The organism is Actinokineospora sp. NBRC 105648 (assembly GCF_030269645.1).
Lineage (GTDB): Bacteria > Actinomycetota > Actinomycetes > Mycobacteriales > Pseudonocardiaceae > Actinokineospora.
Genome location: NZ_BSTR01000025.1, coordinates 57,672 through 115,204 on the forward strand (window position 1 = coordinate 57,672; position 57,533 = coordinate 115,204).

General features: G+C 72.1%; 33 protein-coding genes (1 of these 33 only partly in view). 6 read left to right on the forward strand and 27 right to left on the reverse strand.

The features are described from left to right. The 9 genes from QSK30_RS21625 to QSK30_RS21665 form a co-directional block, all read right to left on the reverse strand. Positions 1-19,564: the 5' portion of a non-ribosomal peptide synthase/polyketide synthase gene (locus QSK30_RS21625; RefSeq protein WP_285505286.1), read on the reverse strand. Its footprint begins 467 nt before the window's first position; only the first 19,564 of its 20,031 coding nucleotides appear in the window; it begins with the start codon at positions 19,562-19,564; its stop codon lies beyond the left edge, outside the window. Positions 19,565-19,651: 87 nt separating this feature from the next. Next, positions 19,652-20,470, reverse strand: a complete 819-nt coding sequence (locus QSK30_RS21630; RefSeq protein WP_285505288.1) for a siderophore-interacting protein — start codon at positions 20,468-20,470, stop codon at positions 19,652-19,654. Between the two features lie 2 nt (positions 20,471-20,472). After that, positions 20,473-20,709 (reverse strand): MbtH family protein, encoded by a 237-nt coding sequence (locus QSK30_RS21635; protein WP_285505289.1) that lies wholly within the window; start codon positions 20,707-20,709, stop codon positions 20,473-20,475. A gap of 128 nt (positions 20,710-20,837) precedes the next feature. Next, positions 20,838-22,514 (reverse strand): ABC transporter ATP-binding protein, encoded by a 1,677-nt coding sequence (locus tag QSK30_RS21640; protein WP_285505291.1) that lies wholly within the window; start codon positions 22,512-22,514, stop codon positions 20,838-20,840. Positions 22,515-23,023: 509 nt separating this feature from the next. After that, positions 23,024-24,661 (reverse strand): ABC transporter ATP-binding protein, encoded by a 1,638-nt coding sequence (locus QSK30_RS21645; protein ID WP_285505293.1) that lies wholly within the window; start codon positions 24,659-24,661, stop codon positions 23,024-23,026. A 91-nt stretch (positions 24,662-24,752) separates the two neighbouring features. Continuing rightward, entirely contained in the window at positions 24,753-25,808 is a 1,056-nt protein-coding gene (locus tag QSK30_RS21650; protein WP_285505295.1) for a FecCD family ABC transporter permease, read from the reverse strand. Then, complete coding sequence (locus QSK30_RS21655; protein ID WP_502871861.1) at positions 25,805-26,848, reverse strand: FecCD family ABC transporter permease; 1,044 nt, start codon at positions 26,846-26,848, stop codon at positions 25,805-25,807. Before QSK30_RS21655 ends, QSK30_RS21650 begins: the two co-directional genes overlap by 4 nt. A 99-nt stretch (positions 26,849-26,947) precedes the next feature. Continuing rightward, positions 26,948-27,367 (reverse strand): hypothetical protein, encoded by a 420-nt coding sequence (locus QSK30_RS21660; RefSeq protein ID WP_285505300.1) that lies wholly within the window; start codon positions 27,365-27,367, stop codon positions 26,948-26,950. Then, the gene (locus QSK30_RS21665; protein WP_285505301.1) at positions 27,364-27,933 is read right to left on the reverse strand and encodes a PadR family transcriptional regulator; all 570 of its coding nucleotides are present in this window, start codon (positions 27,931-27,933) and stop codon (positions 27,364-27,366) included. The genes QSK30_RS21660 and QSK30_RS21665 overlap by 4 nt, the downstream gene beginning before the upstream one ends. Before the next feature lie 123 nt (positions 27,934-28,056). On the opposite strand from QSK30_RS21665, the gene QSK30_RS21670 reads away from it, so the two are divergent. Beyond that, entirely contained in the window at positions 28,057-29,637 is a 1,581-nt protein-coding gene (locus tag QSK30_RS21670) for a serine/threonine protein kinase (protein WP_285505303.1), read from the forward strand. A gap of 68 nt (positions 29,638-29,705) precedes the next feature. Here QSK30_RS21670 and QSK30_RS21675 read toward each other — a convergent pair whose 3' ends face one another. Together QSK30_RS21675 and QSK30_RS21680 are read right to left on the reverse strand one after the other, a co-directional pair. Beyond that, positions 29,706-30,482 carry a hypothetical protein gene (locus tag QSK30_RS21675; protein ID WP_285505305.1) on the reverse strand — a complete coding sequence of 259 codons (777 nt, stop codon included), beginning with the start codon at positions 30,480-30,482 and terminating at the stop codon, positions 29,706-29,708. Between the two features lie 5 nt (positions 30,483-30,487). Next, on the reverse strand, positions 30,488-31,099 hold the full coding sequence (locus QSK30_RS21680; protein ID WP_285505306.1) for a papain-like cysteine protease family protein: 612 nt from the start codon (positions 31,097-31,099) through the stop codon (positions 30,488-30,490). Between the two features lie 484 nt (positions 31,100-31,583). Here QSK30_RS21680 and QSK30_RS21685 point away from each other — a divergent pair, with 484 nt between their 5' ends. Next, positions 31,584-32,639, forward strand: a complete 1,056-nt coding sequence (locus QSK30_RS21685) for an Lrp/AsnC family transcriptional regulator (RefSeq protein WP_285505307.1) — start codon at positions 31,584-31,586, stop codon at positions 32,637-32,639. A 20-nt stretch (positions 32,640-32,659) separates the two neighbouring features. Here the strand turns inward: QSK30_RS21685 and QSK30_RS21690 are convergent, their stop codons facing one another. Continuing rightward, positions 32,660-33,223, reverse strand: a complete 564-nt coding sequence (locus tag QSK30_RS21690; RefSeq protein ID WP_285505308.1) for a mycothiol transferase — start codon at positions 33,221-33,223, stop codon at positions 32,660-32,662. A gap of 144 nt (positions 33,224-33,367) precedes the next feature. Next, entirely contained in the window at positions 33,368-33,934 is a 567-nt protein-coding gene (locus tag QSK30_RS21695) for a hypothetical protein (protein ID WP_285505309.1), read from the reverse strand. A 341-nt stretch (positions 33,935-34,275) separates the two neighbouring features. Here QSK30_RS21695 and QSK30_RS21700 point away from each other — a divergent pair, with 341 nt between their 5' ends. After that, a complete protein-coding gene (locus tag QSK30_RS21700) occupies positions 34,276-35,082 on the forward strand; it encodes a universal stress protein (protein WP_285505311.1) in 807 nt (268 codons plus the stop codon). Positions 35,083-35,107: 25 nt separating this feature from the next. Here QSK30_RS21700 and QSK30_RS21705 read toward each other — a convergent pair whose 3' ends face one another. Genes QSK30_RS21705 through QSK30_RS21725 form a run of 5 tightly spaced genes read right to left on the reverse strand, consistent with a single transcriptional unit; the run spans position 35,108 to position 39,038 of the window. Then, positions 35,108-36,292, reverse strand: coding sequence for a HesA/MoeB/ThiF family protein (locus tag QSK30_RS21705; RefSeq protein ID WP_285505313.1), 1,185 nt, complete (start codon positions 36,290-36,292; stop codon positions 35,108-35,110). Beyond that, entirely contained in the window at positions 36,289-36,483 is a 195-nt protein-coding gene (locus QSK30_RS21710; RefSeq protein WP_285505314.1) for a hypothetical protein, read from the reverse strand. Before QSK30_RS21710 ends, QSK30_RS21705 begins: the two co-directional genes overlap by 4 nt. 13 nt (positions 36,484-36,496) lie before the next feature. Beyond that, positions 36,497-36,931 carry a hypothetical protein gene (locus tag QSK30_RS21715; RefSeq protein WP_285505315.1) on the reverse strand — a complete coding sequence of 145 codons (435 nt, stop codon included), beginning with the start codon at positions 36,929-36,931 and terminating at the stop codon, positions 36,497-36,499. 5 nt (positions 36,932-36,936) lie between these two features. Beyond that, entirely contained in the window at positions 36,937-37,977 is a 1,041-nt protein-coding gene (locus tag QSK30_RS21720) for a hypothetical protein (RefSeq protein ID WP_285505316.1), read from the reverse strand. Beyond that, positions 37,974-39,038, reverse strand: a complete 1,065-nt coding sequence (locus tag QSK30_RS21725) for a hypothetical protein (RefSeq protein WP_285505318.1) — start codon at positions 39,036-39,038, stop codon at positions 37,974-37,976. The genes QSK30_RS21720 and QSK30_RS21725 overlap by 4 nt, the downstream gene beginning before the upstream one ends. Before the next feature lie 547 nt (positions 39,039-39,585). On the opposite strand from QSK30_RS21725, the gene QSK30_RS21730 reads away from it, so the two are divergent. Further along, on the forward strand, positions 39,586-41,184 hold the full coding sequence (locus QSK30_RS21730) for a fibronectin type III domain-containing protein (protein ID WP_285505319.1): 1,599 nt from the start codon (positions 39,586-39,588) through the stop codon (positions 41,182-41,184). 65 nt (positions 41,185-41,249) lie between these two features. Here QSK30_RS21730 and QSK30_RS21735 read toward each other — a convergent pair whose 3' ends face one another. Next, a complete protein-coding gene (locus tag QSK30_RS21735; protein ID WP_285505320.1) occupies positions 41,250-41,753 on the reverse strand; it encodes a hypothetical protein in 504 nt (167 codons plus the stop codon). Between the two features lie 295 nt (positions 41,754-42,048). Further along, positions 42,049-42,618, reverse strand: coding sequence for a TetR/AcrR family transcriptional regulator (locus QSK30_RS21740; RefSeq protein ID WP_285505322.1), 570 nt, complete (start codon positions 42,616-42,618; stop codon positions 42,049-42,051). Between the two features lie 61 nt (positions 42,619-42,679). Here QSK30_RS21740 and QSK30_RS21745 point away from each other — a divergent pair, with 61 nt between their 5' ends. Continuing rightward, on the forward strand, positions 42,680-43,171 hold the full coding sequence (locus QSK30_RS21745; RefSeq protein WP_285505324.1) for an FBP domain-containing protein: 492 nt from the start codon (positions 42,680-42,682) through the stop codon (positions 43,169-43,171). Between the two features lie 106 nt (positions 43,172-43,277). Continuing rightward, complete coding sequence (locus QSK30_RS21750) at positions 43,278-44,150, forward strand: oxygenase MpaB family protein (RefSeq protein WP_285505326.1); 873 nt, start codon at positions 43,278-43,280, stop codon at positions 44,148-44,150. A 1,337-nt stretch (positions 44,151-45,487) separates the two neighbouring features. Here QSK30_RS21750 and QSK30_RS21755 read toward each other — a convergent pair. From QSK30_RS21755 to QSK30_RS21785, 7 genes are read right to left on the reverse strand one after another with little or no spacing between them, the layout of a single operon-like run. Then, complete coding sequence (locus tag QSK30_RS21755; RefSeq protein ID WP_285505328.1) at positions 45,488-45,994, reverse strand: hypothetical protein; 507 nt, start codon at positions 45,992-45,994, stop codon at positions 45,488-45,490. Beyond that, positions 45,991-47,163, reverse strand: a complete 1,173-nt coding sequence (locus tag QSK30_RS21760) for a hypothetical protein (RefSeq protein WP_285505330.1) — start codon at positions 47,161-47,163, stop codon at positions 45,991-45,993. The genes QSK30_RS21755 and QSK30_RS21760 overlap by 4 nt, the downstream gene beginning before the upstream one ends. Positions 47,164-47,198: 35 nt before the next feature. Next, positions 47,199-49,259, reverse strand: coding sequence for a hypothetical protein (locus QSK30_RS21765; RefSeq protein WP_285505331.1), 2,061 nt, complete (start codon positions 49,257-49,259; stop codon positions 47,199-47,201). Further along, positions 49,256-51,031 (reverse strand): hypothetical protein, encoded by a 1,776-nt coding sequence (locus tag QSK30_RS21770; RefSeq protein ID WP_285505332.1) that lies wholly within the window; start codon positions 51,029-51,031, stop codon positions 49,256-49,258. Before QSK30_RS21770 ends, QSK30_RS21765 begins: the two co-directional genes overlap by 4 nt. A 16-nt stretch (positions 51,032-51,047) precedes the next feature. Beyond that, positions 51,048-51,344: a hypothetical protein gene (locus QSK30_RS21775; RefSeq protein ID WP_285505334.1), complete on the reverse strand. Its 297-nt coding sequence runs from the start codon at positions 51,342-51,344 to the stop codon at positions 51,048-51,050. Next, positions 51,337-53,415 (reverse strand): hypothetical protein, encoded by a 2,079-nt coding sequence (locus tag QSK30_RS21780; RefSeq protein WP_285505335.1) that lies wholly within the window; start codon positions 53,413-53,415, stop codon positions 51,337-51,339. The genes QSK30_RS21775 and QSK30_RS21780 overlap by 8 nt, the downstream gene beginning before the upstream one ends. Continuing rightward, positions 53,412-57,005, reverse strand: a complete 3,594-nt coding sequence (locus QSK30_RS21785; protein WP_285505336.1) for a penicillin-binding transpeptidase domain-containing protein — start codon at positions 57,003-57,005, stop codon at positions 53,412-53,414. The genes QSK30_RS21780 and QSK30_RS21785 overlap by 4 nt, the downstream gene beginning before the upstream one ends. Positions 57,006-57,533 lie beyond the last annotated feature (528 nt).

Consider the following 57,533-nt stretch of genomic DNA (forward strand, 5'->3'; position numbering starts at 1 on the left):
CGGTCAGCGCGTCTGCCACGTCGATGCTGTGCAGGTCGAGGCGGACCGGGTAGACGGTGGTGAACCAGCCGACCGTTCGGGACAGCTCCGTCCCCGGCACGGCTTGCTCTTCGCGGCCGTGACCCTCGACGTCGACCACCCGGGCGAGATTGCCCCGCGTGTGCGCGATGGCGAGCGCCAGTCCGGCCAAGAGGACGTCGTTGACGGTGCCGTGGAAGAGGTCCGGCAACGTGGTGAGCAGCGGCAGGGTTTCCTCGGTGGTGAGCTCCAGCTTGAACTCCCGTCCGGTGTGGACGGTGTCGGCACCGGTGATCGGGCGGCTCGCGAGGACCTGCCCGGTGCAGTCGGCGAGGCTCCGCCAGTGCTCGCCATCGGGGTTGGAGGCACGCAAACCAATGGCCCACTGGCGGAAGGAGGTGCCGATGGGGTCGAGCGGCTCGCCCCGGTATGCCTTGACCAGGTCCGGTTCCAGCACTCGCCAGGACACCCCGTCGACCACGAGGTGGTGGGCGACAAGCAGCACCTTGCCCTGGCCGCCGGCGCGGTCGAGCCACACCACCCGCAGCATGACGCCCTTCCGCGGGTCCAACTCATCGGCTACCGCCGACGCCAGTTCCTCGTCGGTCCGCCCGGTCGCGTCGATTCTCGACACGTCCGGCGCAGTGGCGTGCTCGGGGACTTCGAGCCCTTCGTCAGTGAGCCGCGCGCGCAGGATGTGGTGCGTGTCAAGCAATGCGGTGACGGCCTGCTCCAGTTTGGCGAGGTCCAGGTCCTTGGGTGCGTTCAACAACCGGGCCTGTGCGAACTTCGCGATCGGCCCGCCGCGGCGCAACGTGTCCCGCATGATCGGCGTGAACGGCACCAGCCCGATGCTCGCCCCCACCTCCTCGACCGCGGCCACCGCGTCGACCTCGACGACCAGCGCCAGGCCGGCGACCGTGCGCCGCTCGAACACATCTCGCGAGGAGAACCGCAATCCCGCCGCACGAGCGCGGGCCACCAGTTGGATGGACACGATGCTGTCACCGCCGAGGGTGAAGAAGTCGTCGTCGACCCCGACGTTGGGGAGCCCGAGCACCGCCGCGACCAGTTCGGCCAGGGTTCGCTCCACATCGGACTCCGCCGCGCGGTCGCCGACCAAGGCAGCGAAGTCCGGGTCCGGCAACGCCTTTCGATCGGTCTTGCCGCTCGGGGTGAGCGGGATCTGCTCCAGCGTCACGAACGCCGAGGGCACCATGTGCTCCGGCAGCACGCGTCGCAGCGCCTCTCGGACGTCGTCGTGCTCGGCGTGGTTGCGGTTGGCGTGGTTGCGGTTGGCGTGATCGTGGTCGGCGCTGCCGACCAGGTAGCCGATGAGCCGGTCATCCCGGACCACGACGACCGCCCGCTCCACACCGTCCACTGCGGACAGTGCGGCCTCGATCTCGCCCAACTCGATCCGGAAGCCGCGCAGCTTCACCTGCTCGTCCGCCCGGCCGAGGTAGTCCACCGAACCATCGGGGTGCCAACGCGCGACATCCCCCGTGCGATAAAGCCGCTGCCCCTTGTTGAACGGGTCGGCCACAAACCGCTCAGCGGTCAGACCCGGCCGATTGAGATATCCCCGAGCAAGCTGGACGCCCGCGAGGTAAAGCTCACCAGCACCACCGACCGGCACGGGCCGCAGGAATCCATCGAGCACATACAGCCGCGTATTCCACACCGGCCGCCCAATAGACACCCGACCAACATCGACCCGCGTCGCAGTCACATCGACAGAGGCTTCAGTGGGTCCGTACAGGTTATGCAACTCAGCACCCGAGACAGCGACAAACTCGTCCCTGAGGTCGTCGGGCAGCGCCTCCCCAGAACACAGCACACGCCGAAGTCCCTTGGCCTGCAACGCGACTGGCACGAACGCGCGCAGCATCGAAGGCACGAAATGCACCGTGGTGACACTGTGCCGCTCAATCACCTCAGCCAAATACGCAGGATCCCGATGCCCACCCGGCTTGGCCACCACAAGAGTCGCCCCAACCACCAACGGCCAGAAAAACTCCCACACCGACACATCAAAACTCGCCGGAGTCTTCTGCAGAACCCGCTCACCCCGAGCAAGCCCATACTCACCCTGCATCCACAACAACCGGTTAACAATCCCCGACTGCCCCACCACAACACCCTTGGGCCGCCCCGTCGACCCCGACGTATAAATCACATACGCCGCACCACCCCCCGACTCACCCCCTACACCAACCCATCCTCTCCCGCCATCCCCACCACTCCCACCATCCAGCCAGCTCCCGCCGTCCACACCACTTCCAAGATCATCCCCCACCCCCAGGGCAGCCCCCGCCCTCCCAGGGGGGCGGCCCACTTCCAGCTTACTAGCCGCGCCCGGCGCAGCGAAAGCCCCGCCTGTCAACCCTGTGGACAACTCGCCCTGTGGATAACCAAAAGCACGATCGCCGACCCCGGGTCCATCATGGTCAGACCAACCGGAAAGGGCCACCCCATGATCATCCACAAGCACCGTCGCGCAGTCCTGAGCAGACCCGGCGACCACCACCACCGGCCGCGCGTCGGCGATCATCATCGCGAGCCGCTCGGCCGGGTATTCCGGATCCAGCGGCAAATAGGCCGCACCGGCCCGCTGCACGGCCAGCAACGCCACGACCAACGCGGCCGACCGCTCCAGCGACACGCCGACGATCGTCCCCGCGACCACCCCGTGTTCCCGCAGCACCAACGCCAGAGCGTCCACCCGCGCGGCCAACTCCCGATAGGACAACGAGGCCCCACCGTCGACCACCAAAGCCACACCATCCGGGTCCGCGGCCGCCCGTGCGGCGAACAGCGCCGGAATGGTCGTCGCGGGCAGTTCCACAGCAGCGCCCTGCCAACCGCGCACCACAAGATCGCGCTCGGCCGCGGGCAACAGGTCGACCGCGTGCACCGGCCGCCCCAGATCGTCGGCGATCGTCTCCAACGCACGCGCGACCCGCCGCAGCAGGGCGTTCGCGGCATCAGCGCCGACCACATCCGGCCGGAAGCGCAACGTCAGCGTGGTCGAAGCCCCCGGCAACACGAGAAGGGTCAACGGGTAGTGCGTGGCGTCGCGACCGACGACCTCGGTCACGACCAGCCCCGCCGCGGACTCGGCGCGCGCCAACGCCTCCGAGTCCACCGGGTAGCTCTCGAACACGGTCAACGTGTCGAACAGCTCCCCGATCCCGACCACGCGCTGGATGTCGGCAAGCCCGACGTGCTGGTGGTCCAACAGCGCCGACTGTTCGCGGTGCAGTCGGGCCAGCAGCTCGCCCAACGGCTCGGCCGGGTCGAGCCGCACCCGCACGGGCACGGTGTTGATGAACAGACCGACCATCGACTCCGCGCCCGCCACCGACCCGTCGCGCCCGGACACGGTCGCGCCGAACACGACGTCGCGGCGGCCGGTCCACTGCGACAGCACCAAGCCCCACGCCGCCTGCACGGCCGCGTTCACCGTGACCCCGACCCGCCGCACCGCCGCGGTGAGTCGAGCGGTCACCTCAGCAGGGAGGTCGATATCCAGCTGCTCCGGTAGCACCCCCGCGCGTGCCGCGTCCGGCGCGACGATCGTCGGCTCGTCGAGTCCGGCGAGCGCGGTCCGCCACGCAGTCTCCGCGGCGGCGCCGTCTCGCGTCGCCAGGTCGGCGAGGTGCGAGCGGTAGGGGGGAACAGCGGGCAGCGAGTCACCTGCGTACAACGCGAACAGCTCACGGGCCAGCAGCGGTGTCGACCAGCCGTCCAGGATGGCGTGGTGGTTGGTCAGCACCAGCCGCGAGGTGTCCGGGCCGAGTCGGATGAGCAGGAACCGCAGCAGCGGACCGGCGGCCAGGTCGAACCTGGTGGCCCGCTCGGCGTCGACGAGGCGCGCGGTCTCGGTCTCGTCGGCCGTCACCTGCCGCCACGGCACCGTGGTCCGGCGGGCGATGACCTGCGCCACCGTGCCGGACGCCAGCGCCGGGAACGACGCTCGCAGCGTGTCGTGCCGGTCCACCAGGGCCTGCGCCGCGGCGCGCAGCCGTGCGCCGTCGACCTCGCCGGTCAGCGAGAGCACCTGCTGCGTGGTGTAGACGTCCACTGTGGACTCGTCGAACCGGGACAGGAACAGCAGACCGGCCTGCAACGGCGTGGTCGGCCACACATCGGCCACGTCCGGGTGCCGCGCGTCGACCTCGTCCACCTCGTCCTGGGTGAGTCCGGCCAGCGGCCAGTCCGACGGCGAGTGGCCGCCGACCGGTCGCTGGGCGAGCTCGCCCAGGGCGGCGGCCCAGCGGTCCGCCAGCCCCCGGACCGTGGCGTCGGCCACCGCGCCGACCCAGGCCCAGTGGGCCACGAGCACCGGACCGTCGGCACCCTCCTCGACGAGGACGTTCACCGCGATCGGGTGCCCCACCGGCAGGTCCAGGTCCGCGCCGCCCGCCAGCGTCGCGGCCTCGGGTGCACCCGCCCACTCACCGGACTCGCCCACGCCGATGCGGCCGAGGTAGTTGAACAGCACGTCCCGCCGGGGCGCCGCGATGTCCAGCAGCCCGAATCCGAGCCCGTCCCCCGGTACCGCGCGCACGGCGTCCTTGACCCGCTTGAGGGTCGCGCTGACGTCGGCACCGAGCTCGAGCCGGACGGGGTGGATCTCGGTGAACCAGCCCACCGTGTCGGTCGGGTCGAGCCCGGCGACCTCCGCACGCCCATGCCCCTCCACGTCGACCACGAGGGTCTCCCCGGCGGCCCAGGCCAGCCCGGCCAGCAGGACCTCCGTGGCGCCGGTGTGGAACAGCGCGGGCAACCCGGTGATCAACCGCTGGGCGTCCGGGATCCGCACCGTCAGCGATTGCCCCAACCCGACTGTGTCCGTGGTCGGGTCCAGGGCCCGCGTGCTCAGCGAAGCCCCGGGGAGCACGATCCGCTCCCACGCCTCCCGCTCCACCTCCAGGTCGGCAGCACGCGCACGAGTGGCCGTGGCCCAACCGCGGAACGACACAGCAGCGGGCTCCAGTCGCTCCCCGCGCGTGGCCGAGGCCAGCGCAGGGATCAGGACCCGCCACGAGACCCCGTCAATCACGAAGTGGTGAGCCACCACCAGCAACCGTCCGGGTTCGCCGGGCCCGCGGTCGAACCAAACAACCTGGAGCACGCGCCCCACCGCCGGGTCCAGCGCCGCGACGGCCGCTTCGGCCGCGACCGCCAACCGGTCTGTCCACTGCGGACCGTAGACACCGGCGGCATCCACCCTGGTCACCACGTCCGCCGCAGGTTCGGCACCGACGACCAGCGAGTCGCCGGTGAACCGCGCCCTCAGCACCGGGTGCGCCGCCACGACCGCGTCCACCGCGGCGACGAGCCGGTCAAGGGTCAACTCCGCCGGACTGGTCACCAACCGCGACTGGTGGAACCGGTTGATCGGTCCGCCTCGACTGACCAGTTCACGCATGACGGGCGTCAACGGGATCACGCCCACCGCCGAGTCGTCAGTCCGCCGCACGGCGACGCCGAACTCGGCCACCCGGGCCATCTCGGCGACCGTGCGCGCCTCAAAGACCTGTCGGGTGGTCAAGCGGATCTCCGCGGCCCGAGCGCGCGCGACCAGCTGCATTGACACGATGCTGTCGCCACCGAGGGTGAAGAAGTCGTCGTCCGCACCCACCTCGGGCAGGCCCAACACCGCGGCGACCAGACTGGCCAGTGCGGCTTCAGCGGCGTCCCGGGGCGCCCTGGTGATCACCACAGCGCGATCCGGTTCGGGCAGTGCCGCGCGGTCCACCTTGCCGTTCACCGTGGTGGGCAGGGAATCCAGCAGCACGAACGCCGACGGCACCATGTACTCCGGCAGCGCGCTCTTCGCCCACCCGGCCAACTCGTCGACAGACAGCGCCTGCTCCGGCACGACATAGGCCGCCAGGTACGGCGCGGGCGACTTGCGCACCGTGACCACGGCCCGCCGCACAGCCGGGTGGGCCGACAGCGCGGACTCGACCTCTTCCAGCTCCAGCCGCATGCCGCGGATCTTGACCTGGTTGTCCGCCCGTCCGACGAAGTCCAGCGACCCGTCGGCGTTCCACCGCGCCAGGTCGCCGGTGCGGTAGAGGCGGGCCCCGGCCGGACCGTACGGGTCAGCCACGAACCGCGCCGCCGTCAGCCCAGGGGCACCGACGTATCCGCGCCCGAGGAGGTAACCCCCCGCGTAGAGCTCGCCCGTGCGCCCCACCGGCACCGGCCGCATGTGCGGGTCGAGCACGTAGAGGCGGGTGTTGGGGTTCGGTTTGCCGATGGAGGTGGCGATCCGCTCCGCGGTGTCCCGGTAGACCACGTGGGACACGCCGATGGTCGCCTCGGCTGGGCCGTAACCGTGGTACATCGTCGTATCGAGCCGGTCGCGGAACCGGTCGAACAGATCGGGCGTGAGGACCTCGCCGCCACACCACACGTGCCGCAGCCCAGCCAGTGCGGCGGGTTCGGTTGCCACGGCCAACAGGGCGTCCAACATGGACGAGGGCAGGTAGACGAAGGTGACCCGCTCCCGGTCGATGACGTCGAGCAGGTAGTTCGGATCCCGCTCACCACCGGCCTTGGCCACCACGACCCGCCCACCCGCGACCAGCGGCAGGAAGATCTCGTTGACCGAGATGTCAAACGCCAACGGCGCCTTGAACAGGGTCGCGTCGTCCGCCCCGAACCCGAGCAGCCCCACCTGCCACGACAACCGCGCGCAGATGGCCTCGTGCCGGATCATCGCGCCCTTCGGCACCCCGGTCGACCCCGACGTGAAGATCACATACGCCAACCCAGCCCCATCGACGGCATCCACCCCGCCGACCAGACCTCCCGCGAACTCGTCCCCCCAGCCACCCGAGTCCCCAACCTCACGCGCCAGACCACCCAGGGCCCCGCCAACCTGCCTCGCCGGGCCAACCAAGTCCCCCGCGAACTCATCCGCCGAGCCAACCGACCCGGGGCCGACTTCACCCGTCCGAGCGACCGAGTTGTCCACAGGCAAGATCGAGATCTCCCCATCCCCCGCCCCACCCCGGTAAACTGGGTGCGGGGCCGCCCCCCTGGGAGGGCGGGGGTTTGTCTGGGGCGGGTTTGCCTGGGGCTGGGTTGGTGTTGACAGCGGGGCGTAGGACCAGTTTTCCAGGTCTACGGGCAAAGTGGGGATCGACAGCGGCACGGGGTTGGGGCCGGTGATGGCCACGGTGGCCCGGGCGTCGGCGGTCACGCGGTCTCGGCGGTCGGCGGGCCAGGTGGGGTCGACCGGCACGAACGCGCCGCCCGCGCGCAGGACGGCCACCAGGGCGACGACCATCTCGGCGGAGCGGGGCAGGGCGATGCCCACTGTCCTCTCTGGACCGATGCCGGTCGCGCGCAGGTGGTCGGCCAGCGCGGCGGTGTGGCGGTCGAGTTCGCCGTAGGTGAGGGAACGCGCGCCGTCGACGACGGCGATGGACTCGGGGGTGGCGGCCATCCGGGTGGTCAGCATCTCGGCCAGGGTCCGGGACACCTCGGGTTCGGCGGTGTCGTTGAACCCACGCAGGACCAGCTCGCGTTCGGTGTCGGTGAGCACGTCGATCGTGCCGACCACCCGGTCACCCGCGAAGGCGTCGAGGACGGTCGCCAGCCTGCGGGCCAGGTCGGCGGCCAGGTCGCGGGTTCCGGGCTGGTGCCGCAGGCGCAGATCCCCGCCCGGGTGGGCGACCAGGGCCACGGGGTAGTGCGTGGCGTCGTGGCCCTCCACCGCGGTGACCCGGAAACTGGCGTCGGCGGTGCGGGAGTCGATCGGGTAGCTCTCGAAGACGACGAGCGTGTCGAACAGCTCCCCGATGCCCGCCACGCGCTGGATGTCGGCCAGTCCGACGTCTTGGTGGTCGAGCAGCGCCGCCTGCTCGCTCTGCAGCCGGGTGAGGAAGGCGCCGGTCGGCTCGGCGGGGTTGAACCGCACGCGCACCGGGACGGTGTTGATGAACAAGCCCACCATGTCCGCGATCCCGGGGACCTTGGGCGAGCGCCCGGACACCGTGGCCCCGAAGACCACGTCGTCGCGACCGAGCACGCGCGCCAGCACCAACCCCCACGCCGCTTGCACGAGCGTGTTGACCGTGACCCGACGCGCACGTGCGATCTCGGCGAGGTCCGCGGTGACCGGCACGGTGACCTCGTCGGGGACCCCAGCGACGGCCGTGTCGGGAGCCAGCAAAGTCGGTTCGGTGAGGCCGTCGAGGGCTTCCGCCCACACCGCGGTGTCCGGAACCGGCAGTGCGGCGAGGTAGTCCCGGTAGGGGCGCACGGGCGGGAGCTCCACACCCGCGTAGAGCGCGATGAGGTCCCGCACCAGCAGCGGCCCCGACCACCCGTCGAGCACGATGTGGTGACTGGTGATCACCAACCGCTGGGCGCCGGGCGTGCGAACCAGCGCGAACCGCACCAGCGGCGGCGCCCCGACATCGAATCGCCGAGCGCGGTCCTCGGCGAGGAATCCGGCCCAGTCCCCCGTCTCCACCAGCCGCAACGGCACCCAGGACGCCGTTCCACTTGTCCACAGGCTTGATCCACTACCCCCGTTCTGTCGGTCACCCCCGGTAGACTGGATCGGGGATGGCCCCCTGGGAGGGTGGGCCTGTGGGGTGGGGGTTTGCGGAGTGGGGGTTTGCGGAGTGGGGCCCTGCGGGGTGGAGGCCTGTGGGGTGGCTGGCTGGACGGTCGGGGTCTGAGGGGTGGACTGCTCCAGGGTGTAGATGCGCTCCGGGGTGGGGATCTGCTGCGGGGTCAGGTCCTGCTGGCCGGCCGGCCGCGGGGTGGGGGCGGTCGGCAGCGGCGTGACCACCTGGACGGGGGTGCCGGAGTCGCTGACCAGGAACGCGGTGCGCAGGTTGGCGTGGCGCTCCAGCAGGGCCGTGACGGCGCTGCCGAGTCGGTCGGGGTCGACCGTTCCCGCCAGGGTCAGGGCGAGTTGCACGACGTACACGTCGGAATCGTCCACTTCGGACAGGTAGAGCAGCCCGGCCTGCAGCGGCGACAGTGGCCACACGTCGGTGAGCGACGGGTGCGCCGAGACGATGCCTGCCAGGTCGGCCGGATCCAGGTCGACCAGCGGGAAGTCCGACGGCGTGAGCTGTGGCGGCTGCTCGACCAAGCCCGCCAATGCGCTCGCCCAGGACGCGGCCAGTTCCGGGACGTCGAGCGACCCGCAAGCGTCCGGCGCGTAGGTCCACTCGGCGACCAAGGTGGGGCCGTCGGGGCGGTCCTCGACCGCGCAGTTGAGGGTGACGGCGTGGCTCACCGGGAGCTCAGGATCGCTCCCGCCGCCGATGGCGTTGCCGTCGGCGACCGGGGCCCACGGCCGGTCCTCGACGCTGAACCGGCCCAGGTAGTTGACCAGGACCTCCCCGACGTCCCTCGTCGGCAGCCACCCGTGGCCGATGCCGTTGTCCGGCACGGCGCGCACGTGCTCCTTCACCGCGGCCAGCGAAGGCTCCAGCCGCAGCGGGTGAACCGTAGTGAACCATCCCACAGTGCGGGTGAGGTCGGCGCCCGGGACAACCTTCTCCTCGCGACCATGCCCTTCGACGTCCACCCGCACGGGTCCGCCCGCGGCGACGGCCAACGCGGTCAGCACTGCCTCCCGCACACCAGCGCGGTGCCGTTGCGGCAGTTCAGTCAGCAGCGCACGGGTCGTGGCAACATCGACCACTACCCGTTCCATGCGCGTCGCCCCCAAGACGTCGCGGGTGGGATCTACCGGCACGGTCCCCCACGGCCGCACGGGTTGAGCGAGCAAATCAGCCCAGAAATCACCGTCCGCCCATCGCGTGGTCGACAGCTCTTCGGCCCACACGCGGAACGGCGTCGTCTCCGGCGCCAGCTCCCCAACCCGGGCGTCAGCCAGATCCGCCGCCAGCACCCGCCAAGACACGCCGTCCACGGCGAGGTGGTGCGCGGCGATCAGCAGCCTGCCGACGCCGTCCCACCGCAGCGCGACCATCCGACCGTCTTCCGGGTCGAGCGCGTCCACCGCCTCCTCGACGGACAGCTCGCCGACCCGCAGCACGTCCGACGCCCGCAACGACGGCGGCACGTGCAGTCCGTCAGAGCCAAGACGCGCGCGCAACATCCCGTGTGTGTCGAGAACACGTTGCACGGCAACGAAGAGCTCGTCCGCAGTCAGGTCAGCGGGAGTCGCCAACACGACCGTCTGCGCGAACTTGCGCACGGGTCCGCCCCGCGCGAGGAAGTCGCGCATGACGGGCGTGAACGGCGACACCCCTACCGCCGAACCGACCAACGTCGGACGGGAGTCGTCCTCTAGCAGCGCGAGAGCTGCGACGGTGCGCTGCTCGAACACGTCCCGCGGTCCGATACCGAAACCTGCCGCGCGCGCTGCCGTGACCAACTGGATAGACAGGATGCTGTCCCCGCCGAGGGCGAAGAAGTCGTCGTCAACACCAACCGATGGCAACCCAAGGACCGCAGCGAACACCCCTGCGAGTGCAGTCTCAGCGGGTGTACGCGGCTGACTTGACGATGTCTGCGCCGCAAAGTCTGGTGCAGGTAGCGCTGCCCGATTCACCTTGCCGTTAGCCGTAAGAGGCAGCTCAGCCAGCGCCACTACCGCGCCCGGCACAGCCTGCTCCGGCAACCGCGCCGAAACGGCCGCGCGCAGCGCGGACACATCCAGGTCCGCGGGTGTCACATAGCCAACGAGTCTGCCTTCGCGGAGCACGACCACGGCCGCACGCACACCAGGAACCGCGGACAGCGCTGCCTCGACCTCGCCGAGTTCCACCCGGAAACCGCGCACCTTGACCTGGTCGTCAGCACGCCCGACGAAACGCAGCGCCCCATCCCGAGTGCGCCGCACCAGGTCGCCGGTGCGATAGATACGTCCCGGCCCGAACGGATTGGCCACGAAACGGCAAGCGGTAAGGGAAGGACGACCGCGATAGCCCCGCGCGACCTGCGCCCCACCCACATAGAGCTCTCCCACGACACCCGTCGGCGCCGGGCGCAACTGCACGTCCAGCACGAACGCGGTCGTTCCCGCTACCGGATCCCCCAGCGTGGGTTGAGAACCATTGATCTCGGCCATGGTGACCATGACGGTCGTCTCGGTGGGACCGTAGAAGTTGAAGGCATGCACGTCCGCGGCGGACAACCGCTCCCACAGCGCGGCGGGAACAGCCTCACCGCCCATCGCGACACCGCGGACTTGGTAGCCCAAGAGGCCCTCGTCGACCAGCATCGCGATCGTGGCGGGCGTGGCCTCCACGAAGGTGATCCCGCGCTCGACGACGACGGCTCGGAACGCCGCCGGGTCCGCGTATTCCTCACGGGTGAGCAGGTGCAGCTGGTGCCCGTCAAGCAGCCACAGCAGCGCCTGCCACGAGGCGTCGAAGGCGAAGGAGAACCCGTGCGCCACGCGGGCGCGGCCCACCGGCGTGAACACGGCGGCCCGGTTGGCGTGGAAGAGCGTGGCGATCTGCCGGTGCGCGACCGTCACGCCCTTGGGCTCACCGGTGGAACCGGAGGTGTAGATGACGTAGGCGGCGGAGTCCGGATCGGGGTGTCGCGGCAGGTCCGCGGTGGCCGAGGCGATCGCCGGGTCGTCCGGCCGCAGCATCGGGATGTCCGCCTCGAGACTATCGGTGATCAGCAAAGCGGGTGCGGCGTCGGCCAACACGTGGTCCAGCCGGGCGCGCGGGTAGTCGGGGTCCAGCGGGAGGTAGACCGCTCCCGCCTCGAGCACGGCGAACAGCGCGACGACGAGGTCGACCGTGCGCGGCAACGCCACGGCCACGACGGTCTCCGGCCGCACGCCGAGCTCGACCAGGTGGCGGGCCAGCGCCCGCACCCGCGACCCGAGCTGGGCGAAGGTCAACGTCTGGTCGGCCACCACGGCGACCTCGTCCGGACGGGCCCGGACCTGGAGGTCGAGCAGCTCGGGGATGGTAGCCGGGTCGACCGCCACCGGCACCGCCTCGACCGGCCACGCGCGCTCGGCCGCGGTGCGGACGTCCACAGTGGATAGTCTGATGCCCGGGTCGGCGGCGGCGGTGTCCAACAGCCGGATCAGGCGGCTGGCCAGGTCGGCCGCGGTGGCCTCGTCGAACAGCTGGGTGGCGTAGTCGACCGAGACGTCGATGCCGCCCTCGGCGCGCTCGGCCAGGGTGACGGTCAAATCGACCTTGGCGGTGGTGAGCCGTACCGGTTCCACCACGCCGTCGTGGCCGGGCAGACCGGGGCGCGCGGTGGGCGCGGTGCGGTGCACGAGCATCGTCTGGAACAGCGGGTTGCGGCCCAGCGCGCGCTCGGGCGCCAGCTCGTCCACGACCCGGTCGAACGGGACGTCCTGGTGGGCGTAAGCGGCCAGGTCGGTGCTGCGGACGCGGGCGAGCAGCTCGGCGAAGGTCGGGTCGCCCGAGGTCTCAGTACGCAGGACGACGGTGTTGACGAGGAAGCCGATGAGCCCGTCGAGCCGGTCGTCGGCCCGGCCGGCCACGGGCGCGCCGAGCACGACGTCGTGGCCAGCGCCCATGGCGGTGAGCAGCGCGGCGAGGGCGGCGTGACCGACCATGAACAACGTCGCGCCGGACCGGGTGGCCACCTCGGCGAGCGCGCGGTGGGTGTCCGGGGAGACCACCGCCGACACCCGGGCGCCGCGGTGGTCGGGCACGGCCGGACGTGACCGGTCGGTCGGCAGCGGGATCTCGGCGGGCGCCCCGTCGAGCGTGTGGCGCCAGTACGCGAGCTGCGCCTCGGCGAGGCCGTCGTCGAGCACCGCGCGCTGCCACACGGCGTAGTCGGCGTACTGCACGGCAAGCGGCGCGAACTCAGGCGCGGAGCCCGAGCGGCGAGCGGCGTAGGCGGTGCCCAGTTCCGACCACAGCGTCGCCTCGGACCACTCGTCGGCGGCCACGTGGTGCACCAGGACCAGCAGCACAGACGCGGTTTCGGTGATGAACAGCCAGGCCCGCACAGGGATGTCCGCGGCGAGGTCGAACGCGTGCTCGGCGGCCTCGGTCAGGTGCGCGGGCAACTCCGCCTCGGTCAACCGCACGACGTGCAGTTCGGGGAGCGCGGCGGTGATCTCCTGGTGGGTGTCGTGCAGGACGGTGCGCAGGCTCTCGTGCCGTGTCGCGAGATCCGCGAGAGCGGCGCGCAACGCCTCGACGTCGACCTGCCCGAAAAGCCGGGCGGTGAAAGGGATGTTGTAGGTGGGCGAGGGTCCTTCGACCTGGAAGGCGAACCACAACCGCTGCTGCGCGGCCGACAACGGCGCCAGTTCCGGGCGTGCCAGTTCACCGGGCGACAACCGGGTCGTGCGTGCGCCGCGGGTCCGGGCGGCGAGGTCGGCGACCGTCGGCGCGTCGAAGACGTCGCGCACCGACAGCTCCGCCCCGAGCGCGACCCTTGCCCGGTTGACCAGGCGGGTGGCGAGCAGGGAGTGTCCGCCCAGCGCGAAGAAGTCGTCGTGAACACCCACCTCGGGCACACCGAGCAACTCGACGAAGACCGCTGACAGGAGTTCCTCGGCGGCATCCCGCGGCGCCACGAAGGACGCCCCAGTCTGCGACTGGGGGTCGGGAAGCGCTTTGCGGTCGGTCTTGCCGCTGGGGGTCAGCGGGATCTCGTCGAGCTCCACGACGACCGACGGCACGAGGTGCGCGGGCAGCACGCGGGCGAGGTCTTCGCGGACCCGCGAGCCGGACCCGCGCGGCACCACGTAACCGACCAGCCGATCGTCCCGCACCGCGGCGACCGCGTGCGCGACCCCGTCCACAGCGGACAGCGCGGCCTCGACCTCACCCAGCTCGATCCGGAAGCCGCGCAGCTTCACCTGGTCGTCGGCGCGGCCCACGTATTCGACGACACCGTCCGGCGACCACAGTGCGAGGTCTCCGGTCCGGTAGAGCCGTTCGCCCGACCCGAACGGGTCAGCCACGAATCGCTCGGCCGTGAGCCCTGGTCGCTTGAGGTACCCCCAAGCCAGCTGGACGCCCGCGAGGTACAACTCCCCCACTACCCCGATGGGGGCAGGCCGCAACTGTGCGTCGAGCACGTATACGCGCGTGTTCCACACCGGCCGTCCGATGGGGACCGTGGCGCGATCGGCCTGGACCTGAACCGCGGTGACGTCGACCGACGCTTCCGTTGGCCCGTAGAGGTTGTGCAGCTCGGCATCCGACACCGCGAAGAACTCGTCCCGCAGGTCCGCGGGCAACGCCTCCCCCGAGCACAGAACCCGGCGCAGCGACCGGACCTCACGCACGGCCGGTTCAGCCACGAACGCGCGCAGCATCGACGGCACGAAATGCACCGTGCTAACCCCATGGCGCTCAATCACACCAGCCAGGTACGCAGGATCCCGATGCCCACCCGGCCGCGCCACAACAAGAGTCGCCCCAACCACCAACGGCCAGAAGAACTCCCACACCGACACATCAAAACTCGCCGGAGTCTTCTGCAGAACCCGCTCACCAGCAACGAGCCCATACTCACCCTGCATCCACAACAACCGGTTAACAATCCCCGACTGCCCCACCACAACACCCTTGGGCCGCCCCGTCGACCCCGACGTATAAATCACATACGCCGCGAACTCAGACCTGCCAAGATCATCCCCCACCCCTTGGACAGCCCCCGCCCTCCCAGGGGGGCAGCCCACTTCCAGCGTACCCGGGCCGCTCGACGCAGCGAAACCCCCGGCTGTCAACCCTGTGGACAACTCGGCCTGTGGACAAACCAAAGCGCCACCCACGCCGCCCGGTCCATCATCTCCACCAGCGACCACGGAGGCGACATGACCATCGAGCTCAACCACCACCCGCGCCGGGAAGTCCGATGTGGACCCGGCGGCGATCACCAGCGCCGGCGCGGCGTCGGCGACCATCAGGCGCAGCCGCTCAGCCGGGTACTCCGGGTCCAGCGGCAGGTAGGCCGCACCGGCCCGCTGCACGGCCAGCAACGCCACGACCAGCGCGGCCGAGCGCTCCAGCAGCACGCCGACGATCGCGCCGGGCCCGACCCCGTGCGCGACGAGCACAGTGGCCAGCGCGGCCACCCGCGCGTCCAACTCCCGATAGGACAGTGTCTCGCCACCGTCGACCACCACGGCCACGCCGTCGGGGTCAGCAGCCACCCGCGTGGCGAACAGGTCGGGGATCGAGGGCGCGGAAACCGTTGCCCCAGTGTCGTTCCACTCCGAGAGCACGAGGTCGCGCTCCGCCGGGGTGAGCAGGTCGACCGATCCCAGGGGCACCGACGGGTTGGTCACCGCGGCGCGCAGCAGCAGCCTGAGCCGCTCGGCGAAGCGCGCCGCGGTGTCGGATTCGTAGAGGTCGTGCGCGAACTCGACGAACCCGGTGAGCCCGTCGCCGTCGGGGAGCTCCGCGAGGTCCACGGTGAGGTCGAACTTGGCCGTCGCGGTGTGCACCAGCTCGGCGCTCGCGGTCAGGCCGGCGAAACCGTCCGGCACCGGCAGCGCGGGGTGGTAGGCGAACAACACCTGGAACAGCGGGTGCCTGCCCGCCGAGCGGCGCGGCGCCAACCGCTCCACCAACCGCTCGAACGGGGTGTCCTGGTGGTCGAACGCGGCCAGGTCGGCGGCGCGCACCCTGGCCAGCAGCTCGCCGAACGTGGGGTCGCCGGAGGTGTCGGTCCGCAGCACCACGGTGTTGACGAAGAACCCGATCAGCGGGTCGAGCACCTGGTCGACCCGGCCCGCGGTGGGGGTGCCGATCACGATGTCCTCGCCCGCCCCCAGCCTGCCGAGCAGGGCGGCGATGGCCGCGTGCAGCACCATGAACGTGCTGGTGCCGGAGGAGATGGCCAGCTCGCGCACGGCCCGGTGAAGATCGGCGGGCACCTCCAGCGGCACGGTGCCGCCCCGGTGCGAGGCGCGGGCCGGTCGCGGCCGGTCGGCGCGCGGGGCCACCTCGTCCGGCGCACCGCGCAACGCCTCGGCCCAGTACTCGTCGTCGCCCTCCGCCTGCTCCGCGCGTTGCCACACCGCGAAGTCCGCGTACTGCAATGGAAGTGGCTCGGTGTCGACCACACCGCCGGTCACCCGCGCGGTGTAGGCGGCGCCGAGGTCGGCGACCAGCGGCCCGAGCGACCACTCGTCGCCCGCGATGTGGTGCAGGACCAGCACGAGCACGTCGCGGTCACCATCGTCCAGCAGCGTCACCCGCAGCGGCGCGTCGACCCGCGGGTCGAACGGCGCGCGGGTCGCCTCGGTGACGGCGACCGGGGAGTGGGCGCCCTCGGCGAACACCGGGTCGGCGCGACCGATGAGCTGGTGGGCGATCCCGTCGTGGTCGGTGGCGACCACGGTGCGCAGCACCTCGTGCCTGGCCGCGAGGTCGGCCACCGCGGCGCGCAGGGCCGCCCGGTCCAGCCGCCCGTCGAAGCGCAGCACGAGCGGGATGTTGTAGGTCGGGTCGGGGCCGTCCAGCTCGTGCACGAACCACAGCCGCCGCTGGGCGAACGACAGCGGCACCAGCTCGGGCCGTTCGACGGCGCGCGGCCCGGTCCGGGCGACGGCCGCGGCGAGCTCGCCGACCAGACCGGCCACCGTGGGGTGGTCGAAGACCGACCGGATCGACAGCTCGACGCCCAGCTCGGCACGCGCCCGCGCGGTCAGTCGGGTCGCCAGCAGCGAGGTGCCGCCGAGGGCGAAGAAGTCGTCATCGATGCCGACACCCCGCACCCCGAGCGTGTCCCCGACGAGGTCGCACAGCGCGCGCTCGCGGGGGTTGCGGGGCGCGCGGCCGGTAGCCGAGCCGGTCAGCGACGGCTCGGGCAGCGCCTTGCGGTCGACCTTTCCGTTGGGGGTCAACGGGATCACGTCGATGGCGAGCACGGCCGAGGGCACCATGTACTCGGGCAGCGTGGTCCGCGCCCACTCGGTGAGGTCTTCCGGGACCGCGGGCACGACGTAGGCGACGAGCCGCTGCTCGGCCAATCCCGACCCGTGCGGGACGACCACGGCGCGTTCCACCAGCGGGTGACGGGCGAGCACGGTCTCGATCTCTCCCAGCTCGACCCGGAAGCCGCGGACCTTCACCTGGTGGTCGACCCGGCCGAGCACGTCGAGCACGCCGTCGCGGCGCACCCGGGCCAGGTCGCCGGTCCGGTACATCCGGTTCCCCGGGGCGCCGAACGGGTCGGCGGTGAACCGCTCCGCGCTGAGGTCGGGACGGCCGTGGTACCCGCGGGCCAAGCCGTCGCCCGCGATGTAGAGCTCGCCGGGGACACCGGGCGGCACGGGTCGCAACGCGGCGTCGAGTACGTGCACGGTGGTGTTCGCGATGGGCAGGCCGATCGGCGGCGCGCCCGGGTCCAGCACGTCGTGCGCGGTCGACCAGATCGTCGTCTCGGTCGGCCCGTAGAGGTTCGTGACGCCCCGGGTGCGGGCGATCAGCTCGGTGGCGAGGTCCGCGGGCAGGGCTTCGCCACCGACCAGGGCGCGGAGGCCGCGTGCGGCGCCGGGCTGAGCGGTGAGCAGGGCGTGCCAGAGCGACGGGGTGGCCTGCATGTGCGTCGCCCCGGTCACCTCGATGGCGGCGGCGAGCAGCGCGGGGTCGCGGACCGTGTCCCCGTCGGCGAGAGCGGTCGTCGCGCCGCGCAGCAGCGGTACGAACAGCTCCAACGCGGAGATGTCGAAGCCGACGGTCGTCACCGCGAGCAGCACGTCGTCGGCGGTGAGCGCGAACCGGCCCGCCATGTCGAGCAGGAAGTTCACCAGCGCGCCGGAGGGGACCACCACGCCCTTCGGGCGACCGGTGGAACCGGAGGTGTAGAGCACGTACGCGGCCTGATCCCCTTGCACCGCAACAGGTTCAAGGGGGGCACCGGTCTCGTCCGGGTGCACGATGGGCAGGTCGACCGGCTTGAGGGTGCCGGGTGTGGTCACCAGCAGCACCGGGGCCGAGTCGGCGAGCATGTGGTCGATCCGGTCGGGCGGGAAACCCGGGTCCAGCGGCAGGTAGGCCGCCCCGGTGGCGGCCACGGCGAGCAGGGTCACCACGAGGTCGACGGTGCGGGGAAGGGCGACCGCGACGACCGCTTCCGGGGTCGCGCCGCGCTCGGCGAGCGCGCCCGCGAGAGCGCTGACCCGCTCGGCCAGTTCCCGGTAGGTCAACTCGGTGGCGCCGTCCCGCACGGCGACCCGCTCGGGGACCTGTCGAGCTTGGTCCAAGACCAGCCGGGCAAGGCCCTCCGGCTGGGGCGGCACGGTTGGGCCGACCAACCCCCCGCTCGGCGCACCGAGACCCAGTCGCCCGGTGGGCGAGTCCGGTTCGGCGGTGGCGAGAGCCACCAGCAGCGCGGTGAGGGAGCGCAGGAGCTCGGCGAGGTCCGCAGCGGTGTAGCGGGCCGGGTTGCCGTCGAGTTCGATCTCCACGGGCGCGCCCGCCTGCCCACCGGAAATGGTGATCGACAGGTCCTCCACCTGTCCGGCCGACAGGTAGTGGGTGCGTGCCACCGGGCCGCCGAAGTCGAGGTCGGCGCGGTAGGGCTTGAGGTTGATCCACGGGCCGACCAACCGCCGCTGGGCGGCCAGCAGGTGGGCGTCACGTCGCACGTCCTCGCCCCGGTACCCCTGGTGGGCGCTGATCGCGCGCATCTCCGCCCGCACCGCGGCCACCAGGTCGCCGACGGTGTCACGGGGCGAGACGGCGACACGCAGCGGCAGCACGTTGACCGTGGTCGTGGGGATCCTGGCCGCGGCCGAGCCGAAGCGGCCCATCATCGGCAGGCCGAGGACGACCTCGTCCGCGCCCGCCACCCGGTGCACGAGCAGCCCGGCGGCGGCCGCGAACACCGCGGGACCGCCCAGCGCGGTGATCTTCGCGGCGACGTCGGCGGGCACCGTCCCGCGCTGCCTGATGAAGCCCGGCGCGATCTCGGTCGAGGTGGCCGGGGACACGACCTCCGGCAGGTCGGCCACGCGGGCGGACCACCAGGCCTGGTCGGCGGTGGACTTCTCCGACGACTGGTACGCGTTCTGCTCGTCGAGGTAGGCGGTCAGCGGGCGGAACGGGCAGGGGCGCGGGTCGGTGCCCGCCGCCAGCGCGCGGTAGACCTCGGCGAGCCTGCTCGCGACGAGGGCGAAACCGTACCCGTCGAGCACGATGTGGTGCGCGCGCTGGTACCAGAGGTGGTGTTCCGGGCCGAGCACGATGATCGCCTCGGCGGCGACGGGCCCGGTGAGCAGGTCGATCGGCCGGGCGGTGTCGGCGGCCATCCAGGTCCGCGCGGCGGCCATCGGGTCCGGCTCGGCACTCAGGTCGAGCACCTGGACCGCGACCTCGGCGGCACCTTGGCGCTGGCGCGCCAGTTCACCGTCCACAGTGAACACCGTGCTGAGCGCGCCGGTCTCCGCGACGACCTGGGCGAGCGCCCGGCGCAGCGCCGCGAGGTCGAGCGGACCGCGCAGCTCGACGGCCTCGGCGGTGTTGTGCGCGGCACCGGTCGGGTCGAGCCGCTGCGCGAACCACAGGGCCTGCTGGGCGGGCGAGAGTGCCCAGCCCGTCTTCACATCAGACATCCGCGCGTAACCCTTCAGGCACAGCGATCAGCACGCCGGGCCCGGTCACGGGCGACGGCGACGAGTGGGTGGGTGGACTTCGCGGGCCTAGTCGTCCTCGGCGTGGCCGCGGCGCCAGTAGCCGCTGAAGTACACGCGCTGGCGGGTGAGGTCGTGGCCGAGCACGAGCTCCGACCGGATGGCCTGCACCATCGCGGACTCCCCGGCGACCCAGGCGAAGGTGGTCGGCTCGACCTGGCCCACGGCGCGCAGCGCGGCGAGCAGGCGCTCCGGGCCGCCGGGCTCGGCACCGGCGCGGTGCACCCAGGTGAGTTTCAGGTCGGCGGCGGAGTCCAGGGGCTGCTCGTCGACGGGGCCGTCGACCTCGATCGACACGTGCGCACGGGTTCCGGCGGGCAGCGCCCCCGCGATCCCGTTGATCGCGGGGAGCGAGGTGTCGTCCCCGATGAGCAGGTAGGCCGTGGTGTCCGCCGGTGGCGCGAAACTGCTGAGGCAGCCGTAGATCCCCACCGGGTCGCCCGGCTGGGCCGCGCCCGCCCACGCCGAGGCCGGACCGGTGTCGCCGTGCAGGACGAAGTCGATGTCGATCTCCCGCTGCGCGGGCCGGGCCGCCCGCACCGTGTAGGTCCGCACGACCGGGCGCGAGCTCTCCGGCAGCGCGCGCACGGCGTCCCAGAACGGGGTCCCGCCCGGGACCGCGTGCGGGATCGAGATGTCCGCGCCGGGCCGGGGCGGCACCAGGACCTTGCACCGCGGCTCCGGGCCGACGTCGGTGAAGTGGTCCAGGTCCGCGCCGGTGACGGTGATCCTGGCCAGGTGCGGGGTGACCGTCCGCTTGCGCGCCACCGTGAGCCGGTAGGCGCGCAGCGAGTCACGCCCGGCGGGCGCGGGGCGGGGCGTGCCCACGGTCAGGCGCTCGCGCCGCCGGCCAGGCCAGCGTCCATCTTCTCGGCCAGGCTGCGCGGGCGCATGTCGGTCCAGGTGGTCTCGATGTAGGCCAGGCACGCGGCCCGGGTGTCCGCGCCGAAGACGATCGACCAGCCCGCCGGGACGTCCGCGAACGTCGGCCACAGGGAGTACTGACCTTCGTCGTTGACGAGGGCGTGGAAGGTGCCGTTCTCGTCGTCGAAGGGGTTGGTCGACATCGGGACTACTCCTCAGGCTCGAACTGTTTGGTTAGGCTAACCTAATTCTAGGTGGTGCAGAAGTGGTAGTCGTGCGGTGTGCAAGTTCCGTCACAGGGGCGTGGCCCCGGCCCTGGACCCCGGACCGCTCAGACGACCCGCCCGTCGGCGAGGGTCACCACGCGGGGCAGGCGTTCGATGGTGGCCGTGCGGTGCGCGATGACGATCAGCGTGCGCCCCTCGTGCAGCCGGTCCACCGCGCGCTCGAGGCGCGCGGCGGTGACCGGGTCGATGTCGGCGGTGGCCTCGTCCAGGATCAGCACCGCCGGGTCCACCAGGGCCGCCCGCACCAGGCCGACGATCTGCCGCTCCCCCGCCGAGAGGCGCTCACCCCGCCTGCCCACCGGGGTATCCAGGCCGTCCGGCAGGCTCGCGACCCAGTCGTCGACGCCGAGCGCGGACACCGCCTGGACCATCCGGTCGCGGTCGGGCTCGCCGGGCGCGATCGCCAGGTTGTCCGCCACCGTGCCGCGCACGAGGTGGACCTGTTGCGGCACCAGGACGACTCGCCCGCGCAGCGCGCTGTCGGACACCTCGGCGAGGTCGACCCCGCCGTAGCTGACGGTGCCGCGGTCCGGGCTGTAGAGCCCGCTGAGCAGCTTGGCCAACGTGGTCTTGCCGGACCCCGTCTCGCCCACCAGACCGGCGCGGTCACCGACCGGGAACTCGACCCGCACGCCGTGCAGCACCTCGACCCCGTCGACGTAGGCGTACCCGAGGTCCGAAGTGGACAGTTCGGCGCGGGGCGGCAGCTCGGCGCGCGCGGGTGGCTCGGTCCGCTCGGTGGCGGCGAGCAGGTCGAGCAGGCGGGCCAGGCCCACCCGGGCGATCCGCAGCTCGGCCAGCAGCTCGGACAGGTTCACCATGCCCTCGAACAGGTTGCGGGTCGCCAGCACGAACACCACCACGGTGCCGACGCTGACCTGGTCGGTGGTGACCAGCCAGACCCCGAGCAGCAGCAGCGCGGCGGTCGCCAGTCCCTCCAGCAGCGCCATCGCCTCCAGCCGGTTCTGCACCGCCACCGAGCGGTTCGCCGACCGCAGCGCCTCGTCGTTGGCGTGGGCGAACCGCTCCAGCCGCGCGGCGGTCCCGCCGCCCAGGCGCAGCGTTTCCCCCGCGGTGACCAGCTCGGTGAACTGGGCGGTCATCGTCGCCTCGGCGGCGGCCTGGTCGCCGAAGGCGTCGTCGGCGTCGCGGCCGAACCAGCGCAGCACAAGCACCGCGGCCGGGACGAACAACGCCAGCAGGACCAGGGTCAGCAGCCAGGAGTAGGCCAGCAGCACCACCACTGTCATGCCCAGCGAGATCAAGGCCCCGAGCAGGTCCGGCAGGCTGGCCCGGACGAACTGCGCCAGCTCGGCGACCTCACCGGTGCCGCGGCGCAGCAGGTCGCCGGTCCGATGCGCTTCGATGAACCGCAGCGGCGCCGAGGCGAGCCTGCCGACGACCAGTTCGCGCACCCCGCGCACGACCCGCTCGCCGACCGCGGTCAGCTGCAGCTCGGCGGCGGCCAGCAGGATCAGTCGGAGCAGGGTGAGTCCGGCGAGCACCCCGACCGCCAGCCACAGGGCCGACCGGTCACCGGCCAGCACGGCGTCGACCCCGGCGCCGATCATCGGGGCGATGCCCACCACGGCGGCGGTGGCCAGCGCGGTGGTCACCAGGGCCACCGCGATCCGGCCGCGGTAGGGGCGCAGGTGCGGCCAGAACCGGCGCAGCACCCGAGCGGTGTCCGGCGCCTCGGACAGCAGGCGGGTCTCAGCCACCGACAACCTCCACAGTGGACACAGCAACTCGAGCGGACACGGCAAACCGAGCGAGCACAGCAACCCGGACACGCACCGCACGCCGGACGGACACAGCAACCCGGGCAGGCGCAGCAACCCGGGCAGGCACAGCACACAGAACGGGCACGACATCCCGGACCCACGCGACGAGCCAGGCGGGCACCGCGGATCGGCCGGGCACAGCAACCCGGGTGGGCGCCGCAACCCGGGTGGGCACGACATCCCGGACCCGCGCAACGAGCGGGGCGAGCGGCGCGAATCTGCCGGGCACGGCGAACCTGGCGGGCACAGCCAGCCAGGTGGACACAGCCAGCCGAACGGGCCCAGCATCCCGGACCCGCACGGCAAGTCGGATGGGCACCGCGCACCGAACGGGCGCGACATCCCGGACCGGCGCGACGAGCCGGGCGGGCACCGCGGATCGGCCGGGCACAGCGAACCGGGTGCGGACTGCGAACCGGGTGGGAGCAGTGGGCGCCGGGGACAGCTCAGCCACCGACGGTCTCCAATGCCCGCTCGTCGAGTCGGATGAGGCGGTCGGCGGCGGCCACCACGGCGGGGCGGTGCGAGACGAAGATCAGCGTCGAGTCCGGGGACCACTCGCGCAGCCTGCGCAGGATCGTGCGCTCGGTCTCGGCGTCCACCGCGGAGGTGACGTCGTCGAGCACCAGGACCGGCGGCTTGGCGAGCAGGCCGCGGGCCAGCGACAGGCGCTGGACCTGGCCACCGGACAGGGTCTCGCCGCGCTCGCCGACGACGGTGTCGTACCCGTCGGGCAGGGAGTCGACGAACTCGTCGATCGCGGCGGCCCGGCAGGCGGCGCGCACCTCGGCGAGGTCGACGTCCCGGCCGAGGGTCACGTTGTCCCGGATGGTGCCGGAGAGCACGACCGGGCGCTGGGGCACCACGCCCACCCGGCGCCAGACCTCGGCGGGGTCGGCCAGCCGGAGGTCGACACCACCGAAGTGGACGGTGCCGCGGTCGGGGTCGTCGAGCCTGCACAACAACCGGACCAGCACCGACTTGCCCGAGCCGGTCGGACCGGTCACCACGACCAGCTCCCCCGGCGCGGCCAGCAGGTCGACCGGCCCGAGGACGGTCCGGCCGTCGCGCACCGCGGTCACGCCGACCGCGGCGAGCAGGCCGGTCGCGGGCAGTGGCCGGGGGTCGGCGGGTGCGGCGACGACCGGTCGGGCGGCGAGCACCTCGGCCACCCTGGCCGCGGCGACCCGCGCCTGGCCCCGGTTGACCAGCAGGTCGACCAGGACCGTGACGGCGACCGTCATGGTGATCATCCAGGAGGTGAAGGCCACCAACGAACCGACAGTGATCCGGCCCTCGATGGCGGCGATCCCGCCCACCGCGAGCCCGACCGCGACGGCGAGCCGGAGCACCGCGGGCGGCACGGACACCCACCACGCCGAGATCCGGGCGACGCCCAGCGTGTGCCGGGTGACCCGCGCGCTCACCTCGTGGTGCCTGCGCACCAGAACCTCCTCGCCGCCGAGCCCGCGCACCGCGGCGCTGGCCGAGAGCAGGTCCTCGACAGCGTCGGCGCGGTCGCCGTGCGCGGCGGACAGGTGCTCGTTCGCGGTCCGGAAGCGGCCCGGGAACTGGGCGTTGAGCAGGCCGAGCACCGGCATCGAGACGACCAGCACGAGCAGCAGCACCGGGTCGAGCAGGGCCACGGCGGGCAGCACCAGGGCGACGGTGACCGCCACCCGGGCCCAGCGGGTCAGCCCCTGCACCCAGGCCGTGATCATCTCGGTGTCCCTGGTCACCCGCATCGCCAGGTCGCCCTGGCCGAACGGGTCGATGGCGCCGCGGTCGAGCCCGGCGGCGGTGGCGGCGAGGTCGGCCCGCAGCCGGTGCGCGATCCGGTGCGCCGCCAGCGCGGACCACCACTTGCCCGCCGCCGCGGCGACCAGCATCAGCACGGCGACCGCGCAGGTGATCGCGGCCCAGAACGCCGTCCGGCCGCCATCACCGGGCGCGATGCCCTCGTCCAGGCCGTGCTGGACGCACCAGGGCACCGCCAGGAGCGCGGCCTGCTGCACGACGGTCGCCCCCAGACCCGCCAGCAGCACGACCTTCTCCCGCCGCAGCCCACCGCGCAGCAGTTCCACCCCGGCCCCCTCCCCCGTCGACCCCAGGTCAGGGCCACTAAGTAAACTTAGGCAATCCTTACTTGTCCGTGGACCGGTGTCAATGTGCCGGTCAACGCCTGCCCGAGCGCCATTCCCGCGCCAGCAGCCAGGCCAGGTACACCCCACCCACGGCGGCGGTCGTGACGCCGACCGGGAGCTTGTTCTGCCCGAAAACCCGTTGCGAGAGAACGTCACTGGCCAGCAGCAGGGTCGCCCCCAGCGCCGCGGACGGCAGCAGCGCGGGCCCGGACGCGCCCGCCAACCGCCGGGCGACCTGCGGTGCGGCGAGCGCGACGAAGGTGATCGGGCCCGCCGCCGCGGTCGCCACGGCGGTGAGCGCCACACTGACCACCACCAGCGACAGCCGCGTCCGCTCCACCCGGACCCCGAGCATGGTCGCGGTCTCGTCGCCCATCTCGAGCAGGTCGAGCCTGCGGCCCAGCACCAGCGCGGCGGGCAGCACGAGGACCAGTGCGATCGCGACCGGCACCACCTCGCTCCAGCCGCGGCCGTTGAGGCTGCCCACCAGCCACACCTGCGCGGCCTGCGCCTGCCGCAGCCCGGCCCTGGTGAGGATGTAGGTGTTGAGGGAGCCGAGCACCGCCGTCACGCCGATGCCGATCAAGATCAACCGATAGCCCTGCACGCCGTTGCGGTAGGCCAGCCCGTAGACGACCACGGCGGCGACGACACCACCGAGCACCGAGCCCGCCGCGATCTGCGCCACACCACCGCCGAAGACGACCAGGACCAGGACCGCGCCGGTGGCCGAGCCAGTGGAGAAGCCGATGATGTCCGGGCTGCCCAGCGGGTTGCGCGACAGGCTCTGGAAGATCGCGCCGCTGATCCCCAGCGCCGCCCCGACCAGCACCGCGACGGTGAGCCGCGGCAGGCGCAGGTCGTAGACGACGTACTGCTGGCCCCCGGTGCCCGCGCCGTCGAGGGTGTTGAGCAACTGGGTGAACGACAGCGGGAAATCCCCGGTCAGCAGCGCGAGCACGGCGAGCCCCGCGATGGCCACCAGCAGCACTCCCACGACCAGGGCCGATCGGGGCCGCACCCGCAGCGAGAGGCCGCGCGCCCGGACCGTCCGCCAGCTCACCACGCCGGTCTGCTCCTCGATCACAGGTGGGCCAACTTCCGCCGCCTGCACAACGCGATGAACACCGGCGCCCCGACGAAGGCGGTGATGATCCCGACCTCCATCTCGCGCGGGGAGATGATCAACCTGCCCACCACGTCCGCGCCGAGCAGCAAGATCGGGGCGAGCACCGCGCTGTAGGGCAGCACCCAGCGCTGGTCCGGTCCGGTGATCGCCCGGGCGATGTGCGGCACGGTCAGCCCGACGAAGGCGATCGGCCCGACCGCCGCGGTACTCGCCCCGCACAGCAGGGTGATCGCCACCGCGCACCCGATCCGGACCAGGCCGATGTCCACACCCAGTGCGTGCCCGGCGTCGTCGCCGAGAGCGAGCGCGTTCAGCGGCGAGGCGAGCAGCACGGCCACCACGAGGCCGACGAGCACGAACGGCAGGATCTGCCAGAAGACACCGATGTCGCGGCCGTCGAGCGAGCCGATCTGCCAGAACCGGAACTGCTGGAACGCCGCCGGGTCCAGCACCAGGGTCGCGGCCACGAACGCCCCGAGGGACGCGCTGACCGCGGCGCCCGCCAGCACCATCCGCTCCGGGGTCACCGTCCGACCGGTTGAACCGAGCAGGTAGACCACGACCGCCGCGACCGCCGCCCCCGCGAAGGCGAACCAGATGTAGCCGCCCACCGTGGTGATCCCGAAGAACGCGATCGAGGTGACCACCGCGGTGGAGGCGCCGATGTCGACCCCCAGCAGCGAGGGGTCGGCGAGCGGGTTGCGGGTGAGCGACTGCATGAGCGCGCCCGCGACCCCGAGCGCGGCGCCGACCAGCAGCCCGATCAGCGTGCGCGGCACCCGCCGGTCCCAGATGATCGACACCTCGTCCCCTTGCGTCAGGTGCCGGGTCAATACGTCCCAGACCACCCCCAGGGGGATCCCACGCGACCCGACCGACACGCTGACCAAGCACAGGACCAGCAGCGCGACGAACGCCACCAGGAGTCCGCCGGACCGCGAGACACGGCCGCGCCTGCGCGTGTCCACGGGGAGCACCGCCGCGCCCTGGACCACCACACCCTCCCGCCGGTTAAGTAAGGCTTACCTTAACCGGTGCGCACACCCCGGGATCGCGGAGGTTCCGCGGAGTGGACAGCGCCGAACCCCCGGTCGCGGTCAACGCTCAACCGGGCGACGTCCACGCGCGACGGTCAGGGTCAGCGCGGCCAGCACCGCGACCGCGGGCGCCCAGCCGAAGCGCTCCCAGGGGCTGGACGAGGCCAGGTTCGCCAGCAACCCCACCGGGAGCAGCCCGACCAGCACCCAGGTCCCCACCCGGGCGACCCGTTCGGGCACCAGCGGCAGGTCGTGGCCGCCCCGCCGGGCCACCACCGCTGCCGCCGCCAGCCAGAACACGGCCGCGAACCCGCTCGCCACCCGCAGGCCGGTGGGCAGTTCGGCGCTCGTGCCACCCCACGCCGCCCGGCCCAAGGGGATCCCGGCGGCGAGCAGCACCTGGAACCCGGACACGGCGGCGAGACCCGCCGCCGCGCACGCGGCGAGCAGTCTCAGCCTTCGGGTAGCGGTGATCGTCATGCGGTACTCCCTGGTCGGGTTCTCGTCGGGTCGGCGTCGATCTCGTCCATAGTGGACAGTCCGGCGGTGGCCCAGGCCACCGCGGCGCGGGCGGAGTGCTCACCCGCGGAGACGGTGAGCAGCCAGTAGTCGCGGTCCCCGACGTCCTGCGCCTCGACCTCCGCGCGGATGGCGGCGTACCGGGCCAAGGCGTCCTGGGCCTCGCCCAGCGCCGTCTGGAGCAGCTCCCGACAGGCGGCGGGACCCAACTGCCTGCCGAAGTACAGGCGCAGCAGCAGCCCGTTGCGCGGCGGCGCGACCTGGATCGGCTGGGCCAGCAACTCGCGCAGGCGCCGGGTTCCCGACGGGGTGATGACGAAGGTGGAAGCGCCGGTCTTGGTCGCGTCCTCCTTGCGGACGTGCCCCTGCCGTTCGAGGGCGGACAGGGTCGGGTAGATCTGCCCGTAGCTCTCACTCCAGAAGTGCCCGAGCACGTCCCGGATCGCTTCCCGCAACGCGTACCCCGTCATCGGCTGGACGCTCAACCCGCCCAGGACCGCGGTCTCGGTCTGACTCGCTCTCGCCACGATGGCTCCTCTCTGAGAGATATATCTACCAGAGATATCTGCCGCGCGGCAACGTCCGAACCGCCGCCGACCAGCGCGGCCGAGTCGCTGCGTGGTGGCGGCCCGACCCGGCAGACTGCACCCATGCCGCTGCGCGACCTCCGCCCCGACGACCCCGCCACCCTCGGCGACTACCGGCTGCGGGGGCGACTCGGCGAGGGCGGGATGGGCGTGGTCTACCTGGCCTTCGGGCCGGACGAGGACGCCGTGGCGGTGAAGACGCTCACCGCGGGCGCCGATGACGACGCGCGCGCCCGGATGCGGCGCGAGGCGGAGCTGCTGGCGTCGGTGACGACCGAGCGGGTCGCCGCCCTGCGCGGGTCCGACACCGACGCCGCGGTGCCCTGGCTGGCGATGCGGTACGTCTCCGGCCCCTCGCTCGCCGACGCCGACGTGCCGATGGCCGACGCGCAGCTGCGGCAGCTGGCCGAGGGGCTGGCGGAGGGCCTGATCGCCCTGCACGCGGCGAACATCATCCACCGCGACGTCAAGCCGGGGAACATCATCCTCACCCACGGCGGACCGGTGCTGGTCGACCTCGGCATCGCGCGCACCTCGGCGATGACGCAGCTGACGCGGGCGGGCATGGTCATCGGCTCGCCGATGTGGATGGCCCCGGAGCAGCTCCTCGGCCGGGAGGTGACCACCGCGACCGACGTCTGGGGCTGGGGCGCGGTCCTCACTTACGCCGCCACCGGCCGGGGGCCGTTCGGCGAAGGGCCGATCGAGGCGTTGGCCTACCGGATCCCGCACGACGAACCGGATCTGACCGGGGTGCCGCCGTGGTTGCGGGAGCTGGTGGTGCCCGCGCTGGCCAAGTCCCCCACCGCCCGCCCGGCCGCGCCCGCGTTGCTGTCCGGTCGGGTGTCGTCGACGAAGCTGTTCGCGGGCTCCTTCGACACCGACTACGAGCGCGCCGCCACCACCAGCGGCGGCCCAGGCACCGGCGGCTTCAGCCAGGTGAGCGGCCCGACCGCGTTCCACACCGGAACAGCCCGATCCAAGAGCCGGTCAGCCGCTCTCCCGATCGTCGCGGCCGTGGCCACCCTGGCGTTGATCGCAGTCCTGGTGATCTTGGCCCCGAGGCAGAACACCACCGCGGGCACTCCCCTGGCCCAGCCTGCGCTCGCCACCACCACGACCTCCGAGGCCGCGAACGAGGACACCCCGGAAACCAGCAAGGCCCCCGAGACGGACGGGGGCTCGGCGTCTCCCACGTCCGAAGCGGAGACCACGTCGGCGGCGCCCCCGACCACGCAGGACAGTCCCGCCTTCGACGCACCCTGGTCGGTGAAGGCCGGTGCCAGCCCACCCGCGTTCCCGACCAAGGTGGACGGCTACACCCTGGTCGACACGATCAAGGACACCCCGAGGGCGTTCACCGGGACCGAGTGGACCACCGTGACCGACTTCCCGCTGACCATGAACGGCTGCGACCGGCAGCGCTTCTACATCCGCTGGCGCGCGCTCAACCGAGAGGCCGTGGTGGAGTCCACCCTCCTCAACGCCGCCGACGAGGTCGCGGGCGACACCGCGAAGGGCACTGCGGGCTGGATGAGCAGCGACGGCTGCGGCCAGCCCGCTTTCCGGATGCCCGCCGCCGCGGGCGAGTCCACCTTGACCGACGTCGTGGTCGAGGCCCAACGGTGGGAAGCCTCGATCTAGGGCACCGCAAGCGAGTCGTCCGGGCGGCGCCTGAAGGTCGGCGCCGCCCGGACAACGTGTGCGGGAGATCAGTCGCGACGCAGGCGCACCGCGGTGGTGGCACCGCCGATGAGCACGACCGCGCCCCCGATCAGGCCAAGGGTCAGTAGCGTCGAGTCGGACTCTGCGGGAGCGCTCGCCGCGACGGTCGGGCCGTAGCCGCCCGCTGCGCCGCTGCGGTCGTAGGCGGAGCCGGGCAGCTTGTCGCCGTAGCGGGCGTTGAGCGCCGCGCGCAGGTCCGCCACCGTCATCGTGGTGCCGTTGGCGACCCCGGTGACCGAGCCCTCCAGCACGGTGACCTTGCCGCCCTCCACCGAGTACCAGGCGTTGACCTGGGGCTCGCGCAGCAGGTAGCCCTTGCCCGCCTTGGCGGCGTAGGCCCGCTCGTAGTCACCGGAGGCGACGTCGAAGACCTGCCACTTCCCGCCCACGCGCTGGGTCGCGACGGTGGCCACCGAACCGTTGCCGGTCTTGGCGGGCACCGCGACGTAGGCGAGCTCGGCGGGCGTGGCCGAGGTGCCCCTGATGAAGGCCGCGGTCGGTTGGTAGACCGCGATCGGGGAGCCGGCGTCGGCGGTGGCGGTCTGCGCGGCGACACCGGCGCTGACCCCGGCGGTGTCCGGGAACACCGTGGTGGCGAGCCAGTCGTGGGTGTCCGGGCTGTCGACCGCGGTGCGGATCGAGGCGAGGTCCTGCGCGGAGGGGGCGCCCGCGGGGGTCTCGGCGGCGGATGCCTGACCCGCGCCGAGCGCGAGGAGGGCGAGGGCGCCGAAGACCGTGGCGGCGCGTCGGGTGTGCTTGGTCATCGGTGTCAGCCCTTGATTCCGTAGAGGGTGTGGGTCCACGAGAACTCGCTGTTGCTCTTGTAGGCGCTGTAGCTCACGTGGTGGTAGCGCTGCACGCCCTGGAGCGGGTCGCCGTAGGACACCCGCTGGCCGCTGGTGGCGTTGTCGTAGCCGTAGAGCACGTGCATGTGGCCGCCGCCGTTGGACCACTGGATGCGGGTGCCGATCGGCCGCTTGTTGTCGATCTCGGTCTTGATGGCGCTGAAGCTCAGGGTCTGGCCGTTGGAGTTGTAGATGCCGTCGTCGTCGAAGCCGAGCCAGCGGAAGACGCGCTGCTGGTCGCTGAGGTAGCCCTGGTTGTTGGCGCAGGTGGTACCGGTCTCGTTGTGCGCGATCTGGCAGAACTTGGTCTGGGTCAGGGTGTTGCCGAACCAGGCGGCGATGGTGTTGCCGCTGGCGTCCCAGCACCAGTTCGACTTCTGCTGCTCCTGCATCGTGATGTTCAGGTCGATGCCGGTCGCGGAGACCGCTTGCGCGGCGGACGCGGGCGCGGCTTGGGCGGCGGGTGCGGCGACCAGCGCCGACGCCACCGCACAGGCGACCGCCAACCCGCGCAGGGTTACGGGTGTGATCTTCACGGAGTGTCCTCCACTGACTTTCATACGGACGTGTTCCCGCGCCGTTCAAGCCGGGGCCAGGATCAGCGGAGAGTCGCATTTGACCCCGATCGCTACCCGGTAACCCGCTCGAATGGTGGGTTCACGCTTGCCTCGGTAACGATCAGCCACGACATCGATATCGTCCGGAAATCGCCGGAAACCAGCGGCGGCCGGGCGCCGCTGCCGGATTCCGCCGCGACACCTGGCAAACCGGACTCGGTCGACCGCCCGGCGGGACTACCGCGGTGAAACACCTGGTCGTAATTCCGCCGACTTCCCTTTCCCGCGGCGGATCACTTGACAACCGACGGTCGGAGTCGACTGTCACCAGGAAAGGGGTCCAGTGCGGGCGGGCCCGCGTGCGGGCTGAGCAGCGACTCGGCCGCGGGCGGCGGCACCGCGGACAGGCGTTAACAATTACCGTTCGATAGCGATCGCGGCGGAATCGGGCAACAATGCCTGAATGTCACCGGTGACCTCGGAAAAGCCGGATTCCGACGCCACCGCCGGGCCGGATTCCGCAGCCTTGCGCGAGAGCGACCTGGCCCTGATCGAGGCGCTCCAGGTCGACCCGCGCGCGCCGTGGACGCGGATCGCCTCGGCCGTCGGCATCGACGCGACCACCGCCGCCCGCCGCTGGGCGCGGATCAGCTCACTCGGCCTGGCCTGGCTGACCGCCTACCCGACCGTGCCCGCCACCGTCGTCGGCTACCTCGACCTGGCCTGCCGCCCCGACATCCTGACCGCGGTCGCCGACGAGCTGTGCAGGCACCCGAGCGTGTTCAGCGTCGAGTGCACCACCGGCCAGCACCAGCTGCGGCTGAGCCTGATCGCCAACGACCTCGCCGCGCTCGACGACCTGGTCAGCACCACCCTCGGCCGCCTGCCCGGGATCACCGCCACGCACTTGGCGATCGCGACCCGCCTCTACCGCGAGGGCAGCGGGTGGCTGGTGCACGCGCTCACCCCGCAGCAGCGCACCGCCCTGCGAGCCTGCCCCGCCGCGCCGCGACCGGCCACCGCCGCGAGGTGGGAAGGCGCGGAGGCCGCCGCCCTGGTCCGCTCCCTCAACGCCGACGCCCGGCGCAGCTACGCCGACCTCGCCCGCGACTGCGGGATGAGCGAGTCGGCCGTGCGCCGCCGGGTCAACCGGTTGGCCACCACGCACGAGCTGCTGTTCCGCTGCGACATCGCGAACGGTCTCGCGGGCTGGCCGGTGATCGCGACCTACTACGCCAACGTCCGCTCCGACCTGATGGACCAGACCGGTCGCGCGCTGGCGGCGCTGCCCGACACCCGGCTGTGCGTCGCGGTCGCGGGCGACCACAACCTGATCATCAGCGCCTGGCTGCCCAACCCGGCGGGCTGCGCCGACTTCGAGGCCCGGATGGCGGCCTGCCAACCGCTGCTGGAGATCACGAACCGGAGCATCAGCACCCGCACCCGCAAGCGGATGGGCAGGCTGCTGGGGCCCCAGGGTGTCTCAATAGGACACATTCCGATCACCTCGGCGGCGTGACCCGGGCGGACGCACCGGGATCAGCTCTTCGCGCGCCAGCCCGCGGGCGGGTCCTCACCGACGCGCCCGTCGACCGCCTCGCGGAGCAGGTCCGCGTGGCCGGTGTGCCTGCCGTACTCCTCGACCAGGTCGCAGACGAGCCTGCGCAGACTGGCGTGGCGACCGTCGGGGCCGGACACGTGGACGAGCTGGTCGAGCCCGCCGTCGGCCAGCGCGGTGGTCAGCCGGACGTGCGAGCGGTGCACGGCGGCGTCCCAGAGGGCGTAGAGCTGCTCGGGGGTGTCGTCGGCCGCGGAGGTGAACGGCCACTCGGGGTGGGCGTCCCAGTCCACGCTCGCCCACGGTTCCCCGGGCGACCCGCCGCGCATCTTGACGGTGAACATGTAGTCCTCGACGAACGCGAGGTGCTTGAGCAACGCGCCCAAGGTCAGCGCGGAGGCGCCGACGCGGACCGACAGCCCGGCCGCGTCGAGGTCGTCGGCCTTCCAGCGGAAGGTCGTGCGCAACCGGTCGAGCGCGCCGACGAGGTGCTCGATCTCCGTGCCCGCGAAGGGCGGCTCCCACGGGTAGTCACTCTCACTCATGGCCGTCACCGTAACCTCGACCCCCGACAGCCGCAGGGAAGGCGGTCGTCCGGGGCACCGCGCGATACCCCGGACGACCGCTTCAGCACAGTGCCGTCGGCTTCAGCACGGTGCCGTCACGAACATGGCGTCGAGACCGTCGCGTCAGAGGCACTCGAGAACGGCGTCGTCGAGTCGGACGAACCGGCCCGCGCCGGTGCTGTTGCCGTAGATCGCCTGGACGTAGACAGTCGGGACACCGGTGAGGTCGACGCCGGAGGTGACGATCTTCTGGTAGCCGGCACTGCTCAGCCACGGAGCGGTGCTGGTCAGGATCCGCCAGCCGTTGGGGTCCCACACCTGGAGTTCGACCTGGGCGCCCTGGTCGACCGGCCGGGCCCAGACGCGCGCCCGGCAGTTGTGGCGGTTCGGCCAGGAGTCGACCGAGACCCGCAGGCGCTCCGCGGCCCAACCGTGGGCGGCGTAGAGCCACCCGTTGTTGGCCCCGTTGTGGGCGAAGCCGAGGCCGTAGTTGACGTCGGTGGCGCCGTCACCGCTGGTGAACCGCTCCCAGCGGATCCACGGGTCCCCCTCGAAACCGTCGGAGTCGCCCGCGTACCGGGCCATCGCCGCATGCTCGCCCGACACCGGCGCGGCCACAGCGGCCGTCCCGGTGGTCAGCGCCGCGGCACTCGTGCGGTGGTTGCCCCGCCCACTGACCGTCGCGCACACGGAAGTGCTCGGCCATCCCCGAATCCGGGTGGTTCGCGCTCCGATCGGGTGATGCCGACCGTCGCGCACCGGCGGGCACCGGCGGGCACCGGCGGGCACAAACGGCTACCGGCCCGCTCGAGTCCGGGTCCAGGGTAGTCCAGTGTGGACAGACACGTGACACACCGGACGAAAGTGTCGGAAACGTACTCCAACACCACGGGCACCAAAGCAGACGAACGCCCCGCCCGATTCCGCGCTCTACTCCACGCGAGCGATTTGGCGACAAGAACCCTTGCGCCGTGGGGGAAAGTGCCACAATCGGATCGTCCTCGCCACGAGTTGGGGAAGGGGAGTTCCTGATGACCTCGACGATGGAACGGCCGACCGCGGTCACGGTCGGGTACAACGGCTCGGCCTTCGCGCACCGGGCCGCCCACTGGTCCGCGCACTACGCGCGCCTCGGTGTCGGTGGCGTCCGGTTGGTCCAAGCCTACGAGTACAACATGCTCGACGCGCTGGTCAGCGAGCGCATCGTGCGGTGCGCCCGGGACGAGCTCGCCCGGGAGGCGGGCAAGCTGCGGCACGACTTCCCCGACCTGGCCATCGACACCGTGCTCAAGTACGGGCACCCCGGCGACGTGCTCGCCGAGGCGACCGCGGACATGAGCGTCCTGGTGGTCGGCGCGGGCGGCGGCGGGCTGACGCACGGGGTGTTCGGCTCGGAGGTGGGCAGACTCGTCCGCCGCGTGCCGCACACGGTGGTCGTGGTCCGCGGCGCGGAGAAGAGGGCGGACCAGTCGCCGGTAGTCCTTGGCGTGCACGACCCAGCGGACGACTCCGCCGCGATCCAGTTCGGGTTCGACTTCGCGGCCCGAGCGGGCGTGGCACTGAACGTCGTGCACACCCACCCGCGCGGGGTGGCCGACTCGACCGACCTGGCCGCCCTGGACCAGTGGCGCACCAGGTACCCGAACGTCCGCGTCACCGTCGAGTCAGTCGTCGGGGACGCCGCGCGCACCCTGGTGGAGCGGTCCACCCACGCCCGGCTGCTGGTCATCGGCTACCACGGCCACAGCACCCTGCACCACACCCTGCGCCGCTCGGTCAGCCGAGCCGCCACCCAACACGCCGCCTGCCCGGTGGCGATCACCACCACCCCGGGCTGAGTCCGGGCACGAGGTCCGGGACACCTCAGGCGCGGAAGTCGGAGGTGTCCAGGTCCGCGGTCGGTTCGACCCCCTCCACCGCAGGCGTCCCGCAGGCCGGGCAGTGGATGTCGCGCGGGAGGTCGATGCCGTACCAGCGCAGGACGCTCATCGTGTCGACGCCGGTGGCCATGGGGGGCAGGGCGGCGTAGTCGGTCTCGGCCTCGCGGCGGTTCAGCCATAGGTAAAGCGGTGCCACCAGGTCCTCGTTGAGGGACGCCAGAGTCGTGGCCGTCCCCGCGAGGAGTTCCTGCGTCGTCAGCTTGGCCATCATCAGCGCGATCGGGGCGATGTCGGCGGCCAGGCCGGGCTCGACGGCCACCGGGCGGTCGCTGTAGGCGATGCGGTGGGCCTGTTCCGCCGAGGCGATCTCGCGGTCGTTGGCCATCGCGGGCACCGCGCTGACGAAACACTGGTAGCACGGCGTGAGTCCGGGTAGGTAGCGCAGCACCTGGCCGCCGTACGCGCGGCGGAAGACGCCCGCGAAAAGCGCGGGGAGGCCCGCCAGCACGCAGAGCCGGTTGACCAGCAGCCTGCTCTCGCGGTTGTCCGTGGCGCACACGACCACGTCGACGCCCGCGGCCTTGATCGCCGCGGTGAGCTCGTCCACGGTCTCGCTGCTGATGCGCAGGTCCAGCGTGGTCACCTCGGCGTCGGGGTTGCGGTCGAGGATGAGTTCGCGCACGGCGTTGGTCTTGAGCCTGCCCACGTCCGCGAGCCCGCACTCGTGCCTGCACACGTTGCCCACCTCCAGCCGGTCGTGGTCGACCAGCAGGAACCGGCCCACACCGCTGCGGGCGAGTTCGCGCACCACGACGCTGCCGCCAGAACCCAGCCCCAGCACGGCGACCGCCCGGTCTCGCAGGATGTCGGTCTCGAAGACGCCGCGCACGCGGTCGAAGACGTCGGCGTGTTCCGGGATGACGGTGACCGGCAGCGGCCGCAAGGACTCGTCCAGGCAGACGACGTCCGCGCCGTCGACCACGCAGTGCACCCTGGCGCCCGCCACCGGCTCGTCCGGCGTCGTACGCAGGACCACCGCGCCGTCTCCCGGTGCGGCGTGGACGCGCAGCACCTCACCACCGTCCACTTCGGTCACCCGTGCGCGGTCGACCGCGCCAGCGGCCACCATCCGGACCACCGCCGCCTCGAAGACCACGTGGGCGCTCACCCGAGACCGCCGCGGAACGAGCGCATGTCCTCGACGGTGATCTCGGCGACGTCGCCCGCGCTGACCTTGTCGGCGGAGACCAGTTCGAACTTGCCGGTCTGCGGGTTGAGCACCATCTTCTTGCCCTGACCGCCCTTGCCCTTCGCGGTGCGGTCGAGGAAGTCGCGGATCGCGTCGTGGCCGTCGGTCATGGCTGTCTCCCTTTCACAGCAGGAAATCCTTGATGGGCCTGCCGTCGTCGAGGTGGCACTCGTAGGCGGTGGTCCACAGCATCGCCTTGCGCAGCACCTTGACCACCGAGAAGGCCGCGCTCCAGTCCTCCGGGCGCACGATGCAGATCTTCGCCCAGCCCGGCCGGTCGGTCTGCCAGGTGTGCATCGCGTGGCTGTTGCCCCACTGCTCGATCGGCCGGTCCCAGCCGCGCAGCGGGCTCGGGTAGGTCACGTAGGTGTCCGGGATGGCGTCCGGGTAGCCCGGTGGCAGGTTCACCCGGATCTGGTACCGGCGGTCGGAGTTGCTGGTCCACCAACCGGACACGTAGGTGTCGACCTGCGGGCTGTGGAAGGTGAAGTCGGGCAGCAACCTGCGCAGCGACTGCTGCTCCTGGGCCAGCCTCAGCTGCTGGTACGGCTTCCACACGGGCATCACCTTCCCCGTCGCACGGGTGGTTGGAGGGTGGCCAGGACGTGGCCGACCCGGGACGCCACCTCGACCCCGGCGGCTCGTTCGGCGGGGGTGACCAGCTCCCGGGGCGCGACGTCGGGCCCGGCGCGGAACCGGTGGCTGACCACCACCGGGCCGCCGGCCCACCCCAGCTCGAGGACGTGCTGCTCGCCCCGGGCCGCCAGGGTGAGCTGCAACAGCATCCCGTCCGCGGTCGGCTGGATCTCACAGCGCACGGCGGCCGAGGCGGTGCGCAGCGCGGGCTGCACGTGCTCGGTCACGTACTCGGTGAGGTCCGCGATGGCGAAGTCGGACCGTCCGGCGTCCTCCGGGTTCTCGGTGAGCCTGGGCTGGTCCCGCGCCGCCCGGCCGCGCCCGGTCAACACCGCCAGCGCTCTGGCCGAGATCCTGGTCGGCGGCCCGTCAGCGTCCGGGGAGGTAGCCAGTTCGAACCGGACGTGCTCCCCCGCGCCCTGGACGGACAGCGGCCCGACGAACGGCGGGTCGTCCGCGAGCAGGGCCTCCCGCACGGGGCTCACCCCGGGGAGCACGACGATGCCGGTGGCCGCCCGGCGCCCCGCGGCCGCGTCGAGGTGGAGGTAGGGCTTCACCACGACCGGCCCGTCGCGGTCCCGCCCGGACGGGCCGAAGTAGGTCAGCAGGTCGCAGAACCGGGTCCGGCCGGTGCGGCGGGCGAACCGCAGGGTGCGGTTGAGGTCGCCACCGCTGAGCTCGGTCAGGCCCAAGTGGTGGTGGGAGTGCCAGAGCCCGACCGCCTGCACGCCGAACCGCTCCACCAGCGACTCCTCCACCGCGCGGTGGGTGGCCGGGTCCTGCTCGAAGTGGGTCGCCGCGCGCACCGCGCGCGGGCCCGGGCCGATAGCCAGGAACACGGTGAGGTTGCCACCGTCGGTCCAGAGGCCGAAGAGGCTGCCGCCGGTCTCGATCGACCGGTGGGCGTCGGTCTCGCCGATGACCTGGGCGAGCTCGGACTCGAAGACGCGGACCACGGCCCGGCTCATCGCAACGCCTCCACAACATCGGCCAGGGTGCACTCGGGCGACCAGTTCGCCGGGCTGATCCCGATGTCGACGCCGTCGACCCGGATGGCCAGCGGCGGCGCGGCCGGGTAGTCCGCGCCGAGGACGATGGCGACCTCGTGCTTGCCGGTCAGGAACAGGCCGATGCCGCCGTCGATCAGCTCCGCGGTGACGTCGTAGCCGAGCGCGCTCAGCCGAGCCGCTTCCCGCTCGGCCACCGCCACCGGGCTGTCGGCGGGCGCGGTGGTGTGCGCGGCGGCCACGGCGGCGAGCAGGCCGGGCACCGCTCCGGTGGTGAGCTGCCAGTACGCGTCGACCACGGAGAGCAGGAACCACGCGGTGGTCGCGGCCACCACGTCCACCGGCGCGGCGGCCGGGAACTGGTCGAGATCGATGTGGTGCCAGCTCGGCAGGTGAGCGTCACGCAGGGCCGTCGAACCCGAACCGTCCCGGCCGTATCTCGCGATGGCGTAGGGGATCCCGTCCTGACCGGCGACCGAACCGAACACAGTGGACAGATAGGCGTGCGCGGTCACCGTTCGCGCGCCCGCCACGAAGTAGACGATGACCGCGGGGCCCCGGTCGGCGAACTCCGCCTCGGCGACCACCCGCGCGCCCACGTCGCCGTCGATGAACCGCGGCGTGCCCCCGTCGCGCGAGAAGGCCCCGGTCGGCGCGGTGGCGTAGCCGCCGAACCCCGACTGACCGGCCAGGATCTCGACCACCCGGTCCGCCACGCCGTCGAGGTCGACCGGGCACCGCGGCGGCGCGGGCGAGACCAGCAGGATCGGCACCGCTGAGGTGGACAGCAGCTGCCCCAGCTTGCCGGGCACGCCCAGCGGGTAGGACTCCGACTGCCGGAACTCGAGATCGATCTCGCGCATTCGGCGAGCGGTTCGCACACTGCGCTCTTGTGCTTCGGCATCGAACTGGTTTCGCAGGTGCTCGATCCGCACGGCGTTGCGGCCCTCGACCCAGGAGGTGACGGCCTGCGGCACCGCGGAGAACAACCCGGTGAGAAAGGAACCCAGAAGCTCCAGCATCAACCATCCCAGGGCCGGTGACGGTGGGGACGACTGTGGTATCGCCTGGCCAGGGCGCCGCATTATGATCCGAATGGGTGATGTGACGTCGAAATTCGGCGAGCGGTCGAGAATTCACGGAGAATGGCGACGGTGCGCTGAGCACCTTCATTGGATATTGTTTCACATCACGGCGACGGATGATCCGATTGATCGGCGATGAGCGGCAGCGCGCTCGCCTGATCCGATTCCGGTCGCCGAGTGCGTAGGTGATGTTCGACGATCGGAATGCTCGGCCGACTCTGTTGCCAGGCGCGTGGGCACGGCGGCCCTGCGGCGCGTTCACACCCGCACCCGTTGCGGCACAGGGCATCTGGCGCGTTGCCGGCAACCACCGCGGTCCCCGGGCTATTGACAGCCCCGGTGACCTGGACTTCAATCGCCATATGGTCCAGACCAATTCCGCTCGGTCTCGGCGGGTGGGCGTGGACCGGCACCCGCGGCCCGCGCCCGGGTCGTCTTCGCTGTCCCCACCGCACCGGGAGGTCATGTGCGTACCCGACACCGCTTGCTCGCCAGTCTGAGCGCGGCCGCGCTCACCAGCGTCGGCCTGGTGATCGCGCCGGTCGCCGCGCAGGCCGCCAACCTGTTGTCCAACCCCGGTTTCGAGTCCGGCACGCTGTCCGGCTGGACGTGTTCGGGCGGCACCGGCTCGGTGGTCGGCAGCCCCGTGCACGGCGGCACCAAGGCCCTCGCGGGCGCGGCGAGCGGGAGCGACAACGCCCGGTGCGCCCAAACGGTCGCCGTCCTGCCGAACACCGCCTACACGCTGTCCGGCTGGGTGCGCGGCAGCTACGTCCACCTCGGCGTGACCGGCGGCGCGGTCCGGTGGACCACCTCGACCGCGGGCTACAGCCTGGTGACCGTCTCGTTCACCTCCGGCGCGAGCCAGACCAGCGCCGAGGTGTACATCCACGGCTGGTACGGCCAGGGCGCCTACAACGCCGACGACCTCAGCCTCGACGGCCCCGGCGGTGGCAGCGACACCCAACCGCCCACCACGCCGGGCAACCCGCGGGTCACCGCGGTCACCGGGACCAGCGTCTCGCTCGCCTGGGACGCCTCGACCGACAACGTCGGCGTGTCCGGCTACGAGGTCGTCCGCGACGGCGGGTCGGTCACCCCGGCGAGCGGCACCAGCGCCACCGTGACCGGTCTGGCACCGAGCACCGAGTACCGCTTCACGGTGCGCGCCAAGGACGGCGCGGGCAACACCTCCCCGGCCTCGGCCGTGGTGACCGCGACCACCAGCAAGGACGGCGGCCCCGGCCCGGGCCTGGTCCAGGCCGCGCCCTACCTCTACCTCGGCTGGGGCAACCCGCCCGCGGCGACCGATGTCATGCGGGCCACCGGCGTCAAGTGGTTCACCATGGCGTTCATCCTCGCGCAGAACGGGTGCAACCCGGCGTGGGACAGCCAGCGGCCGCTGACCGGCGGGGTGGACGAGACCAACGTCAAGGCCATCCGGGCCGCGGGCGGTGACATCGTCCCGTCCATCGGCGGCTGGAGCGGCAACAAGCTCGGGCCCAACTGCGCCACCGCGGAGGCCCTGGCGGGCGCGTACCAGAAGGTGATCAGCGCCTACGGCCTCAAGGCGATCGACGTCGACATCGAGAACACCGACGAGTTCGAGAGCCCGGCGGTGCAGGACCGGATCCTCACCGCGCTCAAGATCGTCAAGGCGAACAACCCCGGGCTCAAGACGATCCTCACCTTCCCGACCCTCAACACCGGCCCGAACTCCTGGGGCAACCGGCTCATCGAGCAGGCGAAGGCGCTCGGCGCCAACATCGACAACTTCACCATCATGCCGTTCAACTTCGGCGGCGCGGCGGACATGTACACTAACACGGTCAACGCCACCGACGGGCTGAAGAACAAGGTCAAGTCCGTCTTCGGCTGGTCCGACGCCGAGGCCTACGCGCACGTCGGCATCTCGGGCATGAACGGCAGCAGCGACTCCGGCGAGGTCACCAGCGCCCAGACCTGGACCCGGATCCGGGACTGGTCCAACGCCCACCACATCGGCCGCCTCTCGTTCTGGGCGGTCAACCGCGACCGGCCCAACTGGGAGTTCACCGCCATCACGGCGGGCTTCACCGGCTGATCGCCGACACCGCACGACTTCGGGGCCCCGGGCGACTCGCCCGGGGCCCCGAACTCGTTCGCGGGCTAGGCGAGCAGGTAGGAGTTGGCGAAACCGCTGGCACTACAGTGGTTCAGCTCGTTGCGCACCTGCGTGTAGGACCAGCCCGAGGGCACCCGGCACACCCAGACCCCGCTGCGCGGCGACTGGAGCGAGTAGCTCAGGGCGAAACCGCTGGCGCTGCAGCGGTTCAGCGCGTTGTAGACCTGCGTGTAGGTGAACCCGGAGGGCACCGTGCACGCCCACAGCCCGGTCGAGGGCGACTCGACGAGGTACTTCAGCGCCCAGCCGCCGGGCCTGCAGCGGTTCAGCTCGTTGTAGACCTCCGTGTAGGTCTGTCCCGACGGGACCGAGCACTGCCAGGTCCCCAACACCCCCGCCGCGCTGTTCGCACCGGCCACAGTGTCCACAGTGGCCACTCGGCCGACACCGCCCGCACCGTCCGGCGCGGCCGCCGAGGTGCTCGCGCCCGCCAGCACAACCGCGAGCGCGCACGCCGCACTCGCCACCAAACCCAGGATCTTGCGCATGGTCTCCTCTTCCGGATGAACGATTACCGCAGGTCCCCGACGTCCAGAAGTCTGACGAAGATCAACCTTCGCGATCCAGGTGAAACCCGGGAAAGCGCCCGAATCGACCAAAGCGCTCCACAGCCGGTGACAGCCGCGCGGTCGAGCCGCGACAGTTGCCACTCGTCTAGACCATTGCTTTTCCCGCGATTTCCGCGAACCAGGGCCTCGGTCCGTTACCACACCAGCGAAAACCCTCTCGACGACTGTCCATAATCGACATTTTCGTTGCACGGGACGCACCGGGGCGAGCGTTTCAGGCGGACGGCCAGCTCCGGAGCAGGGAGTCGAGGGCGTCCAGGGTCCGGCCCCAGGAGAGCCCCACCTCACGCGGGGTGTGGTCGAAGCGGCCGGTCGTCTCCAGCGTCACGTAGCCGTGGAACGTGCTGTGCAGCATCCGGATCGCGTCGGTCTGGTCGGGCTCGGCCAACTGGTAACCGCGCAGGATCGCCCGGGTCATCTCCGAGTGCCTACCCGCCGCGCTGGTGACCACCTCTTCGGGTTCGAGGTCGAACTGCGCCGCCGCGTACCGACCCGGGTGCTGCTTGGCGTAGTCCCGGTAGGCGTTGGCGAAGGCGACCAGCGCGTCCTTGCCCGCACGACCCGCCAGGGCGGCGGCGACCCCGTCGGCGAGCTCGGATAGGGCCAGCAGCGCCACCCGCACCCGCAGGTCCCGGGCGTTCTTGACGTGGGAGTACAGGCTCGCGTCCTTGACCCCGAACCGCCGGGCGAGCGTGGCGACGGTCACGTTCTCGAACCCGACCTCATCGGCCAACTCCGCCGCCGCCAAGGTCAGCCGCTCGGCGGTCACCCCCGCGCGCGCCATCCGCCACTCTCCACTGCCTATGTCGTTAATCCAGTTGCCTAGGAGTACTAGGATACTACCTATGAGACCGGTTACCGAAGACGACATCCGGGCTTCCCTGGTCAACTGCACCAAGGGCGAGGCCAAGCGCATGGCGGTGCCCAAGGACCTCGCCGACCGCCCGTGGTCCGACCTGGACTTCCTCGGCTGGCAGGACCCGGCGGCCCGCGAGCGCGCGTACCTGGTGGTCGAGACCGACGACCGCCTGATCGGCGTGGCCCTGCGCGTGGCGCCCCAGACCGGGCAGGTCCGACGGGGCATGTGCACCCTGTGCCTGACCTCCCATCCGGGCCCCGGCATCTCCCTGATGACAGCCCGCAAGGCAGGCCGCACCGGCCAACAGGGCAACTCGGTCGGCGCTTACATCTGCACCGACCTCGCCTGCTCCCTCTACTTGCGCGGCAAGAAGCACACCGAGCCAGGCGGCCGGATCCACGAGTCCCTGACCACCGAGGAGAAGGCCGAGCGAACCATCGCGAACCTGACCAGCTTCCTCGACCGCGTGCTCGAGTAGTCAGGCAGTTGAACCGCCAGGCCGGTGACGGGGTCCACGCCCGGTCCCACGGCCGGACCGCCCCATCGCGCCTACCCTGACCAGTGAGCGGTGAGAGGTGGCTGGAGTGCGCATCAACGGCATAGTGAACCCGGACAAGCTCCGACGGTTCGCGGGCGAGCGGCTATTCGAACGGGTCGCGGGCCCGAACGGACCAGCGGTCCGCTCCCGAATCCACGACTCACCAGGCGAACGCTGGTTCGACGACGACCGACCGATCCGAACAGTCCACGGCGACGCGTCAATGTTCGTCGGCGGCCTACGGGCGCTGCTGCTGCAGTCACTACATCCGCTGGCCATGGCAGCAGTAGCCGCCCACTCCGGCTACCGGGGTGATCCCTGGGGACGCCTCCAGCGGACCAGCACCTTCCTCGCGACCACGACCTTCGCCACCGCCGAGGACGCCCAGGCCATGGTGGACCGAGTCCGCGCCATCCACGAGCGAGTACGCGGGACAACAGACGACGGCAGGCCCTACCACGCAGCCGACCCACACCTGCTGGCCTGGGTACACGTGGCCGAGGTCGACAGCTTCCTCAAAGCCCACCAACGCTACGGCGCACACCCCCTTGACCCCGCAGGCTACGACGACTACGTCGCCGACACAGCCAAGGTCGCCACGGCGCTGGGCGTCATCGACCCACCACTGAACCAGGCGGAACTAGCCGACCGCCTCGCCTCCTACCGAAGCGAACTCCACTCAACCCCCCAAGCCCGAGACGCAGCACGCTTCATACTCCTGACACCCCCGATCCCCTGGCCCGCCCGAGTCCCCTACGCAGTACTCGGCGCCAACGCGATAGCCACCCTGCCCCGCTGGGCAAGGTCACAGCTGCGGGTGCCGAGCCTTCCGGGGTTGGAGGGACCACTGGTCCGCGCGGCAGGACACGGAATAGTCCGGACAATCAGATGGGCCCTAACCCCTCCCACCCCAGCCTGAAAACGTCCCACCCCCCCTCTCCGCTCCCCCCTCCTCGCTTTCCCGCAACCTCCCCCTCCCCCACCCTCTCCCCACCTTCTCTCCCCCGCCTCTCTCCGGCGCTTCTCTCCGGCGCCCTCCCTCTCGTTCTCCCCACTCTCTTCTCTCTTTCCCCGTCCCCCGGCAGACCGCAGCGGTGAGGCCGACCCCGCTGGAACGCAAGTCCCGCTACGAATGCTCGATCTAGTGGACTCGCTTCGTGTGGGGGGAGAGCACCGCTAAACTTGACCTGTGGTGGGGATGCCCTTCGCCCCACGCTTTTTCCCCACCGCGGTGCTCTAGGGGCCCCACACGAAGCGAGTCCACTAGATCGAGCCCCCATCTTTTCCTCGGGCAGCCCCAGCGAGTGCGACCCGTGGCGTCGACCCCCGGGCGGCACACCTCGTGACCTGCCCGAGTAAGAGCGGGGCTCGATTGGCTGGACTACCTTCGCGCGGGGCCTATAGAGCACCGCGGTGGAGAGAAAAGGGCAGGGTAAGGGCATCCCCACCCACGGCAAGTTTAGCGGCACTCCTCCCCCACACGAAGGCAGTCCACCCAATCGAGCACAAACGTAACGGGTCTTGCGTACCAGCGGGCTCGGCTTTGAGAAAGTAAAAGATTGAGAGATTAAGGATTAAGAGATGAAGGATTGAAGGGCTAGAGAACAGGGGTTCTTGCTTCTGCGTCAGCGATCTGTGTCTGGGTTGCTGCGCAGATGGGTCGGAGGTCGGGTTCCGGGGTCTTCGTTCTGATGGTCAGCGTGTGCAGTGCGTTCGGGTCCAGCGTCAGGATTGTTCGGTACAGGTCAGCCGTGCGAACACCCGCGATGCTCCCGTGCTCGAGCATCAACTGAGCCACGCTGGAGCTGTAGCACTCAGTCGCGGCCCGCTGATCCCCCTGGTGGTGCGCGAGTTCGCGGGACCAAGCGGTGCCCAACAGGAGCGGGGACCAGTTGCGGGTCACCGGTCTCGGCACCGAGAACCGAGTTCGTTCGTGGTCTGGCAAGCACCAAGCCAGCGTGATGCGGCCGGGGAAGGTCACGCCAGTATTCTGGACGATCGCTTCGGCGACCGACAGGAAGTGCGCGGCTGTGTCGGGCAGCATTCGGGCGCGGGCAGGTAGCAGGACCACTGTGGTCCGGGCCGGCGCGAGTAGGTCGTTCGGGCTGACAAGTGTGGCGCGATCGCCTTGTGCGACAAGGGCTTCCAGGACACGATCCCCGAGGTCCGAGCCGGTCCCGTCGATGACGGCGATATCAGCGATCGCGGGCGCCGGTGGTGGGGGCGGTGTGCGGCGGAGCCAGCGGGGTAGGCGGATCACGTGGTGCCGTTGAGCAGGAACAGTTCCACGGTGACTGTTCCCGGTCCACCATCGCCGCCAAAGTAGGGACGGATCTCGGCGACCGAGCGCAGTTGTGGGATGCCCGCTCGCTGCACGACTCCCTTGAGGCGTTCGGAGAGTCGTGTGCCCTGCGCGGGCGCGTTGGCGTTACGGGAGGTGCCGAACAGCAGGATCAGGCCCACCTTGCCCTGCGGGGCGACGATCGCGTTCAGCTCGCGCACGAAGGAGTCCAGCACCTCCCGGTCGTCCGCCGGGAGTCCCATCGTGAACTTGCGGGACGTGAGTGCCAGCCCCTCGGGCGCGCCGGGTGTCGGGGGTGGGGTGCTCGGGGGTGTGGTGGTGGGCACGGCTGCCGCGCGTTGCGGTGGTGTCGCCTCTGAGCCGACGGCGACGATGACCAGGACCATGGCCAGTTCCGCGAACAGCCAGCCTGCCGCGCTGAGGGCTCCGCCGGTGGTGGGGCTGGGGAAACGCCTCCTCACCCGGCTACCTCGGTGGGTTCGGGGTGGCCGGGTTCGTGCCGTAGGCCGTCGGACACCATGGCGAGCCAGTTGACGTCCTTGACCGTTTCGCGCAGCTGGGTCGCGGTGTCCAGGACCGCGGTCACTGTCTCGCCGAGCTTGCCCGCGGCCGCGGCCACCGTGTCGGCGGCGGCGGTGAAGGGCTGTTCGGCGCGCGACAGGACTGTCTGCTGCTCCGCGGTGCGGTTGCCGATGGCCTCTGCCTGGTCAAGTCGCGCGGTGGCCTCGCGCAGGACGGTCTCGGACCGGGTGAGTGCGCCGTCGACAGCGGCGGCGGCGCCGGAGACCACGGCGACGGCCTCGGTCATGGGCTGTGCCTGCCGGGAGATCTCGGCGACCGTCTGGGTCATCCGGGTGTCCAGGTCGGCCAGCCGGTCGGTCTGCTCGCGCAGGCCGGGGACGGTCTCGGCGAGTCTGCCCGCGACGACGCCGAGGCGGTCGATCACCGCGAGCGACTCGCTCAGCTTCTCGGTGGCGGAGCGGATCTGGGCGGCGGCCTGGGACAGGTCGGCCGCGGCGGTCCTGGCCGCGTCGGCGACCGGTGGGGTGACCGAGCGCGAGCGCAGGATGGTCAGCAGCGGCAGGAGGTCGGCCTCCAGGTTGTGCGCGATCCGGTCGATGTCGTCCGCGGCGGCCTGCTGGGCGGCCGGGCGGCGGTAGCCGAGCATGATCAGCAGGACGGTCACGACGATCACCGCGGACAGCACGACCGGGCCGCGGAACCACGGCTGGGCGAGCCAGTCGGCGAAGAACGGTGGGCGGTCCGCGGCCGGGGTCGCGGTGTACTGCTGGACGTAGAACAGCTCAGCGGCCCCGAGTGCGATCCAGGTCAACACAACCGGCAGCAGCACCAGGGCATTGCCCGCGCGGGCGACCGGGTGCTCGCAGATCGACCGCAGGTATCCAGGTTCGCGCAGTCGCCAGAGGTCGGCGTCGCGGTCGAGCCTGGTCGGGTCGCGGTCGGCCTGGCCCGCCTCGCTCGCCGCGGCGGCGAGCACCAGGCCGAGTTGGCGCAGGTGCGCGGGCCGGGTGGCCGGGGTGACGCCCGCGACCCGGTCCAGTTCCTTGACCGCGGCGCTGATCAGGGCGCCGACCTGCTTGCCGGGCTCGGTGTCGGCGGTGCTGCTCATCGGGTTCTCTCTGGAGTCGTGGCGGTGGACCGGTGTCATCCGAGTCGCGCCAGGAAGAGGTGGTAGACGGCGAAGGCGACCACCGCGAGCACCCCGACGATCAGCAGCAGCCGCAGGGCCGGTGGCAGTTCCTCATTGGACTCGGGCTCACCGCCCGGCCGCGCCGACTCCACCCGCTGTCGCCGCTCGCCGTGGTCGCGCCGGTCGTCCCCGTCCCGGAAGTCGCCGTGTTCGAAGTGGCGGTCGGGCCTGCGCCGGTCCGTGAGGTGTCCACTGTGGACCTGCGGGGCGGTGTCGAAGCCGGTGAGCCCGGGATCGGGGCCGGTCGGGCCGAAGTCGGCCGGGGCGCTGTGCTCCTCCTGCCACTGCTGGGTGCGCGGAACGGGCACCGTCACCGGGCGCCCACCCGCGGTCGCCCGCTGGAACCGTTCGCCCGCCTCGCGCATCAGCCTGCGCCGCGCCTCGGAGTCCCCCGGCTGGTCCGCGTAGACGGCCATCGCGCGGCTGAGCAGCTGGTCGGAGAGCAGCCCCAGGTCCAGCAGGATGGGGTACGCGCCCTCGACCACGGTGAACTCGTCGTGCGGTCGGCGCTCGCCCAGCTGGATCACCCAGCGCTCGACCGGCACGTCCGGGTAGCGCGCGTTGTGCCGCAGCACGGTGGCGAGCAACCCGGGGCGGGCCTGCTCGCCGACCACGTCGAGGAACTGGTCGGCCACCGGCGGGGTGATGTACCCGATCCGCTGGGCGACCAGCCCGAGGGTTTCCACCGGATCGGGCGAGTCGCGCAGGAAAGCCCGGTGGGCGGCGCTGATCGTGCCCCCGGGGGCGGCCAGCGCCGCCGCGATCGCGGCGGGCGACGGCGGGAAGATCCCGACCGTCGGGTCCTGCGGCGACACCCCGATCGAGGCCAGCCACGCCCCGGACCGGTACACGGCGTCCACATCGGACAGTGGCCGGCCGGGCGCGAGCAGGGTGTCCTTGACGAGGGCGATCCGGTCGCGCCGGTCGGGCAGCGCGCGGATCAGGAAGTCGGCGAGGTGGCGGTGCCAGTCCGGGAACTGCCCGGCGTCGGCGGGCGGGAACCACGCCGGGTTCTCCCCCGGGCCCGCCGCGCGGTGCGCCCGCAGGACGCCCGCGAAGACCACCTCCGCCAGGTCGGCGGGCAGCCTCGGCGGAACCAGGTAGGCGATCGCGCGGACTGGTTCGCCCTGCGCCCACTCGAGCACGGCCGCCGATCCCTTGGCGGTGCGCAGCCGGTCGGGGTCGGCGGTGAACAGCCGGGGCACGTCCTGCGGGCGGACGCCGAGCTCCTCGCGGATCACGACGTCGAGCAGCGCGCGCAGGTCGGGCAGACCGTGGTAGGCGACCAGCTGGTCGGGCTGGGCGCGGGCGAGCCAGTCGAACGCGCGCGCGTCCGACTCGTCCCTGGCCCGTCCCGGGGTCGCCTCGCCCAGCCACTGCCGGACCCGGGCCCCGTGGTTGGCCGCGGTCTCGGCGGGCCAGTGCCCGGAGAGCACCGGGTAGTCGTCGAGCACCGCGGGCTTGAGCAGGTAGGTCGCCCAGATCCGGGACCGGGCCACCGCCGCGGGCACCCGGCCGAGCAGGCTGGTGATCAGCGCGGCCACCTCCAGCGGCGCGCCGTCGACCGGTACGTGGTGGCGGTTCTCGTCGATCGCGGCCAGCAGGTCGGCCACGCGCGCGGGGGCGGGCGCGTCGAACGGCACCTCGCAAACCCTCGCGTGCGCGAGCTTCCCGTTGGGCCCCACCCGCTCCACGCCCTCGAGCCACACCGTGTACGGGTGCACCGAGGCCGGGGCGAACAGGAACTGGCAGCTGCCCGCGCGGGCGAAGGTGCCGTCCCGGCCCTGCACCGAGAAGCACCAGTGCGGGCCGAACTCCTCGACCTCGGTGTAGACCAGGCACCACACCGGGAACCGGGTGTGGTCGCCGGTGCCCGCGGGGGGTTGGACCACGGGGAAGGCGGTCAGGCTCTCCGCCGCGCGGACGAACTGCGCGGGCGGGCGCGGGCCCTCGGTCGGCTCGGACAGTGCGAAGCCGGAGCCGACACCCCACTCGACGATCGTCCACCCGCTCATGGCCGGACCCTCCGGAGCATGCAGAGCAGCAGGTGGCACAGCGCCGCGGACCTGGCGTCGAACTCGGGGAAACTGGCGTCGCTGTCGCGCGGGGCGATGAGCTGGTCGGAGGAGGTGACCGTGACCGGCACCTCGCCCAGCGGCGAGCACAGGAAGAAGCGCAGCTCGCGCCACTCCTGCTGGAGCAGCAGGTCGATCGACTGGGCGAAGCCCAGGCCGCAGGCCACCCCGCAGCCGAGCGCGGACATCACGATGTCGCGGGTGCGCAGCACCCCGCCCTGCCCGGCCAGCAGCGAGGCCGCGACGTGCTCGTCCAGCGACGGCACGGTGATCCGGGTCGCCTTGAGGATCTGCTCGGGCACCCGCTCGGGGACCTCGACGTGCGTGCCCGCGCCGCCGTGCACCAGCTCCCAGAACTCGTCCGGGTCGCTGTAGTGGTCCACCAGCGCGTCGGCGAGCTGGCGGGCCACCTGGACGCCGAGCTGGGGGTCGTGCGCGAACTGCCGGATCCGGCCGATCAGGGTGGCCGCGGCGAGGTCGTCGACGACGATGCTCGGGAACTGCCCACCCGAGCGCCGGGCGACCTCGGCCAGGTAGCGGGTGACCCCGGTGACCACCGCGTCCTTGGCGCCCAGGTCGCGCAGGGTGCGCCGGCGCGCCGGGTGGAAGCCGCCGTCGGCGGTGCGGCCGGTGTCCAGGGCGAGCCGGATCAGGTCGGCCTTGGTCACGCTCACCAGCAGGTACTGGTCCGGACCGTGGTCGATCGCCAGGCCGCCGGTCTCGGTGAGGGTGTTCGCCAGCTCCCGCTGCACCTGGTTGCGGGTCTTGCGCACCTCCTCGGTCTTGTCGTTGACCACCACGTCCGGCCGCATGCTCGCGGGCACCGAGGACCGCGCGACGCCCTGCGGCAGGAACTTCACGAACGGCGAGCAGATCACCGGGTCGATCACCCACACCAGGGTGCCGTAGTTGCTCAGCAGGTACCGGTTGTGCCGGTCGTTGGCCGAGCCGCTGTCGAAGGACTCCCCGGCCAGGTCGGCCACCGCGGCCAGCACCCGCTGGTCGCCGATCTGGTAGCGGCGCACGATCGGCTGCCGGATCCGCTGGCCCCAGGACCGCTTGTCCACGTTGTCCGGGCCGAGCAGCTCCAGGTGGATGTCGAGGATCTGCTGCACCAGCCCGGGCGCGACGTGCTCGGCGAGGAACTCGAAGGGCAGCATGTCGCGCAGCGTGGTCGGGTCCAGCGGCAGGCCGTCGATCTCGGTGCGCAGGTAGTGCCGCTTGAGCAGGTCCAGCGGCGCGGCCTCGAGCAGCCAGTCGGCGTTGTAGACCGACACCCGGGTGGTGGCCACCGTGGGGTCCAAAGAGGACATACCACCGACGGCGAGGTGCTGGCTCAGCGTGCGCAGCATCAGGTAGCTCTTGCCCGCCGCGACACCGCCGACGGCCGCGATCACGTCGAACCGGTCCACCGTCCACGGCTGCGCCGGGGTCGAGCCACCGGTCACCACGTGGTCGAGGAACACGTGCCCGTCACCGCACAGCCGGTACACCAGGTGCACCCGCGCGGCGTGGAACCGCGGCGAGGGCGGCCAGGACCGGCTGCCGTCCCACAGGCTCAGCCGCCAGTCCACCACCCCCCGGCCCTCCACGCACAGCTCCAGCCGCAGACTGGGTTTGCGCACCCGGCCGTGCTGGTCGTAGGACAGGCCGACGCCCAGGTCCTCGTCACACGCGGGGCAGCGGACCAGGCTGCCGTAGTGCTGATTCATCCGACACCGCTTCCGATCACAGGGCCAGCACCAGGATCCAGCCGACCGTGACGAGCACGGTCAGCGGCAGGCACACCACCAGCGCGGCGGCCAGGCCGTGCGCGCGCCCGCGCCGCTCGGCCTCCACCAGGTAGTGGTGCAGGTAGGGCTCGGCCCGGGCCTCGGCGAGCCTGCGCACCGTGGTGTCGTGGGCGACCCAGTTGCCCACCGCCCGGCGCACCGCGGGGTCGGTGGGCACCGGCGGCGCCACCTCGGCCACCGCGGCCACCAGCGAACCGGGCACGACCTTGCCGAACCACCCGCGGTCAGCCATTTCCGACGATCACCCCGATCAGTGTGACGACCATGGCCAGCAGCGGGAGCAGGCCCCAGCACAGCGCGCGCCAGTAGGCCGCGCGGGCGACGGAGACCTGCTCGGTCGCGACCCGCCGCAGCACGGTGGCCACCGCGGCGTTGAGGGCGGGAGGCGCCGCCTGGATCTCCGTGCGCAGCGCGACGAGCCGCGCGGAGTGCGCGCCCGCGAAGACCGGCGCCGCCACCGGGTGCTGGACCTGCGGGTCGACCGGCGCGGCGGTGACCGAGCCGAGCAGCCGCAACCAGCCCACGGCCGTCCAGTCGTCGCCGACGAGCGCGTCGTACTGGAACGGCGCGGCCAGCGCCTGGGCGAACGGCGCCCAGCGCGGGTCCTTCCAGTAGGACGCGATGGCCGCGGTGACGATCTCCGGCTGGTCGATCGGCCGGGCGCCGTCCTCGTCCTGGGTGAGCAGCGCGTAGGCCCGGTCCTGGCCCGCGACCGCGGCCAGCACCACCAGCGCGAAGCCGAAGCGGTCGTGCTCGCGCAGGTCGACCTCGGTGGTCTCGTCGTGCGGGCGGTACCACTTGGCCAGGATCCGCGGCGAGGCGTAGGTCGTGGTCAGCCGCAGGTCGACCAGCCGCTCCCAGCGCCGCGAGACGGCGTCGCCGTCGATGAGCACGTAGCCGGACCCGTCGTCGGCGCGCCGGTAGCGGCAGATGTTGGCGGGCTTGATGTCGCAGTGCGCGATGTCGAGCCGGTGGCACTGGTCCAGGCCCGCGGCCAGCGCCATCAGGTCGTCCACCTGGTCGAGGCCGGGGGCCCCGCGCTGGTAGGACTCCGACCAGCCGACCCGGCGCAGCATCGGCGAGGCGGCGATGACGAAGCAGTTGGGCTGCGGCCGGTCGTGCACGCCGAACCACGCCGAGAGCCGGTTCTCCGGGTCGTCGCTCACCTGCTGGGGGCTGGCGTACTCGGTGGCGCGCCGCTCCCCCAGCACCCCGGAGCCGGGCGGCGGCAGGCTGATCGGGGCGATCGCCCACGGCGGTGTGCGCGCGGTGCCGCCGACGGCCGCGTTGACCTTGTCCACCAGCGCCGCCTGGGTGCGCAGGTAGCGGCGCAGCTGGTCGGCGTGCTGCGGGGTCGCGCACCGGTAGATCTTGACGTGCCAGGTGTCCGGCTCGGGGGTCTGGCGGACGCCCTCGGTGTAGAGCACCTGGACGTCGAGGTAGTGCCGGTCGCTGGTGGTGGCGCCGGGGATCGGGAACCGGCGGTCCACCGCGAGCTCCCCCGCGCTCGGCGGCGCGATCCGCAGGACGTGCCCGTGGTTGCCGGTGGTCAGCCACACGTCGTGGGTGGCGCCGGTGCCGGGGTCGGCGGGGCCCGGCGGGCTCAGCGTGCCGCGCGCCCAGCCCACCAGGTCGTAGTCCAGCTCGGAGATCAGCTCGCCGGAGTGCCGGTGGTAGGCGATGCGCCCGCCCGCCGCGCACCGCACCCCGTCGGGCGCGGTCGGCACCAGCAGGACGCCGTTGACCCACACGGCCAGGTCCGGGCGCTCCCAGGTCCGGCGGGCCAGCAGCACGCCGCCCGCCAGCCGCAGCTCCAGCAGCGGGCCGGCGGGTACCGGGGACATGGACTGCGGGAGCACGAAACCCTTGCCGCGCCTGCCTTCCGGGCGCTCCACGGCGTGCCAGGTGTCGTCGGCCGGGAACAGGTAGTCGAAGCGCAGCCCGAGGAAGGAGAGGGTGAGGAGGCGGTCCTGGCCCGCCGGGCGCGGTCGGCGCGGCGCGGGCGGCTCGCCCGGCCCCAGCAGGTTCGACACCGGTTCGCAGCGGACGTCGTAGTTGTCCGGCAGCCCGGTGGCGACCTCGAAGTGCAGCTGCAGCGAGACATCGCCGCGGCGCAGCTCCTCCAGCGTCTCGCGGACCGCGTCGCTGCCGGTCGGGCTCAGCGGCAACGAGGTCCGGACCAGGACGCGCACCAGGGTGCGCAGGCCGTCGGGGGTGCGCACGGTCGAGAGGTAGCGGTTGAGCTCGCTGCCCGCCGCGGCGCGCACGCGCTCCTCGAAGCGCGGTTGGTCCTGGGGGTTCACCTGCGCCCCCGAACGACGCTGTCGACGATCTGCCCGGCGAGCCAGCGGGCCCGGACCGCGCCCGCGGTCTCGTCCTTGGTCTCGACGACCACGGCGAAGGCGACCGGTCCGCGCGGGGTCTTGAGGAACCCGACGAGCCAGGCGAACTGCCGGATGAACGTCCCCGGCTCGGCCTCCTCGTCGGTCACCTGGACCTGGGTCCCGGTCTTGACCCACAGCTGCGGCCTGCCCGGCGTGGCGAGCTTGTGCGCCGTGCCGATGTCGGACGTCGTGCCGGCCAGCGCGTTCGTGAGCTCGTTGGCCAGCTCCGGGGACAGCACCCGCCTGGTCTCACCCGTGATGGCGCGGCGTTCGCCGCCGAGCGCCGGGGTGATCGCGTCGAGGAGCGTCGGCTGGTGGACGGTGCCGCCCGCGGCGACGCCGGACATCACGGTGGCCATCTGCAGCGGGGTGCCCACGACGTCGCCGCCGCCGAGCACGTCGTTCCCGATGGCCGGGCCGTCGGACTTCTCGGGCACCCGGGAATCCGCGCCCAGCGACTTGCCCGACGATATCCCGGCCAGCCACGCCGAAGCCGGGGCGGCTCCCCCGGTGGGCACCGGGCCGACGGTGAAGCCGTACTCCTTGGCGGTCTCCCGGATGGCGTCCCACCCCATGTCGAGGGCGAGTTGGACGAAGGCGGTGTTGCAGGAGACAGCGAGCGCGTCGCCCAGGGTGATCTTCCCCTCGGGGGTGGTGCCGACGCACGCGGCCCTGTTCGCGTTGCGGATATCCCGGTTGCCCAGCGGGACCGTCACCGGGGCGGGGATCAGCGACTCGGCCGTGCGGCCCGGCTCCGCGCGCAGGTAGGCGGTGGCCACGACGACCTTGAACGTCGAGCCGAGCCCGTACTGCCTGCCCAGCGCGCGGTTGACGTCGGTGGCTGGCAGCGGCACGTCGTCCTGGTCGCCGACGAAGTGCTTGCGCCGCTGCGTGGACTCGGCCGACTCGGTGGGGTCGGGGGTGCGCAGCGACCACTTCCAGCAGCGGTCCAGCTCACTGTCCTCATCGGACTTCTTGCAGTCGTCCGCCTCGGCCAGGTCGCCCTTGGCGTCCCGGGTGCCGAAGTCGTGCGCGCGCAGAAAAGCGGTGCGCGCGGCGTCGTCGACCGGGACCTTGGTGGTGTCCTGGCCGGTCTCGCCCGGAGCGCTCGCGGTCGCCAGCACGCGACCGGTGTCGGCCTCCATGACCACCGCGCCACCGGCCAGCGGCGGCACGGGCTTGCTCTCGCCCTCGACGACGGCGTCCATGCGCAGGGCCGCGGCGGTCTCCCGCTGGATGGCGGGGTCGACGGTGAGTTCGATCAGACCGGCCTCGGGGGTCGCCGAGGGTGGCCCGAGCCGTTGTCCCAGCGAGGTCCCGGACGTGCCGTCGATGACGTCGGTCAGCGCCAGGTCGATCGCGCCGCGGCCACCGCCGGACTGCAACAGGCCACCGAGGTCCTCGAGGGACACCGTCGGGGCGCCGATCGGCACCCAGGCCGAGCCGGAGCGGTCGCGCACGTACTGCGGAACGCCGCCCAGGGCGACCCGCACCGTGGTGCGGTCGTAGGCGAGGCGGTCGGTGGAGCAGGCTGTGGACACGACCGTCGGGCGCTGGGTGCTGCAGTAGGCCCGCTCCTCCGGCAGGCCGTTGTACGGGGCCAGGGTGATGCCGCCGATCAGCGTGAGGCAGAGCACGAAGATCACCGCGATCGCCGGGAGGGTCGGGCGGGCCCACCACGCGCTGAACGCGCTCGGCGGGAAGGCGGGGACGAGTTCCTTGGTGCCCAACGGGTTCGGGGCGGCGGGCGCGGAGCCGCCCGAGCGGTACTGCACGACCACCGCAGCGATCACGCCGAGGCCGAGGGCGATCGTGGAGTGACCGCCGCGGGAGAGGAACGGCGCGGTGATACCGGAGTGCGGCAGCGCGTTGACGGTCGCGGCGAGCACGAACAGGAACTGGCCCAGGATGGCGGCGGTCAGCCCGACGACGAACAGCCCGCCCGGCTCGACGACCGGTCTGGGCTGCCGGGGCGTCGGCGAGGCCGGGGCGGGTTCGGCGGGGATCTGCCGCCCCAGCCGGGTCAGCGCGGCGGCGAGCAGTGCGAGCACCGCGGCCAGCAGCAGCACGGTGATGCCGCCGAGCTTGCTCCACACGACGCTGATCACGAAGTCGGTCGAGGCGGCCGGGACGCGGCCGGAGGTCGTGTCCTCGAGGCCGCGGCCCCACACGCCGCCGTCGGCGATGACCGAGAGGGACTGGGCGATCTGCGAGCGCGCGCTGGCCTCGGCCGAGCGGAAGGAGATCTGGCACGCCTCGGTGCCCGCCGGGACCGGCGGCGGGGTCGCGGTCGCCGGTGGGGTCTGGCACTCGGCGGCCCAGGTGTAGGCCCAGGGGTCGGACCAGACCGCGCCGCGCTCGGAGATGTAAGGGGTGGCGACCATGCCGATGGCGCCGATCAGCACCAGCAGCGCCAGCGGCGCCCACAGCGGGCGCGAGTAGCGCAGGGCGACCCGGCGCCGGGCCCGGGACCGGCCGCGCCCGCGCGCCCCGCTCACCTCGGGCGCGCGGTTCGCCTGGATCGCGAGCAGCACCGCGAACATCGCGACGGTGCCGAGGAACATCGGGATCATCGGGCCGATGTCCTGCTTGAGCCCGCTGGCCAGACCGACCGCGGCGAACAGCCCGACCGGGTACCACAGGTGCCGCCCCGCGGTCAGCAGCTCGCGGGCGCCGCGACCGGCGTCCAGCCGGAACCCGTAGGCGAAGTCGGCGAGCATCCAGGCCAGCGCGACGAAGTAGAGGATCTTGCCGTACTCCGGGGTCGCGATCCCGGCGATGGTCAGGCCGTTGCCCAGCAGCGGCAGGGCGAACAGCGCGAACACGACCCCGATCGCCACCAGGTGGCCCCGTTCGGCGGACCGCTGGTCGCCGCGGAAGGGCAGCCGGAAGCGGATGCCCCGCTCCTTCTCGCGCGCGGGCCGCGGCCGGGTCGCCCAGGTCAGCGCGGCGATGGCGAGCAGCAGGACCAGCGCGGGCACGAGCACCGCGCGCACCGCCTCGGCACCGGACTCCGCGGTCAGCCCCTCCGCGACGCGGGTGCGCGGGTCCGGGACCACGACGAGCCGGATGGTCAGCAGCAGTCCGAAGAGCACCAGCACCCCGGCGGTGAGCAGCACCGCGACGGCCGCGGGCGCCACCTCCGCGCCGCGGCGACGGGCGTGCGCGACGCGCAGCAGCCGCACCCCCAGGCCCACCGCGAGCGCCACCAGCACCCCGACCGCCATGACCCACAGCGTCGAGCGGAACCGGCCACCCACCAGGAAACCCAGCCACAGCAGGCCGAGCGGCCACCACAGGCTCGGGTAGGCACCGCGCACGAAGGACATGGTCACCGCGCCCACCGGCGGCGGCGCGTTGACCGCGGCGAGCGCGACCGAGCGCCGCCGGGCCAGGAACCGCCCGGCGTTGACCACCGCGAGGACGAGCGCGACGAGCACGAGCAGTCGGCTGATCCCGGTGAAGCCGTCGAAGAACATCGCCAGGACGGCTAGCGGGCCATGGCTCATGGTTCGGCGACGACCTCCATCACGGGCGCTGGCGCGCCATCGGCTTCCGGTGGACACATCGGCGCGTCCACGATGGCCACCCGAAGATCACTGTGGAGTTCGTCGTCACCCGGACGGGTGTTACCGGCGCCCGGCGACCACCGGTACCGCCAACGGTGGCAACGCGGGGATAACCGCACGTCACGGCCGTGCGGTTGCTCGCAGAATTCGGCCAAACAGACCAAACCTGTCGCAATATCGCGAGCCGTCCCGCCCGGGTCGGGCGCTCGACGGACCGCCCCGGGCAGACCCCGGGGCCAGGGCCGGCCCCGCCCGCGACGACCAGCACGGCGGTCGAGCCCCCGCGTCGGGGGTCCCGGCAAAGCGCGGATCACTCATCCTTTTGTGTCATCGCGGTCGAAGGGACTGCTCCGAGATTGGTTGACACCTGACCTGTGAGGGCTCGCGTCCTCGCTGGAAGGATGTCTCTGTGCCCAAGCCATACCCCAGGGAGTTCCGCGACGATGTCGTCGCTGTCGCGCGCAAGGG

Bases quoted from the DNA above. Each gene is read 5' to 3' on its own strand.
- QSK30_RS21690 (WP_285505308.1), bottom strand. From the start codon at position 33,223: ATGAGTGAGAGTGACTACCCGTGGGAGCCGCCCTTCGCGGGCACGGAG.
- QSK30_RS21745 (WP_285505324.1), top strand. From the start codon at position 42,680: ATGAGACCGGTTACCGAAGACGACATCCGGGCTTCCCTGGTCAACTGC.
- QSK30_RS21765 (WP_285505331.1), bottom strand. From the start codon at position 49,259: ATGAGCGGGTGGACGATCGTCGAGTGGGGTGTCGGCTCCGGCTTCGCA.
- QSK30_RS21635 (WP_285505289.1), bottom strand. From the start codon at position 20,709: ATGTCGACCAACCCCTTCGACGACGAGAACGGCACCTTCCACGCCCTC.
- QSK30_RS21770 (WP_285505332.1), bottom strand. From the start codon at position 51,031: ATGAATCAGCACTACGGCAGCCTGGTCCGCTGCCCCGCGTGTGACGAG.
- QSK30_RS21685 (WP_285505307.1), top strand. From the start codon at position 31,584: ATGTCACCGGTGACCTCGGAAAAGCCGGATTCCGACGCCACCGCCGGG.
- QSK30_RS21740 (WP_285505322.1), bottom strand. From the start codon at position 42,618: ATGGCGCGCGCGGGGGTGACCGCCGAGCGGCTGACCTTGGCGGCGGCG.
- QSK30_RS21675 (WP_285505305.1), bottom strand. From the start codon at position 30,482: ATGACCAAGCACACCCGACGCGCCGCCACGGTCTTCGGCGCCCTCGCC.
- QSK30_RS21725 (WP_285505318.1), bottom strand. From the start codon at position 39,038: ATGCTGGAGCTTCTGGGTTCCTTTCTCACCGGGTTGTTCTCCGCGGTG.
- QSK30_RS21700 (WP_285505311.1), top strand. From the start codon at position 34,276: ATGACCTCGACGATGGAACGGCCGACCGCGGTCACGGTCGGGTACAAC.
- QSK30_RS21775 (WP_285505334.1), bottom strand. From the start codon at position 51,344: ATGGCTGACCGCGGGTGGTTCGGCAAGGTCGTGCCCGGTTCGCTGGTG.
- QSK30_RS21760 (WP_285505330.1), bottom strand. From the start codon at position 47,163: ATGAGCAGCACCGCCGACACCGAGCCCGGCAAGCAGGTCGGCGCCCTG.
- QSK30_RS21660 (WP_285505300.1), bottom strand. From the start codon at position 27,367: ATGACGATCACCGCTACCCGAAGGCTGAGACTGCTCGCCGCGTGCGCG.
- QSK30_RS21720 (WP_285505316.1), bottom strand. From the start codon at position 37,977: ATGAGCCGGGCCGTGGTCCGCGTCTTCGAGTCCGAGCTCGCCCAGGTC.
- QSK30_RS21735 (WP_285505320.1), bottom strand. From the start codon at position 41,753: ATGCGCAAGATCCTGGGTTTGGTGGCGAGTGCGGCGTGCGCGCTCGCG.
- QSK30_RS21785 (WP_285505336.1), bottom strand. From the start codon at position 57,005: ATGAGCCATGGCCCGCTAGCCGTCCTGGCGATGTTCTTCGACGGCTTC.
- QSK30_RS21710 (WP_285505314.1), bottom strand. From the start codon at position 36,483: ATGACCGACGGCCACGACGCGATCCGCGACTTCCTCGACCGCACCGCG.
- QSK30_RS21670 (WP_285505303.1), top strand. From the start codon at position 28,057: ATGCCGCTGCGCGACCTCCGCCCCGACGACCCCGCCACCCTCGGCGAC.